At 70.0% G+C, this 57,671-nt stretch carries 45 protein-coding genes and 1 tRNA gene (2 of these 46 cut by a window edge); 17 read left to right on the top strand and 29 right to left on the bottom strand.

Annotated features, from left to right (window positions below; translation table 11 throughout):
- Window positions 1–1,045: the 3' portion of a glucuronoarabinoxylan endo-1,4-beta-xylanase XynC gene (xynC, locus tag ACZ66S_RS36405; protein WP_469905850.1), read on the top strand. Its footprint begins 266 nt before the window's first position; only the last 1,045 of its 1,311 coding nucleotides appear in the window; its start codon lies beyond the left edge, outside the window; the stop codon is at window positions 1,043–1,045.
- Between the two features lie 111 nt (window positions 1,046–1,156).
- On the opposite strand, the gene ACZ66S_RS36410 is transcribed toward xynC, so the two are convergent.
- Window positions 1,157–2,182 carry a DUF5937 family protein gene (locus ACZ66S_RS36410; RefSeq protein ID WP_469905851.1) on the bottom strand — a complete coding sequence of 342 codons (1,026 nt, stop codon included), beginning with the start codon at window positions 2,180–2,182 and terminating at the stop codon, window positions 1,157–1,159.
- A 486-nt stretch (window positions 2,183–2,668) separates the two neighbouring features.
- Window positions 2,669–3,043, bottom strand: coding sequence for a peptidase inhibitor family I36 protein (locus tag ACZ66S_RS36415; protein WP_469905852.1), 375 nt, complete (start codon window positions 3,041–3,043; stop codon window positions 2,669–2,671).
- 572 nt (window positions 3,044–3,615) lie between these two features.
- Here ACZ66S_RS36415 and ACZ66S_RS36420 point away from each other — a divergent pair.
- Window positions 3,616–6,822, top strand: coding sequence for an RHS repeat-associated core domain-containing protein (locus ACZ66S_RS36420; RefSeq protein WP_469905976.1), 3,207 nt, complete (start codon window positions 3,616–3,618; stop codon window positions 6,820–6,822).
- Window positions 6,823–7,060: 238 nt separating this feature from the next.
- On the opposite strand, the gene ACZ66S_RS36425 is transcribed toward ACZ66S_RS36420, so the two are convergent.
- Both ACZ66S_RS36425 and ACZ66S_RS36430 read right to left on the bottom strand, forming a co-directional pair.
- Complete coding sequence (locus tag ACZ66S_RS36425) at window positions 7,061–7,534, bottom strand: RICIN domain-containing protein (RefSeq protein WP_469905853.1); 474 nt, start codon at window positions 7,532–7,534, stop codon at window positions 7,061–7,063.
- Window positions 7,535–7,702: 168 nt separating this feature from the next.
- On the bottom strand, window positions 7,703–8,704 hold the full coding sequence (locus tag ACZ66S_RS36430; protein WP_469905854.1) for a LacI family DNA-binding transcriptional regulator: 1,002 nt from the start codon (window positions 8,702–8,704) through the stop codon (window positions 7,703–7,705).
- Between the two features lie 163 nt (window positions 8,705–8,867).
- On the opposite strand from ACZ66S_RS36430, the gene ACZ66S_RS36435 reads away from it, so the two are divergent.
- The 6 genes from ACZ66S_RS36435 (at window position 8,868) to ACZ66S_RS36460 (ending at window position 18,923) form a co-directional block, all read left to right on the top strand.
- On the top strand, window positions 8,868–10,208 hold the full coding sequence (locus ACZ66S_RS36435; protein ID WP_469905855.1) for an ABC transporter substrate-binding protein: 1,341 nt from the start codon (window positions 8,868–8,870) through the stop codon (window positions 10,206–10,208).
- A 7-nt stretch (window positions 10,209–10,215) separates the two neighbouring features.
- Window positions 10,216–11,172: a carbohydrate ABC transporter permease gene (locus ACZ66S_RS36440; RefSeq protein WP_469905856.1), complete on the top strand. Its 957-nt coding sequence runs from the start codon at window positions 10,216–10,218 to the stop codon at window positions 11,170–11,172.
- 47 nt (window positions 11,173–11,219) lie between these two features.
- On the top strand, window positions 11,220–12,026 hold the full coding sequence (locus ACZ66S_RS36445; RefSeq protein WP_469905977.1) for a carbohydrate ABC transporter permease: 807 nt from the start codon (window positions 11,220–11,222) through the stop codon (window positions 12,024–12,026).
- Window positions 12,027–12,073: 47 nt separating this feature from the next.
- Window positions 12,074–14,803: a glycoside hydrolase family 38 N-terminal domain-containing protein gene (locus ACZ66S_RS36450; RefSeq protein ID WP_469905857.1), complete on the top strand. Its 2,730-nt coding sequence runs from the start codon at window positions 12,074–12,076 to the stop codon at window positions 14,801–14,803.
- 51 nt (window positions 14,804–14,854) lie between these two features.
- On the top strand, window positions 14,855–17,833 hold the full coding sequence (locus ACZ66S_RS36455; RefSeq protein WP_469905858.1) for a glycoside hydrolase family 2 TIM barrel-domain containing protein: 2,979 nt from the start codon (window positions 14,855–14,857) through the stop codon (window positions 17,831–17,833).
- A 238-nt stretch (window positions 17,834–18,071) separates the two neighbouring features.
- On the top strand, window positions 18,072–18,923 hold the full coding sequence (locus ACZ66S_RS36460; protein ID WP_469905859.1) for a helix-turn-helix domain-containing protein: 852 nt from the start codon (window positions 18,072–18,074) through the stop codon (window positions 18,921–18,923).
- Here the strand turns inward: ACZ66S_RS36460 and ACZ66S_RS36465 are convergent.
- Window positions 18,866–19,729 (bottom strand): alpha/beta fold hydrolase, encoded by an 864-nt coding sequence (locus ACZ66S_RS36465; protein WP_469905860.1) that lies wholly within the window; start codon window positions 19,727–19,729, stop codon window positions 18,866–18,868. The two genes, ACZ66S_RS36460 and ACZ66S_RS36465, sit on opposite strands and share 58 nt — an antisense overlap.
- A gap of 57 nt (window positions 19,730–19,786) precedes the next feature.
- A complete protein-coding gene (locus ACZ66S_RS36470) occupies window positions 19,787–21,238 on the bottom strand; it encodes an MFS transporter (protein WP_469905861.1) in 1,452 nt (483 codons plus the stop codon).
- A 539-nt stretch (window positions 21,239–21,777) separates the two neighbouring features.
- Here ACZ66S_RS36470 and ACZ66S_RS36475 point away from each other — a divergent pair.
- Window positions 21,778–22,560, top strand: a complete 783-nt coding sequence (locus tag ACZ66S_RS36475) for an AfsR/SARP family transcriptional regulator (RefSeq protein ID WP_469905862.1) — start codon at window positions 21,778–21,780, stop codon at window positions 22,558–22,560.
- A 55-nt stretch (window positions 22,561–22,615) separates the two neighbouring features.
- On the opposite strand, the gene ACZ66S_RS36480 is transcribed toward ACZ66S_RS36475, so the two are convergent.
- The 11 genes from ACZ66S_RS36480 to ACZ66S_RS36530 form a co-directional block, all read right to left on the bottom strand.
- On the bottom strand, window positions 22,616–23,836 hold the full coding sequence (locus tag ACZ66S_RS36480) for a beta-ketoacyl-[acyl-carrier-protein] synthase family protein (RefSeq protein ID WP_469905863.1): 1,221 nt from the start codon (window positions 23,834–23,836) through the stop codon (window positions 22,616–22,618).
- Entirely contained in the window at window positions 23,836–24,111 is a 276-nt protein-coding gene (locus tag ACZ66S_RS36485) for an acyl carrier protein (RefSeq protein WP_469905864.1), read from the bottom strand. The genes ACZ66S_RS36480 and ACZ66S_RS36485 overlap by 1 nt, the downstream gene beginning before the upstream one ends.
- A 41-nt stretch (window positions 24,112–24,152) precedes the next feature.
- Complete coding sequence (locus tag ACZ66S_RS36490) at window positions 24,153–25,163, bottom strand: beta-ketoacyl-ACP synthase III (protein ID WP_469905865.1); 1,011 nt, start codon at window positions 25,161–25,163, stop codon at window positions 24,153–24,155.
- Window positions 25,160–26,185, bottom strand: a complete 1,026-nt coding sequence (locus ACZ66S_RS36495) for a ferritin family protein (RefSeq protein ID WP_469905866.1) — start codon at window positions 26,183–26,185, stop codon at window positions 25,160–25,162. Before ACZ66S_RS36495 ends, ACZ66S_RS36490 begins: the two co-directional genes overlap by 4 nt.
- Window positions 26,182–26,745, bottom strand: coding sequence for a flavin reductase family protein (locus ACZ66S_RS36500; RefSeq protein WP_469905867.1), 564 nt, complete (start codon window positions 26,743–26,745; stop codon window positions 26,182–26,184). Before ACZ66S_RS36500 ends, ACZ66S_RS36495 begins: the two co-directional genes overlap by 4 nt.
- Window positions 26,742–27,254: a hypothetical protein gene (locus ACZ66S_RS36505; protein ID WP_469905868.1), complete on the bottom strand. Its 513-nt coding sequence runs from the start codon at window positions 27,252–27,254 to the stop codon at window positions 26,742–26,744. The genes ACZ66S_RS36500 and ACZ66S_RS36505 overlap by 4 nt, the downstream gene beginning before the upstream one ends.
- 10 nt (window positions 27,255–27,264) lie before the next feature.
- Complete coding sequence (locus ACZ66S_RS36510) at window positions 27,265–27,756, bottom strand: type II toxin-antitoxin system RatA family toxin (RefSeq protein ID WP_469905869.1); 492 nt, start codon at window positions 27,754–27,756, stop codon at window positions 27,265–27,267.
- A gap of 6 nt (window positions 27,757–27,762) precedes the next feature.
- The gene (locus tag ACZ66S_RS36515) at window positions 27,763–29,058 is read right to left on the bottom strand and encodes an aspartate aminotransferase family protein (protein ID WP_469905870.1); all 1,296 of its coding nucleotides are present in this window, start codon (window positions 29,056–29,058) and stop codon (window positions 27,763–27,765) included.
- On the bottom strand, window positions 29,055–30,194 hold the full coding sequence (locus ACZ66S_RS36520; protein ID WP_469905871.1) for an acyl-CoA dehydrogenase family protein: 1,140 nt from the start codon (window positions 30,192–30,194) through the stop codon (window positions 29,055–29,057). Before ACZ66S_RS36520 ends, ACZ66S_RS36515 begins: the two co-directional genes overlap by 4 nt.
- An 82-nt stretch (window positions 30,195–30,276) precedes the next feature.
- Window positions 30,277–31,875, bottom strand: coding sequence for an aldehyde dehydrogenase family protein (locus tag ACZ66S_RS36525; protein WP_469905872.1), 1,599 nt, complete (start codon window positions 31,873–31,875; stop codon window positions 30,277–30,279).
- 166 nt (window positions 31,876–32,041) lie between these two features.
- Window positions 32,042–32,129, bottom strand: a tRNA-OTHER gene (locus tag ACZ66S_RS36530).
- A gap of 412 nt (window positions 32,130–32,541) precedes the next feature.
- Here ACZ66S_RS36530 and ACZ66S_RS36535 point away from each other — a divergent pair.
- Complete coding sequence (locus ACZ66S_RS36535) at window positions 32,542–32,703, top strand: hypothetical protein (RefSeq protein WP_469905873.1); 162 nt, start codon at window positions 32,542–32,544, stop codon at window positions 32,701–32,703.
- An 84-nt stretch (window positions 32,704–32,787) separates the two neighbouring features.
- On the opposite strand, the gene ACZ66S_RS36540 is transcribed toward ACZ66S_RS36535, so the two are convergent.
- Window positions 32,788–34,293: an MmgE/PrpD family protein gene (locus ACZ66S_RS36540; RefSeq protein ID WP_469905874.1), complete on the bottom strand. Its 1,506-nt coding sequence runs from the start codon at window positions 34,291–34,293 to the stop codon at window positions 32,788–32,790.
- Window positions 34,290–35,291: a diacylglycerol/lipid kinase family protein gene (locus ACZ66S_RS36545; RefSeq protein ID WP_469905875.1), complete on the bottom strand. Its 1,002-nt coding sequence runs from the start codon at window positions 35,289–35,291 to the stop codon at window positions 34,290–34,292. Before ACZ66S_RS36545 ends, ACZ66S_RS36540 begins: the two co-directional genes overlap by 4 nt.
- A 235-nt stretch (window positions 35,292–35,526) precedes the next feature.
- Here ACZ66S_RS36545 and ACZ66S_RS36550 point away from each other — a divergent pair, with 235 nt between their 5' ends.
- Complete coding sequence (locus ACZ66S_RS36550) at window positions 35,527–35,889, top strand: nuclear transport factor 2 family protein (RefSeq protein ID WP_469905876.1); 363 nt, start codon at window positions 35,527–35,529, stop codon at window positions 35,887–35,889.
- Window positions 35,890–36,032: 143 nt separating this feature from the next.
- On the opposite strand, the gene ACZ66S_RS36555 is transcribed toward ACZ66S_RS36550, so the two are convergent.
- The 7 genes from ACZ66S_RS36555 to ACZ66S_RS36585 all read right to left on the bottom strand — a co-directional run bounded on the left by ACZ66S_RS36555 (window position 36,033) and on the right by ACZ66S_RS36585 (window position 48,122).
- Window positions 36,033–37,241 (bottom strand): cytochrome P450, encoded by a 1,209-nt coding sequence (locus ACZ66S_RS36555; protein ID WP_469905877.1) that lies wholly within the window; start codon window positions 37,239–37,241, stop codon window positions 36,033–36,035.
- A gap of 141 nt (window positions 37,242–37,382) precedes the next feature.
- On the bottom strand, window positions 37,383–38,099 hold the full coding sequence (locus tag ACZ66S_RS36560) for a TetR-like C-terminal domain-containing protein (RefSeq protein ID WP_469905878.1): 717 nt from the start codon (window positions 38,097–38,099) through the stop codon (window positions 37,383–37,385).
- Window positions 38,100–38,202: 103 nt separating this feature from the next.
- Window positions 38,203–38,991, bottom strand: a complete 789-nt coding sequence (locus ACZ66S_RS36565; RefSeq protein ID WP_469905879.1) for a thioesterase II family protein — start codon at window positions 38,989–38,991, stop codon at window positions 38,203–38,205.
- A complete protein-coding gene (locus ACZ66S_RS36570) occupies window positions 38,988–40,028 on the bottom strand; it encodes an LLM class flavin-dependent oxidoreductase (RefSeq protein WP_469905880.1) in 1,041 nt (346 codons plus the stop codon). The genes ACZ66S_RS36565 and ACZ66S_RS36570 overlap by 4 nt, the downstream gene beginning before the upstream one ends.
- Window positions 40,029–40,040: 12 nt before the next feature.
- Window positions 40,041–41,597 carry a long-chain-fatty-acid--CoA ligase gene (locus tag ACZ66S_RS36575; protein WP_469905881.1) on the bottom strand — a complete coding sequence of 519 codons (1,557 nt, stop codon included), beginning with the start codon at window positions 41,595–41,597 and terminating at the stop codon, window positions 40,041–40,043.
- Window positions 41,590–47,769 carry an SDR family NAD(P)-dependent oxidoreductase gene (locus ACZ66S_RS36580; protein ID WP_469905882.1) on the bottom strand — a complete coding sequence of 2,060 codons (6,180 nt, stop codon included), beginning with the start codon at window positions 47,767–47,769 and terminating at the stop codon, window positions 41,590–41,592. The genes ACZ66S_RS36575 and ACZ66S_RS36580 overlap by 8 nt, the downstream gene beginning before the upstream one ends.
- Window positions 47,770–47,810: 41 nt before the next feature.
- Window positions 47,811–48,122, bottom strand: a complete 312-nt coding sequence (locus ACZ66S_RS36585) for an acyl carrier protein (protein ID WP_469905883.1) — start codon at window positions 48,120–48,122, stop codon at window positions 47,811–47,813.
- Between the two features lie 459 nt (window positions 48,123–48,581).
- Here ACZ66S_RS36585 and ACZ66S_RS36590 point away from each other — a divergent pair, with 459 nt between their 5' ends.
- Together ACZ66S_RS36590 and serS are read left to right on the top strand one after the other, a co-directional pair.
- Window positions 48,582–50,051: an APC family permease gene (locus ACZ66S_RS36590; RefSeq protein ID WP_469905884.1), complete on the top strand. Its 1,470-nt coding sequence runs from the start codon at window positions 48,582–48,584 to the stop codon at window positions 50,049–50,051.
- Entirely contained in the window at window positions 50,044–51,315 is a 1,272-nt protein-coding gene (gene serS, locus ACZ66S_RS36595) for a serine--tRNA ligase (protein ID WP_469905885.1), read from the top strand. The genes ACZ66S_RS36590 and serS overlap by 8 nt, the downstream gene beginning before the upstream one ends.
- A gap of 225 nt (window positions 51,316–51,540) precedes the next feature.
- Here serS and ACZ66S_RS36600 read toward each other — a convergent pair whose 3' ends face one another.
- The 3 genes from ACZ66S_RS36600 to ACZ66S_RS36610 form a co-directional block, all read right to left on the bottom strand.
- Window positions 51,541–51,690 carry a hypothetical protein gene (locus ACZ66S_RS36600; RefSeq protein WP_469905886.1) on the bottom strand — a complete coding sequence of 50 codons (150 nt, stop codon included), beginning with the start codon at window positions 51,688–51,690 and terminating at the stop codon, window positions 51,541–51,543.
- A 29-nt stretch (window positions 51,691–51,719) separates the two neighbouring features.
- Window positions 51,720–52,727, bottom strand: coding sequence for a DUF2156 domain-containing protein (locus ACZ66S_RS36605; RefSeq protein ID WP_469905887.1), 1,008 nt, complete (start codon window positions 52,725–52,727; stop codon window positions 51,720–51,722).
- 600 nt (window positions 52,728–53,327) lie between these two features.
- Window positions 53,328–53,987 (bottom strand): TetR/AcrR family transcriptional regulator, encoded by a 660-nt coding sequence (locus ACZ66S_RS36610; RefSeq protein ID WP_469905888.1) that lies wholly within the window; start codon window positions 53,985–53,987, stop codon window positions 53,328–53,330.
- A gap of 173 nt (window positions 53,988–54,160) precedes the next feature.
- Here ACZ66S_RS36610 and ACZ66S_RS36615 point away from each other — a divergent pair, with 173 nt between their 5' ends.
- From ACZ66S_RS36615 to ACZ66S_RS36630, 4 genes are all read left to right on the top strand, one after another.
- Entirely contained in the window at window positions 54,161–54,382 is a 222-nt protein-coding gene (locus ACZ66S_RS36615) for a hypothetical protein (RefSeq protein ID WP_469905889.1), read from the top strand.
- A gap of 188 nt (window positions 54,383–54,570) precedes the next feature.
- Window positions 54,571–56,457: an RICIN domain-containing protein gene (locus tag ACZ66S_RS36620; RefSeq protein WP_469905890.1), complete on the top strand. Its 1,887-nt coding sequence runs from the start codon at window positions 54,571–54,573 to the stop codon at window positions 56,455–56,457.
- 171 nt (window positions 56,458–56,628) lie between these two features.
- The gene (locus ACZ66S_RS36625; protein ID WP_469905891.1) at window positions 56,629–57,294 is read left to right on the top strand and encodes a winged helix-turn-helix domain-containing protein; all 666 of its coding nucleotides are present in this window, start codon (window positions 56,629–56,631) and stop codon (window positions 57,292–57,294) included.
- Window positions 57,291–57,671, top strand: the start of a protein-coding gene (locus ACZ66S_RS36630; protein ID WP_469905892.1) for a sensor histidine kinase. The gene runs 951 nt beyond the window's last position; the window shows 381 of its 1,332 coding nt (coding positions 1–381); its start codon is at window positions 57,291–57,293; its stop codon lies off the right edge, out of view. The genes ACZ66S_RS36625 and ACZ66S_RS36630 overlap by 4 nt, the downstream gene beginning before the upstream one ends.

The raw sequence follows: 57,671 nt of genomic DNA on the forward strand, positions 1-57,671 counted from the left end.
CGAGGGACAGCTCGGCTTCTCCATGCTGAGAATCTTCGTCTCAGAGGACAAGGCGAACTGGAACCGTGAGGTCGCGACGGCGAAGCGGGCGACCGAGCTTGGGGTCACGGTCTTCGCGTCGCCGTGGAATCCACCCGCTCAGATGGTGGAGACCTTCGTCCACGGCCAGCAGACCGACGCGAAGCGACTCCGGTACGACATGTACGGCGCCTACGCGCAGCACCTGAACGATTTCGTCGCCTTCATGCGGAGCAACGGCGTGAACCTGTACGCCGTCTCCGTGCAGAACGAGCCCGACTACGCCCACGACTGGACCTGGTGGACCCCGACCGAGATGACCAGGTTCCTGCGGGAGAACGCCGGCTCGATCAGCACCAAGGTCATCGCTCCGGAGTCCTTCCAGTACGTCAAGAGCTTCTCGGACCCGATCCTCAACGACCCCGCAGCCCTCGCCAACCTCGACATTCTCGGGGCGCACCTCTACGGCACCTCGTTCCAGAACTTCCCCTACCCCCTCTTCAGGCAGAAGGGCGCGGGCAAGGAGCTGTGGATGACCGAGGTCTACTACCCCAACAGCAGTGATTCGGCCGACCTCTGGCCACAAGCGCTGGAGGTGGGGGAACACGTCCACCGCGCGATGGTGGACGCCGAGTTCCAGGCGTACGTGTGGTGGTACATCCGGCGCGGCTACGGCCCCATGCGCGAGGACGGGCGGATCAGCAAGCGCGGTGCCGCCATGGCGCACTTCTCCAAGTACGTCCGCCCGGGGCACCTGCGGATCGCCGTGACCGCGAACCCGCAGGCGAACGTCTACCTCTCGGCGTACAAGGGGAACGGCTCCCGGGTGGTCATCGTCGCCGTCAACAAGGGGACCTCGCAGGTGAGTCAGCAGTTCATCCTGCAGAACAACGCCTCGTCCAACGTGTCTTCCTGGCTGACGGACGCAAGCAGGACCCTCGCGTCACAGAGCAGGATCACCGTGTCGAACGGCTCCTTCACCGGGCAGTTGCCCGCGCAGAGCCTGACCACGTTCGTGACCGGGTAGAGGCCTCGCACTCACACTGCGCCATCCTTGGGCCGAAGACCCGCGCGCTTCCAGTTGCCGTCGGGCGGTCTGACAGGCGGTGTCGTCAGTCCTCGACCGCCCGCCGTCCGGTCACCGTTGGAACTGGCCGACCCGCGGCCCTGCTGCCCACTCCCCCGGGGTGGCCGGGCCTTCGAGGAGATCTGCTCCCAGTGGTGTGACGACGTGGCGGACGGTGTTGCGGTCGCGGAGGCTGTGGATCAGGCCCGCCTCGCGCAGCACGCTCGCGTGTTCGCTGGCCGACGCAGGTGAGATGTTCAGTCGGCGGGCGATCTCGATGCCCGTCGCGTGCTGTGTCTCGGCGATGGCGATGAGGGTCGCGGCCCGGGTCCGTCCGAGGAGCCTGTCGAGCGCGTCGGTTCTGTTGACGGCGTTGCCCGGTCTCAGCGAGCCGGCACCACGGGGCGCCGGGTACACCAGCACGGGTGGCAGGGCCGGGTCCCGCAGGGTGATGGGACCGCCCCGGCAGAAGTAGGAGGGCACGATCCGCAGTCCCCGCCCGCCGAGGTGCATGTCCTGGTCGCGGGGATAGGCGAGACGTAGGACCGGCGCGCGCCACTGGACCGCCGGATGCAGGTTGTTCAGCAACTGCTCGGCTCCTCCCGCCGCCAACGTCTTTGCCCGCGAGGACAGTTCGGCGTCGACGGCCGCGGTGATCTGCGACCAGTACGGGATCAGTGCCTGCCGGTGGTAGTGGCGCAGGGCGGTGCGCAGGGCGCGCCGCGCGGCGGGGGCTCCGGACGCGAGGGCCTCCGCCCACGACGGCAGTTTCTGCTGCCGGGCGAGGGTCGTCAGATCGGTCTTCAGCCGCGCGCGGGAGGCGGACACCACGGCTTCGACGGCCGTCTCGAGATCCGTGGTGCCGTCGGCCGGCGTCAGGAAGTCGGGTGAGTACCCACGCGGCGGAGCGAGGTGCAGAAGCGGCCGGGAGGCCACGTCGAGGGAGGTGCGGGCATGCGTCCACCATGCCCGTAAGTCGACGTCGGCGTCCTGGCCGCCGAGGACGTGCAGGCTCAGCAGAGCCTCCCAGGCGGGGTCGGGTCCGGGCGCCAGCCGGATCCTGCCCAGGTCCTCCGCACTGAAATGGATGCGCAGCATCAGCGTGTCCCCCGTACGACTGCTCCCTCAACGTTCTCACCTTCCCCGAGGAACGCACAGGGCAACAGCGACGATCGCGTCAGTGGTCCACATTCGGCGAGGACCGAAACACCTTTGCCGCCCTGCCGCCCTCGCCTACTCTCGTGGACAAGGGGCTACGTGGAGTCGACGCGCGGTCCCGCGGTAGCTGTGGAAAACGAGTTGCGTCACATTGTTTCGGGGCGCCCTTCACTCCCAGGGCACTTTTCGTGGTCGAGCGCCCGGCGACTCGTCACCAATTGCCGCGCCGCATATTACCAATGGACAGTGAGTCGGTCAGATTTCATCTTTCCAGTCGCCATTCTGCGCGGCCGGACCGCTTCTTCCATACGCCCTGCACGGACCCCAGTAAAGTCGCCGTCGGCACGCACCCCGTTGAGCCGACGCCGACCCCTTGCTCCTCAGGGTCCAAATGCGTCGGCTCACCGGCAAGGGTGCGGAATCACCTCAGCATTCGCCGCGCCACACGGCCTTGATGAACGTCACACCGCTGACGAAGTTCCACTTGTAGTCGCCGGGCCCGGGGTTGTAGTGCAGGCAGTCCTCGTAGGTGCCGCCGTTGTACGTCCAGGTCAGTTGGATGTGGTCCTCACCTGCGAACTCCACGCCGTTGTTGAAGACCGATCTGCCGCTGACGCTGCCGGTCCAGTTCCCCTCCGTCTTCACCAGGAGCTGACCTGTCTGGCCCTCGCCCGCATATATGCAGAAATAACTCTTCTCGCACCCCGAAGGGTTGGGCTCCGCCGACACGGTGGTTGATGCGGCGAGCACGCCGGAGAAGGCGGCGGAAACAGCCAGGGTCGCCAATAAGCGCTTGTGCACGGTTTTCCTCCTCTTTCGATGACGGTGCGCGCCCACCGTAGCAATCACAGGACGAGGACGGACATATTCCGCCCCACCACAAGTCCTTCGCATCGCGGCCCACGAAATCCGGAATCAGCGCCGCCGTTCACGGAACGAACCCCTCCGGGGATTGATTCTCGCCGTCCTGAAAAGGGAGGTCCAAGCGCTTCGTGGAGGGCCTTCCCGCGCCACCTGCACCAGGCCACGGAATTCGCCAGGAATATTGACCTGTTCACAACCCAACCGTCCCAGCCGGATATTGCCTCCGGCTCATATTCGGCCAGGGTGTGACCCCTTGGATCCGTTCGGCGGCCCCCTGAGCGCCGGACACGTCTCCACAAGGGGGAAACATGCACCTTCCGTCGTTCCAGGCGTTACCTGACGCCTCCCCACGACAGCGCGGACGCCTGCGCGTCCGCTCCGCCCTGCCACTGACCTCCCTGCTGGTCACCCTGGCGCTGACAGCGGGCGTCGCACCCGCCGCGGCGGCACCGCCCCCCGACCCCACGGGTCCCTCGGACACCCACTGGGGCAGATCCACGGCCGCGCGGATGCCCGCCGTCCGCACCGGCGTCACCAGACCCCCGCGCGCCGTCCCCTCGGCCGCTCCCGACACCCACGAGAGAGCCTGGCAGCAGCGCGAGGAGCGGCGTCTGCGCGGCCAACAGCCGGCGCCCGAACGCTCCGGCGAGCCACAGGCCCTGCGCTATGTGCCCGAGGGCCAAGGGGCTGTGCCCTGGCACCAGATCAGTGACTTCCGCGTCACGGACGCGCTGGTCGGACGGATCGACTACTCGACCGGCAACCTCATGCTGGCCGCCACCGACTTCGACATCGCCGGTGTCGGCCAGAGCCTCCAGCTCACCCGCACCTACAACTCCCTGGACGCCCCCTACGGCGAGGTCGACGCGCAGTGGTGGCTGGGGTACGAGCGCAGACTCGACCTGTCCTTCACCGACCAGGTCTTCCACTACGACGACACCGGCGCGACCGTCGAGTACACGAAGAACGCCGACGGCACGTTCACCACCCCGTCCGGCTACTCCAAGGACCTGCGCAAGAACAGCGACGGCACCTACACCCTCACCGACCGCTCCTCCGGCCTGGCCGACACCTACGCGGCGGACGGCAGCCTCACCAAGGTCGGCGACCGCAACAACGGCTCGGTCACCGTCAGCGCCCACCACGACGCCTCCGGAGCGCCCGCCGGGTTCAAACTCACCGAGACGCGCTCGGGCCGGTGGATCGACCTGACCCGTACCAGCGGCACCACCTGGCAGGCCGAGGACAACAGCGGTCGTACCGCCCGGTACGAGGTGGACGCCGGCTCGGACCGGCTGGTCCGCACCGTGGACACGGCCGGCAAGGCGACCGCGTTCTCCTACGACACCGACGGCCGGCTGGTGAAGCTGACCACGTCGGAGTCCCGATCCGCCGTGCTCACCTACGACGCGCAGGACCGGGTGACCTCCCTGCGCCGCTACTCCGAGACCGGCGGCGGCCCCGGCCCCACGTACACGTACTCCTACACCGGGGCCACCCACCACGACGCGGGCGTCACCACCGTCACCGACCCGCTGGGGCACACCAGCGAGTACCACCACAACGCCGACGGCGAGGTCACCAAGACCCTCGACGGGCTGAAGCACGAACGCTCCAAGACCTACAAGGACCACCTCGTGCAGACGGCCACCGACGCCATGGGCACCGGCAACGGAGGCCCCGGCGGCAACGTCACGGCGTACGGGTGGGACACCCGCAACAACCCCACCTCCGCGAAGCTGCCCACCGGCGCCACGGCCACCGGCAGTTGGCAGACGATCGCCGGCGCCGACGTGCCCTCCAGCGCGAACGGCCCGGACGGGGAGAAGTCCGAGTTCACCTACGACACCGCCGGCAACACCAAGACCGTCACCACGACGGGCACCGGCGGCGGCACCCGCAGCTTCACCCACAACGAGGCCACGCCCACCTGCGGCGGCTTCCAGGGCCAGACCTGCTCGGCCACCGACGCCAACAACAAGAAGACGTCCTTCCACTACGACGGCCAGGGCAACCTCACCACGGCCACCCCGCCCGCCCCGCAGGACCCGGCCAGCTACACCTACGACGCCCTCGGTCGCACCCGGTCCGCCACCGACGGACGGGGGGTGAAGACCGTCTACACCTACGACGACCGCGACCGGATCACCAAGGTCACCACCCCGCAGTCCACGGTGACCTATGTGTACGACGACGACGGCAACCTCACCACCCGCACCGACGCCACCGGCATGCAGACCTACCGCTTCGACGCGCTCAGCCGGGAGACGATCCGCACCCTCCAGGACGGCTCACAGACCGTGCTGGCCTACACGGCCGACGGCAACGTGGACACCTACACCGACCCCGGCGGCGTCACCGACTACGACTGGGACGCCGCCAACCGGCTCACCGCACTGACCGGGCCCACCCACAAGAAGACCACCTACGAGTACGACAACAACGACGCACGCACCAAAACGACCTACCCCGGCAACACCGTGCAGTCGGTGACGCTCGACAACTCCGGCCGCCCGACCGGCATCAGGAACATCGCGCCGTCCGGCCGCGTCACCAGCGACCTGTCGTACACCTACGCCTACACGGCCGGCACCGAATCCCTCGACGGGATCAAGATCCGCTCGCTCACGGACAACCTGTCCCGCACCAGAACGACCTACCAGTACGACTCGGCGGGCCGGGCCTCCCTGGCCGAGGAGGTCGACCAGTCGGGCCGCAAGAACTCCTGGCAGTACTGCCACGATCCGGCTGGAAACCTGCTCTCGCAGGGCAGCATTCCGGGCTGCCCAGGCTCCACGGTCTACACCTACAACGACGCCTCCCAACTGATCGCCCGCAACGGCATCACCACCAACTGGTCCTACGACAAGGCCGGAAACGAGACCGCGGGGGCTCCGACCACCGAAGCGACCCGCACGGCGGAGCAGTACACCGACTTCAGCCAGATGAAGTCCGTGACCGTCGGCGGCACCACCTACGGCGCGCAGTACGCCAGCACCGACAGCAGTGAGCGCACCCGCCTGGGCACCACCGTCTTCCACAACGGTCCCCTGGGGCTGTCCGGACAGACCACCGCGGGCAAGGACACCGAGTTCATCCGCGAACCCGGTGGCACGCTCAACTCCCTCACCACCGGCGGGAAGAACTACTACTACCTCACCGACGCCCTCGGGTCCGTCACCGGACTGGTCGACGAGAGCGGCAAGCAGGTGAACACCTACCGCTACACACCCACCGGCGTCAGCCGGCCCGGCACCACCGAATCCGTGCCGCAGCCCTACCGCTACACCGGCGGCTACCAGGACTCGACGGGCCTGTACCACTTCGGCGCCCGTTACTACGACCCGCAGATCAGCCGGTTCACCCAGCCCGACCCCTCGGGCCAGGAGAAGAACCCCTACCTGTACGCGGAGGGCGATCCGCTCAACCGCATCGACCCCAGCGGCACCTACTGGCTCATCGACACGGCCAGCAAGCTCCTCAACATCAAGACCGTCGCCGAGGGGGGCCTGGCCTTCCAGGAGGGCAACGGCAAGAAACTGTGGGGAGTTGTCGCGGGAGCGGCGGTCGGTGCGGCCGCCGAGGCGTCCTGCACCGCACTCGCCGGCGCCGCCGGCCTCGCCACCGGCGGAGCGGGCTTCCTGGCAGCCGCCGGCTGTCTCGTGCTCGGCGAAACTCTCGGCAACCATGCGGAGGAGAGCATCTCCGGCGGCTGACCGGACCCACCGTTCCATCCGACGAGAAGAGGACTGCCCATGATGACCGCCGAGACCTCAGGACGCTATGACTACCTGCCGGCCACCGGCTGGGTCATCGCCTTCATCGTCGTCTGCTTCGTCCTCGCCTTCATCCTGAAGAGGCGGGGACGCAAGTAGCACGACCCGAGCAGCGGGGCCGGTGGTACCCGACCACCGGCCCCCACGTGAACGAAGAGCTGCCGGCCCGGCGGCCTCTTCAGCCGATGGTGAAGCGCTGGTTCTGGGCGCCTCGGTCGCAGCGGGCCGTGCGGTAGTAGCCGTCGTCCTGCTGGTAGAGGCAGCGGCCCGTGCCGACGCTTTGGAGCATGACGGCGCTGCGGGCGGCGGGCTGGACGGTGCGCCACTTCTGGTACGAGCCGCCGTTGCAGCGCAAGGGGTAGACATCGCCCCGGTCATTGCTGTCGAGGCAGCGGGCCCAGAAGTTGTTCTTGAGAGTGGTGCTGGTGTTGAGGCGGCCGTTCCACTGCCACAGCAGGCTGCCGCGTCCGGTGGTGCAGCGGTCGCCCTTGAGGCCGGTCTCGGAGTTCTCCCGCAGGCAGTCCCCATAACGGTAGTTCGCGAAGCGGCTGGTGGTGGTGGCAGCCGAGGCGGGTGCGGGGGTGAGGACGGGAAGGGCGAGGCCGGCTACGGCGATGAGGGCGGCGAAAGCCCTCCGGGTCGGGCGGCGCACTGGGAGTCTCCTTGCGGTGGTGTGTTCAGAGGTACGTCGACAGCATCCCCGAACACCACCACCCAGACCTGGAAAAGGGGAGGAAACCGCCGGATCGAGCAGCTCATGCCAGCCGATCGTGTGGTCGGCCAGAGCCACAACCCATCGAGAGGTCCCCTGTCGTACCGGCTAGGCCGACTCCCCCAGCCGCAACGTCGCCTTGACCGCCGCCTCCGCATGGGTCAGCGGTCCGCTGCGGGCCAGGAGGCGTCCGGCCTGTTCGACGGCGAGGGCGCCGAGTTCGCGGGTGTCCAGGGCGACGGTGGTCAGGGCGGGTTCGACGAGGGTGCCGAGCTGGAGGCCGTCGAAGCCGATGACCGCAAGGTCCTCGGGAACCCGGCGGCCGAGCCTGCGCGCGGCACGCAGTGCCCCGATGGCGATGATGTCGTTGAAGGTGAACACGGCGGTGACGTCGGGGTGTTCGGTGAGGAGTGCACGCAGGGCGTGCTGCCCTCCGTCGATGCTCTGCGCGGCACGGCTGACCGCGGCGGGTTCCAGACCGCGGGCGGCCATGGCGGCGGCGTACCAGTGGTGGCGGATGCTGGGTTCGGAGCGTGCGGCGTGGTCGAGCATGCCGATGCGGTGGTGCCCCGCGTCGACCAGGTGCCTGATCGCGTCGTGGACGCCCGCCTCGCCGTCGATGCGGATGGCGTTGAACCGCTCGGCGCGGTGCTCGCGGTCGATGAGCACGACAGGGAGCCCGCGGGTCAGCTTGTCGATCTCCTCCTCGGGCAGGGTGAGGTATCCGACGACGGCGTCCACCTGCGAGGCGATGACCTCCAGGGTGCCGCGCTCCTCCTCCACGCGATCGCCGGTGTCGTAGATCACGACGTGCCAGCCACGCTTGCGCGCGGCCTCCAGCGCCGAGGCGGCGACCTCGGTGAAGAAGGGGTTGAGCAGGTCGGGGATCACCAGGCCGACGCTCGTGGTGTCCTGCCGTACGAGTCCCCGGGCGAACCGGCTGGGCCGGTAGCCCAGCTCCTGGGCGGCGTCCAGCACGCGCTGCTTGGTGGAGGCGTCGATCTCGCCCTTGTCGTTCAGCGCGCGTGACACGGTCTGCCGCGACACGCCCACGGCCCGCGCCACATCGTCGATGGTCACCCTGCGCGGTCCAGTCGCGGACGACGCCATCACTCACCTGTCTCCTGGGTCACTCCGGAGCCTTGACACTTGTCCGTACATAAGCGCAGACTCCGAATCGTTCAGCTCCCGTGAGCGCTCACGTTACCGCTCACGGCCCTTTGTTCCAACCGCCCAGGCACCCGCCGCCAGTCGTTTACTGGGAACGGAAAACATGAGCAACACAGTCACGCGCACCCGCCTCGCCGCCCTCGCCACGGCCACCGGCATCGCCGTACTCCTCGCCGGCTGCTCCTCGTCGTCCACCGGCTCGGACAAGGCCGACGCACCCTCGTGCGCCCCCGCCAAGGGGAAGGTCGTCCTCCAGTACTGGAACACCGTTCCCGGCATGGACAAGGTCGTCGCGCTGTGGAACAAGAAGAACCCGGACATCCAGGTCGAGACGAAGAACATCTCCAACGACCAGTACGGCATCCTCGGCAACGCCCTCAAGGCGGGCAAGGCACCCGACCTGGCGCAGGTCGGCTACGACGAGCTGCCCAACCTGCGCACCCAGAGCGCCTTCGTCGACGCCTCCGCCTGCAAGGACGCCACCGCCGCCAAGTCCAAGTTCGTCCCCTGGACCTGGTCGCAGACGAGCTTCGGCGAGACCGGCGTGTTCGCGCTGCCGCAGGACACCGGCCCGATGGCCCTCTTCGTCCGCAGTGACATCTTCAAGAAGCAAGGCATCGCGATCCCCAGGACCTGGGACGAGTACGCGACGGCCGCGCAGAAGCTCCACAAGGCGGACCCCAAGCTGGACATCACGTTCTTCGACCCGAACAACGCCGAGTGGTTCAACGGCCTGCTCTGGCAGAACAACGCCGAGATGTACAGCTACGCGGGCGACAAGTGGCACGTCACCGTCGAGTCGGAGCAGAGCAAGCAGGTCGCCGAGTACTGGCAGAAGCTGATCTCCGACAAGCTCGTGCGCACCGACCTCGCCAACGGCTCGACGCAGATGTACGCCGCGTACCAGAAGGACCAGATCGCCAGCTACGTCGGCGCCGCCTGGGGCTACAGCATGTTCCGCGACAACCTCCCCAAGCAGGCCGGGAAGTGGTCGATCGTGCCTATGCCGACCTGGGGCTCGAACGGCTCCTCGGGTGACTGGGGCGGTTCGACCGTCGCGTTCATGAAGGGCAGCAAGCACCTGTACGAGTCGGTGAGGTTCAACACCTGGCTCAACAGCGACCCCGAGGCCCTCGCGCTGGAGAACGAGCTCGGCGGTCTCTACCCGGCCGCGAACGCCGGACTCCAACTGCCCGCTCTCTCCAAGGGTGTTCCGTACTACGGCAACGAGAAGATCTTCGATGTCTTCGCCGACTCGTCCAGGAAGATCGACACCAGCTTCGCCTGGGGCCCGACGCAGAAGACGGTGAACCTGGCGCTGCAGGACGCGATGGCCAAGGCGGCCGCCGGGGACGGCACCCTCAGCGACGCCCTCGCCAAGGCACAGGCGACCGCGCTGAAGTCCATGAAGGACCAGGCCATCCCGGCCACGGCGGGCAAGTGACCTCAGCATGACAGACATCGCCACCCGGGCCACCGACACGCCCCGTGCGGTGCAGGCGCCCAAGGGCCGTCGCCGTCTCAACGGCGGCGGCCCCCGGGCCGGTACCGTCCTCGCCTTCGTCACGCCTTTCTTCCTGCCGTTCGTGCTGTTCTACCTGGTGCCGGTCGGCTACGCGCTCTGGCAGAGCTTCCGCGTCGTACGCCGCACCGGTGGCCAGTACGGCACCGCCTACACGACCTTCGGCGGCTTCGAGCAGTACGGACAGGTCTTCCAGAACAGCGAGTTCTGGGCCAGCATCGGCCGCATCGGACTGTTCGGCATCGTGCAGGTACCGGTCATGCTGTTCACCGCGCTGATCATCGCGCTGCTGCTGGACACACCCCTGCTGCGGCTCAAGGCGTGCTTCCGCATCACGGCCTTCATGCCCTACGCGGTACCCGGCGTGATCGCCGCGATCATGTGGTCGTACCTGTACTCTCCGCAGCTCAGCCCGGTCGTCGAACTGCTCGGACACCTGGGCCTCCAGCCGGACTTCCTCGGCCCGGGCGCGGTGCTGTGGTCGACGGCCAACGTCTCCACGTGGCTGTGGACCGGCTACAACATGCTGATCATGTACGCGGCGCTGCAGTCCATCCCGCAGGAGCTGTACGAGGCGGCCCGCATCGACGGTGCCGGCAACTGGACGATCGCCTGGCGCATCAAGGTGCCGATCATCTTCCCGTCGATCGTGCTGACCACGGTCTTCTCGATCATCGGCACACTGCAGCTCTACGCCGAGCCGGCCGTGCTGCGTCAGATCTCCTCGCACATCTCCAGCACCTTCACGCCGAACATGCTGGCCTACGCCGTGGCGTCCGGGAACAACTACCAGCAGGCCGCGGCCATTTCGGTGGTCATCGCCGTCATCACCTTCGTCCTGAGCTTCGGCTTCATGCGACTGACCTCGAAGAGGGCGGGGCTGTGAGCACGCAATCCACGATCCGCGAAAGCCGCGTCAGCCGCACGGCGGTGATGGCGCTGATGCTGCTGCTGAGCGTCTACTTCCTGCTGCCGGTCTACTTCCTGGTCGTCGCCGCGACCAAGCCGCAGGGTGATCTCGCCGCCACCAACGGCCTGGCCTTCTCCCACTTCAACCTGTTCGAGAACCTGCACACCCTGTTCACCCGCAGCGACGGCATCTTCGGCCGGTGGGCCCTCAACACCGTCATCTACGCGGTGCTGGGCGCCGCGGTGGGGACGCTGATCTCCGCGCTGTGCGGGTACGCCCTCGCCAAGTTCACCTTCCGGGGACGGGAGTTCCTGTTCTCGGTGATCCTCGGCGGCGTCCTCGTGCCGACGACCGCGCTGGCCCTTCCGCTGTTCCTGCTGTTCTCGGCGACCGGACTCGTCAACACCTACCTCGCGGTCTTCCTGCCCAGCATCGTCAGCCCGTTCGGCGTCTACCTCGCCCGCATCTTCACCAGCGCCGCGGTCCCCCAGGAACTGATCGAGTCGGCGCGGCTGGACGGCGCGGGCGAGTTCCGCACCTTCTTCTCGGTGGCGTTCAAGCTGATGACGCCCGCCCTGGTGACCATCTTCCTGTTCCAGTTCGTGGCCATCTGGAACAACTTCTTCCTGCCCATGGTGATGCTGCAGAAGGAGTCCCTCTTCCCCCTCACCCTCGGCCTGTACGAATGGAACGGTCAGACCGCACGCGCCCCCCTCCTGCAGGAGTCCGTCATCACCGGCTCCCTGGTGTCGATCGTGCCCGTGATCATCGTCTTCATCCTGCTGCAGCGCTTCTGGCGGTCGGGACTCGCCGCCGGATCGCTCAAGTGACGCCACGCCCCACCGCCCCACCCGCACAGAAGAAGGTTCCCCCAGCGATGCCCGACTCCGCCGTGTTCGTGCCCCACTTCCACTGGGACCGGGAGTGGTACGAACCGTTCCAGGTCTTCCGGCACCGGCTCGTCCAGGCCCTCGACACCGTCCTGGAGACGGCCGAGACCGACCCCGACTTCCGGTTCACCGTCGACGGACAGATGGCCGCCGTCGAGGACTACCTGGAGATGCGCCCCGAGAACCGGGAGCGGCTCGCGGCCCTGGTCCGCGAGGGACGGCTCGCCGTGGGCCCCTGGCTCATCCTCCTCGACGAGTTCCTCTGCTCCGGCGAGACCATCGTGCGCAACCTCCAGATGGGCTGGGCGGCCGCCGAACGCCTGGGCGGCGCGATGCCCATCGGCTATCTGCCCGACATGTTCGGCCACATCGCACAGATGCCCCAGATCCTGGCCCGCGCCGGCATCGAGCACGCGGCCCTGTGGCGCGGCGTCCCCGGTACCGTCGACGGCCACGCCTTCCGCTGGCGCGCGCCCGACGGCTCCGAGGTCCGCACCGAATTCCTCTTCGACGGCTACGACAACGGCCTCGACGTCCTCCTGGTGCCCGACCGGATCGGCAGCGCGCTCGGCGAGTACGCGGGAATGACGGCCCGACGGTGGGGCGCGGACCCGGTGCTGGCCATGGCCGGCACCGATCACAACGCGCCCGATCCCCGCCTGGCGTCCTGGCTGCGGCAGGCCGCCGAGCAGGGGCGTGCCATCACCATCGCGACGCTCGACGAGTACATCCGCAAGCACGCGCGCGACGAGGTCCGTGCCGTCGTCACCGGTGAACTGCGCAGCCACGTGCGCGGGAACATCCTGCCCGGCGTGCTGTCGGTGCGGCTCGGCCTCAAGCAGCGGATGGCCCTCGCCGAACGCACGGTCGACCACGCCGAGCGCATGAACGTGATGTGCTCCGCGCAGGACGACTCGCCCTTCCTCACCCTCGCCTGGCACAAGATCATCGAATCGACGGCGCACGACTCGGTGGTGGGTTCAGGCACCGACGAGACCTGCGACCAGGTCGCGGCGCGCCTCTCCGAGGCCGCGCAGACCGCCCGCGCGGTGCGCGACGCGGCACTCGCCGCGCCCGCCGCACTGGTGCCCGCCGACGGCCACCTGGTCGCCAACCCGCTCACGTCGGCGCGCTCCGCGCTGGTCGAGGTGGATGTCGTGGCGCCCGCCGAAGGATCGGCCCTGTTCGCGAGGTCGGCCGACGGTTCCGTACAGCCCGTGCAGTTGGTCTCCGAGGCTCCGACGGTGCTCAGCGACGAACGCATGGACGCCTCGCATCTGGAGCGGGTGCTGCGCCGCATCCACCGCCGCGAGCTCTTCGGGCGGCTCATCGACCACTACGAGCTCACCCCCCACTCGCTCGTCTTCCACCTGGCCGAGGTCCCCACCAGCGGTCCCTTCGACCTGATGGTGCTGCGGGGCGAGGTCGCCGCCGCGGCCGCCGCACACCCCGGCGAGTGGCAGGTGCGGACGCTGACCGAGGCCCGCGCGAGCGCGCTGGTGCCGGTGGACGTACCGGCCCTCGGCCTGACGAACTTCCGCGTCGAGGCCGGCGAGCCGACCGCCGCCCCCAAGCCGCCGCTCGCGCCCGCCACCGCCTCCTCCCGCTGCCTCTCCAACGGCCTGGTCGAGGTCGAAGTGACCGCGGACGGCACCCTGGACGTGACCGGTCCCGACGGGACGGTCCTGTACGGCGTCGGCCGGCTCGTCGACGGCGGCGACCGGGGGGACAGCTACAACTACGCTCCGCCGGCCGCCGACGTCCTCGTGTCCGAGCCCGTGCAGGTCGCCGTCGACGTCGTCGAGAGCGGTCCGCTGCGCGCCCGACTGCGCGTCACGCGTCACTACGAGTGGCCGGCCGCACTCTCCGACGACCGCGAGGTGCGCAGCGAACAGACGGTGCGCACGCCCGTTGAGATGCTCGTGGAGGTCCGCACCGGGGAACCGTTCGTCCGTGTCTCCACCTCGTTCCTCAACCGGTCCGCCGACCACCGGCTGCGCCTGCACGTGCCGCTGCCCGAGAGCGTGGACACCTCCCAGGCGGCCGGGCAGTTCGCCGTCACCGACCGCGGTCTCACCGCTGAGGGCGGCTGGGGCGAGTACCCGCTGCCGACCTTCCCCGCCAGTTCCTTCGTGTCGGCGGGCGCGGCCACCGTGCTGCTCGACCACTCCAGCGAGTACGAACTGGTGGAGGACGGTTCCGCCCTCGCCATCACCCTGCTGCGCGCCATCGGGTCGATCAGTGTCAACATTCACCCGCTGCGCGACGAGCCCGCGGCGAGCGAGATCCCCACGCCCGGAGCACAGGATCTCGGCATGCGGATCGAGCACCGCTTCGCCGTCGTCCCCTCGGCGGCCGGCTGGCAGGACGCCCGTGCCGTCGCCCTTGCCGAGGAGTTCCGCAACGAGGTGCTCGTCACCCGCGGGACCGGGCCCGGCGGCGGTCAACTGCCGCCTGCCGTGACCGGGATCCGGGTCGACGGTGAGAACGTCCAGGTCTCGTGCGTCCGCCGTGTCGTCGACGACACCCTCGGCGCCGGGACCGAGATCCGGCTGACCGCCCTGCGCGACACCGCCTCCACGGTCCGGCTGACCGGGGCGTTCACCGAGGCCACCACGGTCGACCTGCTCGGCAGAGCCCTCACGCGGGTGCCGGTGCACGAAGGACTCGAACTCTCCCTGGGCCCCTGGGAGATCCGGACCCTCGTACTCAGGTGACCGTCAAGTCCGCCACCCAGCACGCCTGTTGCTAACAGAAAGTTGTCACACTTGTCCTCCGAGCTCTCAGCCCTTGTTTCGGACGTCACGCCGGGGCGCGGCGCACTCCGCCCGGCCCGCTCCTGGCTCCACTCCGACGCCCCCGCTCTGTCCCTGAACGGCTCCTGGCGGTTCCGCCTGTCCCCCACGGCGTCGGCTCCGGAGGACTTCGCCGCCGAGGACTTCGACGACCACGACTGGGACGACCTGGCCGTGCCCTCGCACTGGGTGCTCCAGGGCAACGGCGCCCACGGCCGGCCGATCTACACCAACGTCCAGTTCCCGTTCCCGATCGACCCGCCGCACGTCCCCGACGAGAACCCGACCGGTGACTACCGGCGCGCCTTCGAGCTGCCGGCGGACTGGACGGACGCCGAACGGGTCGTGCTGCGCTTCGACGGCGTCGAGTCACTGTTCCGGGTGTGGGTCAACGGAGTCGAGACCGGCAGCGCCAGCGGCAGCCGCCTCGCCCACGAGTTCGACGTGACGTCGTCGGTGCGCCCGGGCGGCAACGTCGTCGCCGTACGGGTGCACCAGTGGTCGGCGGCGAGTTACCTCGAGGACCAGGACCAGTGGTGGCTGCCGGGCATCTTCCGTGACGTCACGCTCCTCGCCCGCCCCGCGGCCGGCATCGAGGACGTCTGGCTGCGCACCGGGTACGACTCAGGACGCGGCCGCGTCGACCCCGAGATCGTCGCCGACACGACGGCTTTCCCCGTCACCCTGCGCATCCCCGAGCTCGGCATCGAGCAGGTGTGGGCCACGGCGGCCGACATCGCGCCCCTGGACGTCGCCGAGGTCGAACCCTGGTCCGCCGAGCGTCCTCGCCTGTACCAGGCCACCGTGTCCAACGCGGCCGAGACGATCTCCCTGCGCGTGGGCTTCCGCACCGTGGAGATCAGGGGCGACCAGTTCCTCGTCAACGGCCGACGAGTGGTCTTCCACGGCGTGAACCGCCACGAGACGCACCCCGAGCGCGGCCGTGTGTTCGACGAGGAGCACGCGCGCGCGGACCTCGCCCTCATGAAGCGCTTCAACGTCAACGCCATCCGCACCAGCCACTACCCGCCGCACCCGCGGCTGCTCGACCTCGCCGACGAGCTCGGCTTCTGGGTCGTCCTCGAATGCGACCTGGAGACGCACGGGTTCCACAAGGTCGACTGGAGGGACAATCCCAGCGACGACCCGGCCTGGCGCGAGGCGTACCTCGACCGCATCCGGCGCACGGTGGAACGGGACAAGAACCACCCGAGCATCGTGATCTGGTCCCTCGGCAACGAGGCGGGCACCGGCAGCAACCTGGCCGCCATGTCCTCATGGGTCCACGCCCGCGACGCCGGCCGGCCCGTGCACTACGAGGGCGACCACGCCGGCGAGTACACGGACGTCTACTCCCGCATGTACTCGTCCGTACCGGAGACCGAGGCGATCGGCACCGACGGTTCGCGCGTGCCGCTGCTCAACTGCACCCCCGCACAGGGGGCACGGCAGCGTACGAAGCCGTTCCTGCTGTGCGAGTACGCCCACGCCATGGGCAACGGTCCCGGAGCATTCGACCAGTACGAGGCTCTGGTCCACGCACACCCCCGGCTGCACGGCGGTTTCGTGTGGGAGTGGCGCGACCACGGCATCCTGGCCGAGACCGCGGACGGCACGCCGTTCTACGCGTACGGCGGTGACTTCGACGAGGTCGTGCACGACGGCAACTTCGTGATGGACGGCATGGTGCTCAGCGACGACACGCCGACGCCGAGCCTGCACGAGTTCAAGACGGTCGTACAGCCCGTCACGTTCTCCTTCGAGGGGGACAAGGTCGCCGTCACGAATCTGCGGCACTCGGCCGACACCTCGGACCTGCGGTTCCGGTGGCGTGTCGAGCACGACGGACGAGTGGTGGAGTCGGGCGAACTGAAGGCGCCCGTCGTCGCGGCGGGAGCCTCGGAGTGGGTGCCACTGCCGCCGGTCTCCGTCGCCCAGGACGCCGAGACGTGGCTCACCGTCGAGGCCGTACTGGCCACGGCGACCGCCTGGGCTCCGGAAGGGCACGTGGTGGCAACGGCCCAGTCGGACCGCTCCGTTCACCGTCCCGTCCCCGCCGCGCGTACCCGGGCGGACTGGCATGCGGGCACCGGAACAGTGACCCTGGGCGTGGCGGAGTTCGTCGACGGGTCCTTGGTACGTCTGGCCGGGCGTGCCGTGTCGGATCCGCGGCTGGAGCTGTTCCGGGCCCCGACCGACAACGACGAGGGCGCCTCCGACGAGGTCGAGAACAGCGACGCCTCCGTGCCGGGTGTCTCGAACGCCGAACTGTGGCGGCGTGAGGGCCTGCACCGGCTGACGACGCGACGCGTGAGCGTCGAGCAGGCCGAGGACGCCCTGCGCACCCTCGACAAGGTGTCGGCGGCGGATTCCGCCCTGTTCGTGATGGTGGAGACGGTCTGGACGCTCGACGGTGACGAGCTCGAACTGCGCGTGCAGATCGAGCCGTCGAGCGGCTGGCGCACGGTGTGGCCGCGGGTCGGCATCCGACTGGGCCTGCCCGACGGCACGCAACCCGTGGACGGCGCCGAGTGGTTCGGTTCCGGCCCGCTGGAGTCGTACCCCGACAGCGTCCGGGCGGCGCTCACGGGCCGCTTCGCCTCCTCCGTGAGCGACCTGTCGGTCGACTACGCCCGCCCCCAGGAGACGGGACACCGTTCCGGGCTGCGGGAGTTGACGCTGACGAGCGGCGGCCGCGAGGTGCTCCACCTCGTCGCTCTGCCCGACACCCGCGGCCGCCGGCCCGGCTTCGTCCTCAGCCGCCACACGCCCCAGGAGATCGCCGCGGCCGATCACCCTCACGAGCTCCCCGGCTCCACCGCGACGCATCTGCACATCGACGCGGCCCAGCACGGTCTGGGCTCCCGCGCCTGCGGCCCGGACGTCTGGCCGGACTTCGCCCTGCGCCCGGAGTCGTACACGCTCCGGCTGCGGATCGGGGGGCCGAGGTGACGCGGGTGAGGTGACGCGGTCCGGTGGCTCTGTCCACCGCCGGACCAGAGGCGACAGCACACGGATCGGAGCCCGGTCAACCTGTACATGAGGCAACTGCGGTGCCACATGCGGTTGATGACCGGAGCCGGAGCGAGTCTCCCGGTCGACCGACTTCCCTCCCTGACCGCGGACAGGAAGGGAGTCGCTTCGGTGCGCGGAGAGGTGTTCGTTCCGCAGCGCCGCCTATCATGGGCTGGTGACGAAGCCCACCAACCAAGACGGAGTCGGCCCGCTCTTACGTGAGTGGCGCCGACGCAGGAAGCTCAGTCAGCAGGAGCTCGCGCTCCGTACCGAAATCTCGGCCCGCCACCTCAGTTTCATCGAAACCGGTCGCTCCCGGCCCAGCCGTGCGCTGGTGCACCGGCTCGCCGACAGCCTGGAGGTCCCGCTCCGACAGCGCAACACGCTGCTCGTGGCGGCCGGTTACTCGCCCCTGTACCAGGAGACGCCCCTGGACGCACCGCGGCTGAAGGTCGTACGGGAGGCCGTCGACCGCCTGATCACCGCCCATGCGCCCTATCCGGCCCTGGCCGTCGACGCCTCCGAGAACATCGTGGCCATGAATCGCGGCGCCGAAGTGCTGCTGTCCGAAGTGGCCCCGGCACTCCTCGTCCCGCCGGTCAACGTGATGCGGGTCTGCCTTCACCCGGACGGCCTGGCCCGGCAGGTGATCAACGTGGACGAATGGCGCAGTCACCTCCTCGGCCGGCTCTACCGGCAGTCCAGATACTCCGGCCTCGAAGAGCTGCGCGAGTTGTACGAAGAGGTGTCGGCATACGGGCCCAGCCCGGTGAAGAAGGACTGCACGGAGCTGTCGGACACCATCGTCGCCTCGATCCGTATCCGGGCCCTGGGCACGGAGCTGCGCCTGTTCAGCACCATCACCACCTTCGGCGCGGCAACCGACATCACGGTGTCGGAACTGTCGCTCGAGACGATGCACCCGGCGAACGAGCGCACGGCCGCCGCGTTCCGCGCCGCCGTCTCCCTTCAGTCGGACAGGGCGGACAGGAAGGACACGATGTCCTTGTTGAGCCGCTCGGCGTGAGAGGCGAACAGGCCATGAGCGGCGCCCTCGTACCGGACCAAGGTGCAGTCCGGTACGAGGGCGGCCGTACGCTCTCCGCACAGTTGCACCGGGGCGGCCAGATCGGCCTCGCCGTGCACCACGAGCGTGGGCACTGAAACCCCAGCGGTCTCCGCTCGCTGGTCCGTGGTGAACAGAGTGCGGCAGATCTCGACGCTGGCCCGGGGCGAACTGTCCAATGTCAGATCCGTCATCCAGCGGGCCAACTCAGCCGAAATCGGCAGCCCCCGCCAGTCGGTCGCGGCCCCGGTGTAGCAGGGCGCCTCGGCGCCGGCGAAGAACGGGCCGGCCAGTTCGGCGGCCCATCGAGGTCGGTCGGCCTCGATGGCGGCCGTCATCTCTTCCAGCACGGCGAGATCGATGCCCTCGGGATTGTCGTCCGTGCGCATCATGAAGGGCGTCGTGGGACTGACCAGGACGAGTCCGCTCACCCGGTCGGCGCCGTGCCGTGTCAGGTAACGCACCGCCTCGCCCGCGCCGACCGCGCAGCCGACCAGCGCCACGTTCCGCAGGTCCCTGCTCTCGAGCACAGCCGCCAGGTCGTCGGCAAGGGTGTCGTAGTCGTAGCCTTCCCACGGCCAGTCCGACCGGCCGCAGCCGCGCCGGTCGTAGCTGACACAGCGCAGGCCCTGGCCGGCCAGACGGGCCGCCTGGAACTCGAAGGCACGTGAGCCCAACACCCCGGGCGCCAGCAGCACCACCGGACGCCCCGACCCCCAGTCCGTGCAGTGGAGCTGCGTTCCGTCGCTCGTCGTCACGTACGGCATGAGGATCCCTTCACCGAGGTCGAACCGTTGCTTGTGGTCGCGTACCGCCCAGGTGGGTCAGTCCGCCGCGGCCCGTGGCATGCACCAGACCATCACGGCGGCGGCACAGCAGAAGACGACGAGCGGGATCAGCGAGACACTGAAGGCGTGCGGGTAGTCGGATGCCACCGCCTTGCTCCCGAGCGCGGGGAAGAAAACCGTGCCGGCGATGGCCACGCCGATGGCGGCGCCGCCTTCCTGCGCGGTGTTGACCGCTCCGGAGGAGGAGGCCGCATGCTCGATCGCGGCGCCGGAAAGGACGAGTCCGGTGAGGGGGCCGGTCGTCATCCCCATGCCCATGCCGGCGATGAGCAGAGAGGGGACGAGCCACAGAACGGAACCGTCGGTGCCGTTGACGCTGACGGCCACGCCGGTCAGAACGTATCCGGCCGCGAGCGTGAGCGGCCCGCAGGTGACCAACCGGCGGCCGAGACGGGCGGCCAGCCGGGCGGACACCAGGGAGGAGCCGAAGTATCCGGCGCCCAGGGCGAGGAAGAGCAGCCCGGACTCCAGCGGTGAAAGCCCCCGGCCGTCCTGCAGGTACAGGGCGAGCAAGAAGAAGAAAGAGCCCATCGCGAGAAAGTACGTGACCGTCGCTGCGAGGCCGATGGAGAACACACGGCTGCGGAAGAGCGCGGGATCGATCAGCGGCCCGCGACCCTCGCGGCTGCGCCGGCGCAGATGGGACACGGACAGGACGAGCAGGCCGACGGCGGCCGCGAGGCACAGCCAGCTCCAGGCCGGCCATCCCTGCTCCCGACCCTCGACCAGAGCGGTCACCAGCAGGCCGAGCGCGGCGGTGACCAGGACGGCGCCGGGCAGGTCGAGGCGGGTTCCGTCGGCGTTGCGGGACTCGGGCACCGCCCGGCGGACGAAGGCGAGGGTGACGAGGCTGATCGGCACGTTGATCAGGAAGATGGTGCGCCAATCGAGTCCGCCCAGGTCCGCCGTGATCAGCACGCCGCCGATCAACTGGCCGAACACACCGGCGAGTCCGACCACAAGGCCGTAGACGTTGAAGGCGGCCGCGCGGCTGGGGCCGGTGTAGACGGTGCCGAGGATACCGAGGACCTGGGGCACCATCAGTGAGGCTGCCGCGCCCTGTACGATCCGCGCCACCACCAACAGGTCGGCGTTGGGCGCCAGGCCGCAGGCGGCCGACGCGGCGGCGAAGAGCGCCAGCCCCAGGACGAACATGCGCCGGCGTCCGAACAGGTCGCCGATTCGACCTCCGGTGATCATGCCTGCCGTGAAGGCCACCCCGTAGCCGACGATGACGAGCTGGGCCTGTGCGGAGCTGGCATGGAGATCGCTCTGGATGGCGGGAATGGCCACGTTCGCGATGAAGTAGTCGAGAACCGTCATGAACGTGCCGACCATGACGACCGCCAGAGCACCCCAGGAAGGCCCTCCGGAGGTGCCCGTGGCACGGCCCGTTGTATTGGCGTACGAAGGTGCTTCTGACGTCATTCCTGGACTCCGCTCAAGGCTTGCACTATGGGCATGACACCGACCTCGACCCAGGTCGGCAACCGGTCACACGGTTTCAGCCTCGCTCCTGCGGGTCAATTACGTGAGAGGTAATGAAGCAATCCGGCCAAACGGGCGTGACACCGTCCGCAAAGCTCCCGCCTTTGCTTTCGGAGGCCCTCTCGCCGGCCACAACGCCTAGGCCTGTCCGACTATGCCGTCATGCCCCTCCGGGACTAGACGCCTGACACGCACAGCTCAGGACAGGGGACGAAACGGGTGAAATACGCCAACCGAGCTCAGGAATACGGGATTCCGGTGGCGGGTATCGACAGCCGGACGATCGGTCAGTGTGTGAAACACGCACGTTCATGGCAGAGTTATTCAGGCGAAAATTGAATCGCCCTTACTTTGCCATACCGACCAAAAGGCAAGGCCGGGCGGCCATCCGTCGCAGATCCAGCAGCGGAGCTCGTCCGAAAGGGCAGCACAAGGTAAATGGAGCACGATATCGCGTACGTCTAGGGGGAGTCAGGGCAGTGAAATTCAGAATTCTTGGCCCGGTCGGCTACGAGATCGATGGTCAGTTCCACAGCATGCGCGGTTCCCGGCAGCGGACCCTGCTGGCCACCCTGCTCGTCAGCGGCGGCCGTCCGGTGCCCGCGGAGCAGCTCTACACGGAGCTGTGGGGGGAAAGTCCCCCCACGACGGCTCACAACTCGCTTCAGGCTCACATCTATCGGCTGCGCGGCACACTGCAGGGCCTTCCGGTGTCCTCCGGAGTGCGCCCTCGCGTGACGACGCGGGCCTCGGGTTATGCCCTCGAGCACGACATGGACAGCCTCGACATGACTGTCTTCCGCAGCAGAATCGCCCAGTCCCGGACCATCGTGGACGATGACCCGCACATGGCCTACAAGTTGCTCGACGAGGCCCTGGATCTGTGGCGGGGCTCTCCGCTGCAGGACGTGGCCGCCGGCCCCATGTGCCAGAGCGTGGCCCTGCAACTGGACGAGGAGTACATGACGGCGTTGGAGGACAAACTCTGGCTCAGCATCGGCTGCGAGGACCCGACCCATGTGATCGGTGAACTGAAGCGGATGAGTTCGGTACACCCCTGGCGGGAGCGCATCACGGAGATGCTCATGCTGGCGCTGTACCGGTGCGGACGCCAGGCCGAGGCCATAGAGGCCTACAACAGCGCCCGCCGACGGCTCGTCGACGAGTTGGGGATGGAGCCCTCCGTACAACTGCGACAACGTTTTCGCGACATACTCAACCAGGCTCCCTCGCTGAGGGAGTTCCGCCCGAGCACCTGTTGACGGGTCATCGTCGACACGCGCGGGGCAGAGAAGACTGCCCCGCGCACGTCGCAGGTCAGGGCGCCGCGATCGCGAGCACCGCGTTCTGGCCGCCGAATCCGAAGGAGTGGCTGAGGGCCAGTTCGACCGGTGCGCTGGTGGCGGTCGTGGCGACCTTGATGTCGAGTCGGGGGTCGAGCACTTCCAGCGACGCGGTCGGCGGGATGAGCCCCCGCTCCACCGTGAGCACGGTGAGGACCGCCTCGACGGCCCCGGCGGCGCCCAGCAGGTGCCCGGTCACTCCCTTCGTTCCGGTGACCAGGGGCGCCCCGGCGAACATCCGACTGATCACCTGCCCCTCCGCCAGATCGTTCAACGGAGTCGACGTGGCATGGGCGTTGATGTGCTGGACGTCACCCGGGGCCGCGTCCGCGTCCGCGAGCGCGGCCCGCACCGCCGCCTCGACGCCCCGCCCCTCAGGGTCGGGGCTGGTCATGTGGTGGGCGTCGGCGGACGAGCCGTGCCCGACGATCCTGGCGCGGATGCGCGCGCCGCGCGCACGGGCATCCGCGGCGCGCTCGAGCACCACCACTCCCGCGCCCTCCCCGGCGACGAAGCCGTCCCGCCCGGCATCGAACGGCCGGGACGCGGTTGCCGGATCATCCACGCGCCGGGACAGCGCGCCCATGCGGGCGAAACCCGTCATCACCAAGGGCGTGATCATCGCCTCGCTGCCGCCGGCCAGGACCACGTCGCAGCGGTCGAGGGCCAGCAGGTCCCGTGCCACGCCCATGGCGGTGGCACCGGAGGCGCACGCGGTGGCGACCACCAGATTGGGCCCGGTGGCGCCGAACTCGATGGCGGTCTGTCCAGCCAGCATGTTGGGCAACTGCATCGGCAGCAGCAACGGGGACACCCTGGACGGCCCGTCCCGCAACAGCGCTCGGTGCTGGGTCTCCACGGTGCCCGGGCCACCGTCCGCGCAGCCCAGGACGACACCCACGCGGGCGCCGTCCCAAGTCTGAGGGTCCAGCCCGGCGTCGGCGATCGCCTCCCGGGCGGCGACCAGGGCGAACTGGGTGAAGCGGTCCAGGCGCAACGCCCGCCGGGCCCCGAGCAGGACATCGGCGTCGAAGTCCGGGACACGGCAGGAGAGCGGGATCGGGGCACCGTTCAGTGCCGGGTCCAGGGCGGCGGTGGACCGCCCGTCCCGGACGGCCGCCCATCCTGCCTCCGCACCTACCCCGCCCGGGGTCACCAGGCCGAGCCCGGTGACCGCGGTTTCGACGGAAGCCATCACACCGCGGCTATCCGCTGCTCGATGAGAGTTGCCATCGAGCCGATGTTCTCCGTCTCCAGGAGTTCGTCGTCCGTCACGGCGATGCCGAACTCCTTCTCCAGCACCATCGCGAGTTCCACGACGGCGAGCGAGTCCAGCTCGACGTCCTCCCGCGTGGCGTCGGGCGTCACCAGCTCGGGTTCCACCTTGAGTTTGCTGACCAGTATGTCTTTCAGACTGCTGAACGTGTTCTGCACGGAGTTCTCCTCGGTGTGGAACGGCGGAGTGTTCACGGGGCAAGGCTCGCCCGCGCCGCCGGTGGTGGCGGTGTGCGTCAGCCGGCCTTCACGTCCGGCCATACGGCGGTGGCCGCGCCCCAGGCGAGCCCTCCGCCGAACGCGGTCATCAGGAGCCGGTGTCCGGGAGCGAGCGCCCCCTCCGCCGTGCTCTGGGCCAGCAGCAGCGGGATCGAGGCGGCTCCGGTGTTGCCGACCCGTTCGATGTTGGCCAGCCGACGCTCCTCGGGCACTTGGAGCTCGTCGCCGACGGTGGCCAGGATCCTGCCGTTGGCCTGGTGGGCCGCGAGCCGGTCGACGTCGTCGGGTTCCCAGTCGGCCGCGGCGAGGGCGGCACGCGCTGCCTCGGTCATCCGACGCACAGCGTGTCGATAGGTGTCCCGTCCTCGCATCCGGAAGTACGCGTCGCCTGGTCCGGCCTGCGGCCCCAGCGAGCGATGGCGCGACCCCCCGGCCGGTACCTGGATCAGGTCGCCGAAGCTGCCGTCGCTGCCCAGCACGACGCGCCCGACTGCCCCGGGCTCCTGTGGGTCTCCGGGGCGCAGTACGACCGCGCCGGCGCCGTCGGCGAAGATCACCGCTGTCGACCGGTCCGCCGGGTCGATGAGGGTGGTGAAGGCGTCGGCGGCGATCAACAGGACACGGCGCGCGGAGCCTGCCGCGATCAGTCCGGCCGCAGCCGCGAGACCGTACAGGAAGCCGGAGCAGACGGCCGAGACGTCGAATGCCGGGACCGGTCCCAACTCCAGTCGGGCGGCGACCTCAGGTGCCGTGGCGGGACAGGGCCGGTCAGGCGTCGTGGTGGCCAGCACCACCGCGTCCGCCGGTGCGCCGTCCGCGGAGACCAGCGCCCGCGCGCCCGCCTCGACGGCGAGGTCCGAAGTGGCGGTACCCGGATCGATCATGTGCCGGGCCGCGATGCCGGTCCGGGAACGGATCCAGGTGTCGGAGGTGTCGAGGCGGGCCTCCATGTCGTCGTTGGTGACCACACGGGGCGGCACATATCCTCCGAGGCCGCAGATGACCGCCGCGGGTGCGGAGATCGTCATGTCGTGGTCCCCGCCGGGCTGTCGAGCACATCGAGGGGCAGTCCCATGTACCGCATGCGTACGGCCGCCATCTCGTCGGTCCAGCGCTCGGCCATGTCGTAGCGCTCGTCCGGAGTGGTGTCGAGCATGCGCACGCCCGGCCAGATCTCGTAGTCGCCGACGACGTCGGCGTGCTCGGCCACGCCCTGCTGGAACAGCTTCTCGCGATGGATCACGAACTCCCGGTCCGGGATCTCGTCCCACAGGCGTACGCCGTCACGGATCACGTCCAGGATCCGTTCGCGCTCCTCCGGATGGGCGCGCAGATGGTCTCGCAGGATGGTGCTGGCGACGGTCAGGTGCCGGATCTCGTCGATCGCGGTACCCCGGGATATCTCGCCGGTCGCCGGCGACAGCGGGGTCCATTTGCGTTCGCTGAGCTCCGCGGCGGGGGCCAGGACACCCTCGATGACGATGGCGAACACCGCAACTCCCCCGGCGAAGTAGCCCTCGTCGCGGACCACGCGCAGGGTGAAGTCCTCCACCGGTTGCAGGACCCGGCGCCGGTAGTCGGCCGCCATGTCGTCGATGTCGCGCAGCAGGCTCGCGGCAGGCCGGCCCAGTTCCACCAGATGGTCCCGGAAGACCCGTGAGTGCCGGGCCTCGTCGAGCAACTGGGTGGCGTAGAACTCCATTTCGGGGATGCCGGGGGCGATGGTCACATAGTGGCCCAACAGCCGTGTGGCGATCTCCTCGGCGAGGCTGCGGAAGCCGAACTCCAGGACCAGGGCCTCGTTCAACGGGCCGGGCCGCGCGAGGAAGCCGGGCACCGTGGCCGACACGTGGTGCCCCGTCACTCCGCGGTCGCGCAGCGTCCCCTGAGCCACGGACGTGATCCAGTACGGCAGGTCGCAGTCGTCCGGACCCAGGTTGAGCTGCATGGCGCCGTCCAGGAGGCCGGGGGCGGTGTCCCAGTCGGCCTCGGGTGCGGGCACGGGCCCCGTCGTCTGTGAGGACACCCGGTCGGATGCGGTGTCGGTCATGAGGACTGCTCCTTGGCGTCGGAGAAGGGGATGGGGGTCTCGCCGGGACCGCCGGACGCGGTCGACCGCAGCTCACCTGCGCACAGCTCGCCCGCGTAGCTCAGCAGGGGGTCTCCCTCCCCACGGTCGACACGGACCACATGGCCGAGCACCACCTCGTGATCGCCGACCACGCAGCTACCGGACAGCCGGCAGGCGAAGTGGGCGAGCGCGCCCTCGAGCAGCGGCGCCCGGGTGTAGGGATCCGGGTGGCAGTCGACCGCGGCGAACTGCACGGAACCCTGGGGCCGGCCGGCGGAGGCGAACCAGCGGGCGAGATCGGCCTGGCCGCTGCCGAGCATGTTGACCGTGAACCGGCCCTCGGCCGAGGCGAGGTCGGCGAGTACGGAGCCGGGCCGCAGGGCGGCCGCGATCAGCAGTGGCCGGTGGGACACCCGGGTCACGGTGCTGACCGTGGTTCCGTGCACCTGGCCGTCGTGGTGCACCGTCAGGACGGCGACCGGCGCCGCGAGGTGTTGTGCGAGGAGCCTCGGGTGCGGTGCCCGGGTCAGGGACTTCATCGGGCCACCCGGGCCGGGACGTGCCCGACGGGCACCGGGTCGGCGGTGTGCCCGGCCTGCTTGGGGTGCGGCAGCCCGAGGTCGTCGAGAAGCCGCAGATAGCCGGCCTGCCGCACCGGTTCGAAGGGGAGCGCGAACGGTTTCATGAAGTTCCCGAACAGGCCCCGGTCGCCGAACAGGTGGAAGGGCAGCACGAGCAGGGCCCATTCCGGTCCCACCAGCCAGCACCACAGCGCCGCGACCGCGCCCTGGGTGATGAGGCTGTGCATGACGTTGTACAGCACGTAGTACGTCTTGGCGATGGGCCTTCCGCCGCTGCGGCGGAAGGCGAGGGCACCGGGGATGTAACCGATCAGGTCGATGTAGAGGAACAGCGCGATCGCCGGCAGCCAACGGATCTCGTGGAAGTGGGCGATGATCAGGCCGGTGGTGACGGCCAGTCCGACCAGGTATTCGGCGCGGTGCAGGGTGAAGGTCTTGGGGGTCTCGAAGGGGTTGGCCTGATCCATGGCGGGCCTCCTATGCGGTCGTGACGGCGCTGGGAGCGGAACTGCCGGGGCCGGCGTCACCGGCGAGTTCGGTGGTGGGGAACATTCCGGTGACGGCCCAGGCGACGGTCTCCCGGATCACGCGCTCGGCGATGGGGTCGAGAATTCCTTCCAGGCTCGGAATGCCGAAGTCGAAGTCCGCCTCGAAGCGCACGAGGACGTCGTCACCGTCCTGCGCCAGTCGCCATGAGCCGGAGAAGGAGTCGAAGTCGCCGTCGGTCTGCTCGAAGTGGATCTCCAGCAACTCGGGACGGAAGCGGTCCTTCTCGGTCCATCGCAACAGACCGCTGCGAAAGTGCAGTTCCCAACTGGAGCTGCCCTCGCTCGCCGGATAGGCGGCGTGCACCGTGGCGGACTCCACGTGCGGTGCCAGTTCCGGGTACCGCTCCCAGCGCAGGACGTTCTCGAAGACGTCCTTGGCCTGCCGCGAGCGCACTCGGGCCTTCAGTTCGACGTGGCGCACGATGGTCTACCGCCTTCCGGGGAGAGTGGCCGAGCCGCTGACCAGTGCGCGCGTGGCCTTGTCGAAGGAGTCCAGAAGCACGTTCACGTCCTGGTCGGTCAGGACGGCGGGGGGCGTGAACCGGACGACGGAGTTGCCGTTCATGGAGTGGTTGGCGACGACTCCGTGGTTGAACAGTTCGATGAGCAGTTCGCCGGCCAGACCGGCCTCGGTCAGCTCCACCCCGATGAGCAGGCCCCGGCCGCGGACGTCGACCAGCAGGTCGGGAATGTTCGCGCGGGCGATCTCGGCGATCCGGGGCAGCAGGGCCGCTCCCAGCTCGGATGCGCGGCTGACCAGTTCCTCCTCCTGCATGGCCCGGATCGCGCCCCGCACGGCGGCCATCAGGAGCGGCTGCCCGGAGAAGGTGGCGGTGTGCACGTACGGGTCCTTGTCGAACGGGCGGAAGGCCTTGCGGGTGGCCACCGCCGCGGAGACCGGGACCACTCCCCCGCCGAGTGCCTTGCCGGTGAGCAGGACGTCCGGTACGACGCCTTCGGTGTCGGCGCCCCACCAGGAGCCGAGGCGTCCGAACCCCGACTGGACCTCGTCCAGGACGAGGAAACCGTCGTGGGCGCGGACCAGGTCCTCGACACGCTTGAGGTAGCCCTGCGGCGGAATGATCACACCGCCCTCGCCCTGCACCGGCTCGACGATCACGCAGACCTCACCGGGGTGGGCGGCCAGCTCCGTCGCCAGGGCCTCGGCGTCGCCGTAGGGAAGGTGCACGAAGTTGGGCACCAACGGACGGAAGGGACGCTGGTAGACCTCCTTGGCGGTGGCGGACAACGCCCCGAGCGTCTTCCCGTGGTAGCCGCCGGTCATGGAGACGGTGCGCTTGTACCCGTGTGCCCTGGCCAGTTTCAGCCCGGTTTCCACCGCCTCGGCGCCGGACAGGGCGAAGTGCACCCGGTCCAGTCCCGGTGGCATGACGGAGGCCAGGGCCTCGGCGGCAAGCGCGACGGTGGGTTCCAGGAGGATGCGGGTGGCGACCGGGTGGGTACGCAACTGCCGTTCGACGGCCTCCATCACGAGCGGGTGCCGGGCACCCATGATGAAGACGCCGTAGCCGCCCGCGTTGAGGAAGCGTTCGCCGTCGCTGGTGGTCAGCCAGGCGCCGGAGGACTCGACTTCCATATGCGTGCCGAACAGTTCGGCGAGGGTGGCCCTGCCCTTGCTGAGATGAGCCCGGTACAGATCGAGAATGTGGTCTTCGCGGTGTGCCGTCGCGGCGGCGGCCGCACCGAGATCGAGGGTGGTCATGACAGCTCCAGGTGTCCGCCGGTGAACCAGGTGAGCAGGGGCTCTGCCGCAGCAGCCCGTACCGGCGGGTGGAAGGCGAGCGCGCGCACCGCCGTGGCGAGCCGGGCGTGTTCCCCGGAGCGGACGAAGTCGATCCCGCCGAGGAGTTCGAGAGCCTGGTCGACGGACCGGGAGAGCAGGTCCTGCACCGCGTACCGGGCGGTGAGGACCTGGGCGACCGCCTCCTCACCGTCCAGGCCGGCGACGACGGCGCGGGCGGTGCCCTCCAGGAGTCCGAAGGCCGCGTCGACGCGCACGGCGAGATCCGCGCGGTCGGTGACGGCGCCGCGTTGCCGCTCCAGCACCCGTTCGACGAGCAGGGTGGCGGCACCGACGTAGCCGGCGGAGATCAGCAGCTCGAACCAGATGAATCCGGCGGACTGCAGGTCGTCGAGCCGGCCCGGGTCCTCGGGGCTGGTGCGGATCACCAGCTCCTCGGGAACGAACACGTCGGTCAGTCGGACCTCGTCGCTCTCGGCGGCGGCAAGGGTCTCGTTGCCCCAGAACGGGTGCACCGACAGGCCGTCGGCGGGCACGGCCACCAGGGCCAGCGCGAGTTCAGGCATGCCGTCGGCGCCCGGAACGGCGATGCTGGCGGTGAGCAGGTCCATCGAGCGGGACAGGCTGCACGGCTTCTTCGCGCCGTTGAGCAGGAATCCTCCGTCGGCGGGGGTGGCCCGCACCGACGGCACGAGGATGTTCTGCTGGGTGCGACCCTCGGCCCAGCCGGAGGCCATCAGCAAGCGACCGGGGGCAACCTTGCCCAACAGTTCCATCTGCGCGGGCAGCAGCCGACCGGGTTGGACGGCGAGCGCGTACAGCATCGCGGCGGTGAAATGGTGCATCGCGGCGGCCGCCGCCGTCGACGGGGACACGGCACCCAGGGCCCGCTGGATCCGTATGGCTTCCAGGGCGTCGGCGCCGTGTCCGCCGTACTCGCGCGGAATGAGCAGTCCGGGGCCGGCGTGCGAGCGGAACAGGTCGACGGCAGGGCTGCCCGCGGCTTCCCGGCGGTCCGGGGGGATGTCCTCCAGAGCTTTGAGCAGTCCTGGGTGGGCCCGCTCGCAGAGTTCTCGGGCACTGTCGAGGGAACGCATGGTGAGTCCTTTGGCGGAGTCGGTGCGCGGGATCGAGCGCGAGTCGGGACGCCGGTCGGGAGGGCGGTACGGGTGGTGCCGGTCAGGAGCCGAAGACCGTGTCGACCGGGCTGATACCGCGGGCGATGCTCACGCCCTGCAGATGCGAGGTCTTGAGCATCGGATAGTTGGCCTCGCCGAAGGCGCCGCCGGTCAGACCGGTGCCGCCGTGGCTGGGGAGGTAGGGCAGAAAGCCGATGTGTGAGTCGTTCACCTTCAACAGCCCGCCGTTGGATACCCGGCCCACGAAGGTGTCGATGACCTGTTCCGAGGCTGCCCACAGGGAGTTGCGCAGCCCGTAGGGGTTGTCGTTGACGAAGTGGATGAACCGTTCGAGGAGGTCGGCGTCGTCACCGGGTTCGGCCACCACCAAGGGCAGCAGGGGGAAGAACGTCTCCTCAGCGACGACGTCGAAGGCGCGGGCGCCTGCCAGTCCGTCGACCCGGACCACGGTCGGCTGCAGGAACACCCCGGTGTCCGAGGGGGTGCCGTCGACCTCGGTGCGCCGTCCGCCGGTGACCAGCTCGGCGCCACGGTCCAGGGCTTGTTGCAGCAGTCCGAAGAACCGCTCGCTGCGCCGCACCGGGGAGAGCAGCACGTCCGGATCGTCCGGGTACCCCGGAAGCACCTCGGCGGCCCGCGCGCGCACCTCGTCGATCAGCGCGTCGGCGACAGCGGGGTGCACGAGGACGCAGTTGGGCACCATGCAGATCTGGCCCGAGCCGTAGAACGCCTCGCACAGCGCCTGCGCCGCCTTGGGCACATCCGCGTCCCGCCACACCACGATGATGTCGTTGCCGGCGAGTTCGAGGATGGGCTTCTTGCCGACCGCCACGCACTGCTGCTCGAAGCGCAGTCCCTCCGTGCTGCCGCCGATGTAGAAGATGTCGTCGATCAACGGGTCGGCGAGCCAGCGGTCCAGGGTTTGCTTGGGATTGCCGCAGATCGCGTTGAGGACGCCGGGGGGCGCCCCCTCCTCGTCCAGCAGGGGGCCCAGGACGTCCCGCATCAGCCACATGGTGCTCAGCGCGATGGAGCGGGGGGCGCGGACCACCACGGAGTTGCCCGCCATCAGGGCGAGGACGGCAAGGGCAGCGCTGGGCGCGGGTGCGTTCTGCGGCGGGTTGAAGGCTACGACCCCGTCCGGGGCGCGGCGCACGATCAACCTGCGGTCCCCGTGGTCGAAGGCGGTGTGCATCTGCTGCCGGTACCAGCCGAGGCTCTCCTCGCTGTAGACCTGCAGCAGGCAGCTCAGTTCCCAGCGGGCGAGCTTGACCGGGTGCGCCTCGGCCACGAGCATGTCGAGGAACTCGTCCTGGCGGGCGAGGAGTTCCTCACGGAACCGGGTGCCCAGCCGCATTCGCCGCTCCAGGGGAAGCGCCGCCCAGGCGGGTGCGGCCGCGGCGGCGGCCTCGGTGGCCAGGTCGATGGCACTGCCGGAGGCGACGGCGCAACGCCCGACGACATAGGGGTGCGTCGCAGCCTCGGACTCCGGATCGCGTTCCAGCTCCCTCTTCAGGCTGACGCTCGTGAAGACATCCTCCAGGAGGGAGCGGGAGCTGACGGTGTAGACCCAGCCGTCGCCCTCGACATCCTTTCCGGCTATGTAGAGTTCGTAGCTGAGCGGTTGCTTTTTGCGCATTCTCACGCCTTCCCCATCCGGTCTGGCACGCAGAGATATTTGCAGCCGACCCTGACCGAGCACTGACGACCGGCTGATCCGAAGGGCCCCGAAAAAGCGGAAAGGCCGGCCGCCCGTCTTCCGGGCGGCCGGCCTTTCCGGTGAGCCCACGGACGGGGCTCGCAGGCGGAGAGGGCAGGATTCGAACCTGCGTGGACCCCATGGGCCCGACCGAAACTGCACGGTCCCCGATAAGCCGCTCCGGGCACCTCTCCTGGTGTTCGGACGGATCGCTCCGTGCCGTTCACGAGTACTACGTTGCCACGGCCCTCTGATGGCGCGCTGATACGACGCTGACCGTAATCAGATGCATTCCCGACCGCGTGTTCCTCATCCTCCTTGTGATTTTCCGTGGATTCTCCGTCCTCCTCTTCCGGCGTAAAAACGGGTGTTGTACTTTGGTGGCGGTGTTCGGCGCCGTGCGCCGGCTCGCGAGGACCGGGAATGCCTACCCGGTCTCTCTCCCGCCCCGGGAGACACGGTCCTCACCGCCCCGGGTCCGGACGGCGTCATCGCTCTTCTGCGCGAACTCGGGGAACGCCGTCGGCCTTTGTGCACGCCTTCAGCGCCCGCATCACTTGCTGGGCGCTTGTCACGGCATATCCGCATCCAGCCGAGGAGTGAGTCATGGCGGAACGACAGGCATCCACAGAAGCGTTGCGACAGACGCTGGTCGAGCTCCTGATGCACGTCCTAGGGGCACCGGACGAAGAGGAACTCGTCTTGGCGGCGGGGTCGGTCCGTGAGCCGGCTCTTCCAACGGCGTGGGACCCGTCGACGGCCCTCTGAGCGCACGTCGGGGGCGGCGGGTCCGGGATGGATCCGCCGCCCCCTTCTCGTGCCGGTGCACCGGGCCGAGCGCTCTCCGTCGGCTCAGGTCGGCGCTAGCGCCCACCCCACCAGATGGCGGACCTCCGCGGGAGAGAGCTCTTCCAGACGGGCGCACAACAGGGCAGCCTCGGGCGGGCCGCCGACGGCGTGGAACTTGTGCTCGACCAGCGTGCGGTGCCTGGTCCTGGTGTCCGCCCCGGCGCCGCCCACCGGGATGTCCTGTCGGGCCACGGCCCGGCGGCCGTCCTTCCACCGCACCGTCACCTGTGAACCGGTCCACTTCTCGGCATCGGTGAAGGTCTCCTCCGGTGTCGCGAGGACGGCCCGTGCGGCGGCGTCCGCTCCGGCGAAGGAAGCCAGCCACGGCAGGGCCCGCTCCCCGGCCCGTCGGATCGCCGCCCCGAGCGGGGCGGCGCCGGCCAGCAGGTCGTCGGTCATCCCAGGGTCCTCCACCAGCCGGATCCGGGAGGCGAGATGCCAGCGGAGCGGATCCCGGCTGGCCGGAGCGGAGAAGTCGGCCACAGTGAGGTCACCGGTCAACAACGCGGTGGCGACCGCGTACGGGACCGAGAGCGGCAGAACGGCCGGCGGAGTGTCGGGGCCCTGCTCCCCGGCGAGGCGGGCGACGTGCGTGGTGTAGCGGGACGTCTCGACGACGATCTCCTCGATGTCGTCCACGGAGCGGAACTGGACGGCGGGCAGTTGCCGGCGCAGACGCAGGGCGCAGTCCACGGCGGTGTCGACGCCGGGGCCTCCGGGACGGACCTTGAAGGACAAGGTGTCGGTGTGCCAGCGCTTGCCCAGGCCCTCGGTGACCTCCTCGGGCAGCGGAACCGCGGCGAAACGGGCGAGGAACCCCTCGGGGTGCTCCAGCACGTCGGGCACCGCGGTCAGTCCTGCCGCGGCGGCGTCACAGGCGTCCATGGCGGCCCGCACCGGGTTCAGCACGGTGAGCAGTCGGGCGTCACCGCCGAGAAACCCGTGCAACAGGGTCCAGGGCGGCATGGTGAGGGCGAGGCCCAGGGCGTGGGTCCAGAGGTCCGCCTCGCCCCCCGAGCAGTGCATGCGCCCGGCGACGGCGCCCACCAGGCTGGTGTGCGCCGCGGTCTGGCCCCGGAAGGGGCCCAGGGTCGCGGCGGCGGTGACCCGCGCCGCGCATTCGTTGGCCGCCACGACGGCGGTCAGCAGCGCGGCTCCGTCGAGCTGCCGCGCACGCGCGTACGCCAGGGGGACGGCCACGGTCGAGTTGGACAAATGTCCGGCGTAGGCGGTGTCGTCGAGGTTGAGCCAGGAACCCAGACCGGCGAGGACGGCGGCGGCCCGCGCCGGATCGTTCTGCAGCGGAGGGCCGTAGGCGGTGACCAGTCTGCGCCCCAGGGGATGCCTGAGTCCGGCACGGATCGCGGCGAGCTGGGAGAGGACCTGGCTGCGGGCGAGCGCGATCACCCGGTCGGGCAGATCGGACGGTCGCAAGGCCGCGGCCCAATCGGCGAGTTCGGAGAGCCTGGGCTGCCCTGCGGACGGGGAACGGACGGCACGGGCGGTCATGGACGGGTCCCCGTCGCAGCGGACGAGGCGGTGGCCCGGGACGCGGGCGTGGCGGCCTGGGGATCGCACAGCACCGGAAGCGCGCCGGGCAGGACGTCGAGGGTCACCTTCGTCCCGGTGTCCCGGACGAGCTCCCCGTCGTGTTCGAAGCACAACGGCCGCCCGTCGGTTCGTTCCACGACGACCGTGCGGCCCGTCCGGTGGACAGTACCGGGCCGCTGCAGATGTCGGCCGGCGCGCAGCAGCTCGGGTACGTCGACCGGGTCGGTGCCCTCTCCCATCACGCAGACGTCCAACAGCCCGTCGTCCAGCACCGAGTGCGGCAGCACCAGGTACTGCCAGGCCCGGTGGCGTCCGCCGCCGATGTTGACGAACACGGTGCGGCCCTCGTGCACGACCGTGCCGTCGACGGTGACACGGCCCTGATAAGGGGTGTACGAGGAGGCCGCGTGTTCCAGTCCGGCCTGAAGCCGGGCCCGGCCCCGCTGGGGCAGTTCGCGGGCGCTGCGCAGCACTTCGGCGGTGAGACCGGCACCCGCGCCCAGCACCACGAGCGCGTCCAGCTCGCGGACGTGGGCCAGGTCCAGGCGACGCAGCGCGCGCCGCGGCGAGCCCAGCGCATGGTCGACCGCTTCCTGCCAGGGACGCTCTCCCCAGTGCGAGCGGTAGCCCGAATTCCCGGTGCCGGCCGGGACGACGAGCAGGGCCAGGTGGTCACCGGGTACACCGTCGGCCGTCAGACCGTCGGCCACTTCACGCACGGTGCCGTCCCCGCCGACGGCCACGACGACCCGTATGCCGTCCGCCGGCGGTCGGCGGGCAGCCTCTCGTGCGGCTTCGGTGGCGTCCCCGGGGGCGGTGGTGCGGACCACGGTGACCCGCGTGTGGCGTGCGCAACGAGCCGCCACCTCGTTCACCAGTTCCTCTCCGGCGGTGCCGGCGGCAGGATTGGCGATGACGAGGCACTCCTCCAGATGGGCGACGGCGGGTTCCGCCATGGCTTCGCTCCTCTCGGGCGGGTTGCAGTGTGCACAGGCTCCCCGCCGGAACTGACCCGCGCCTGATACGGCCCTGACGGCATGCCGTCTGCCGCGGTACGGCCGGCCCGGGCGGACATTGCGGACGCCGGTGCATTACCCCGCAGGTAATCGACAACCCGGCCCAACCGGTGAAACGCTTTTCGTGTGCGGACGCCGTGCCGTCGTACGGCTTTTTTATCTGGAGGATGGAAACGTGAGCATCGACAACGGTTTTGTGGAGCGCTACCTCGCCGTGTGGAACGAGCCGGACCCGGACCGTCGCCGCAAGGCGGTGGCCGAGGTCTGGCACGAGGACGGGCGGTACGCGAACACGAGCCGGGTTTTCAAGGGCCTCGCGGAAATCGAGGAAGCGGTCACCGAGGCGTACGACGACTTCGTCGCGAAGGGATTCGCCTTCCGGCTGCACGCACACGCGGTCAATCACGACGCCGCCCGTATCACCTGGGACATGGCGCCCAAGGACGGCGGTGACGTCGCGGCCCGTGGCACCGAGTACCTGGTGTTCGCGCAGGATGGCCGGGTGCTCTCCGACCACCAGTTCCCCGAGGAGATCTGAGAACACCTCGGCGTTTCGTGCTTCCGGTGCCGATGGGCCTTGAAATCCCCCGCAAAGCCCCCGGTTCCGGAAAACACAGGGCGGGTGACCGGAGCATTCCGGTCACCCGCCCCTTCTCGTCGTCCACTCTGTCCCGGTCCGGATTACCAGGTGACCGGCAGATGCCTGACTCCGTGGAAAACGGTGCCCGTACGGAAGACGCTGTCCGGGTCGTCGACGGCCAGGCGCAGGGTGGGAAAGCGCCCGAAGAGCGTGCGCAGTGCCAGGTCCATCTCGAGCCTGGCCAGTGGGGCGCCCTGGCAGTAGTGCGGACCGTTGCCCCACTGAAGGTGCTTGCCGCTGTCACGGTTGAGGTCGATGCGGTCCGGGTGCGGGAAGGCCGAGGGGTCGTGGTTGCCCGCGGGGATGGAGATGACCACGGCGTCGCCCTTCTTCATCACGACACCGCCCATCTCCACGTCCTCCAACGCCTGGCGCACGATGGCGTCCTGGGAGATCGACCAGTACCGCATGGACTCCTCCACGTACTGGGGAATCATCGCGCCGTCGCCGGCGAGCACCTCGGCACGCAGGGCCTCGTCGGTGAGCAGGCTGAAGATGTTCAGGGCGATCTGGTTCGTGGTCGTCTCATGCCCGGCGACCAGCACCAGCCGGGCTATGCCGACGAGTTCGTCGAGCGTGATGTGCCCCGTCGCCAGGTGGTCGACAGCGAGCCGGCTCATCATGTCGTCCTGGGGGTCGTCGAGCTTGCGCTTGGCGAGGACCCCCAGGTACTCGGACATCTCGGTGTAGGCCGCGTAGGAACGGGCCGGATCTCCCTGCGAGATGGTGACCCGGGTCTTCTCCACGAAGTAGGGGGAGTCCTCGTCGGGCACGCCGAGCAGCCGCGCGATGACCAGTGTGGGCAGCTTGCGGGAGAACACGTCCTGCAGGTCCGTGGGCCGGGGCCGGCCGGCCAGGTCGTCGAGAAGGTCGTCGATCAGCTTCTGGACCGCGGGCCGCAGCCCGCGCACCCGGCGGGCGGTGAACTCGGTGGCGATCAGGCCTCTGAGCCGGGCGTGCTCCGGGTCGTCCATGCGCAGGAAGGAGCCGGGTTTCTGGCTCGGGTCGACCTGGATCCGTACGGGCGCGCCGGGGAGCGTCTCGTCGGCGCTGAGCCGCGGATCCATCAACGCCTGACGCACCTCTGCGTACTTGGTGACCAGCCATGCGCGCCGTGACTGCGCCGCGCCCGCCGGTATGCGGACCACGCACGGTGGTTGGTCGCGCAGTTCGGCGAGAATCTTCGCCGGGCATCCGGACTTCGTCCGGGGAAAGGGCCAGTCCAGAACCTTGTCCGCTGATTCGAGCATCACTCGTCTCCTTGGGAGCAGCAGGGGGTGATGCCACTATCGCGGCTGGTCCTGACCCACCGCTGATCGCCTTCTGACCGGCTGCTGACACGCCGGGTCGCCGCGACCGACGCACCCGCGCGTCATCAGCCGGTCAGGGGGTCAGCGGGTCAACCCGACGTACTCCCCCATGGCTGCCGCCGCATGGGTGAAGAACGCGGCCGGGTCCGCGGCGACGCCCGCGATATGGCCGTTGACCTCGAAGCCGACCATGCCGTGCAGTTGAGTCCACATGATCAGCATGCGGGCGATGACAGGGGCGGGCAGTCCGCTCAACAGGCCCTCGGCCAGCGCCTGGGTGGTCTGCGCCATGCCGGCGGACAGGGCGGGCCCGGAGACCTGGTCCACGGCGAGTTCGTCGTGGTGGAGCGACTCTCGCACCAGGCCGACCAGGACGAGCACGGTGCGCGCACCCGCCGCCATGGTCTCCGGCGGGGCACTGTAGCCCGGCACCGGCCGACCCCAGATCAGGACGTACTCCTCCGGATGGGCGAGCGCCCAGCCGCGTACGCCTTCCCAGCAGGCGACCCAGCGGTCCAGTCGGCCGGCGCCCGTCTTCTCCGCCTCCGCCGCGGCCCGCTCCGCGCTGTCTCCCATGGCGTGATAGGCGTCCAGGACCAGCGCCGTCAACAGGCTGTCCCGGTCGGGGAAGAGCTGCCGGATGTGCTCCGGGTCGCATCCCGCCTCGCGGGCCACCCCGTACGGTTCGAGATCGACGTGCTGACGGGTCGCCAAGCGGCGCACCGCCTCGGCCTTCATGCGTGCGACGACCGTGTCGGGGCCGTCCTGGTGGAGGTCGTGGGTGTGGGAAGACGTCATGGTCCGGACTCTTCCAGAGGTCCTTCGCCGCGTCGATTACGTGACAGGTAATGCACTCCGGCTCCCGCCCGGCCGTCCGGGCCGGGCGGAACCGCGGTGCCGCTCAGCCGGCCTGCTCGACGAGCCGGTGCAGGTGGCGGGTGAAGTCGGACGTGACCGCCAGGGCGTGCTTGTCGATGAAGAAGTGACCGCCGGAGTACTCGCTGTGCCCCAGGTACTGGGGGGCGCGCGGCACCCAGGAGGTGAATGCCTCCGCCTCCTCCATCAGGGGGTCGGACCTGCCGCCGTAGGAGACGAGCGGGCAGGGCACCACGGCGCCGTCGTCGAGGCGTTGCGCGGCCACCGAGAGATCGGCGCGCAGTGCCGGGATGACCATCTGAAGCATCTCCGGGTTGTCGTAGATCTCGGCCGGGAAGGAGCCCAACTTCTTGATCCAGCCGACGAGTTCCTCCTGCGGCATGCCGATGTGCTCCTTGGTCGGGTTGAAGAAGCCGTCGGGGGCCCAGCCCGACATGCCCAGCAGGACAGGGCCACGCACTCCGTCCTGCGCCATCCGCACCGACAGGTGGTAGGAGAGCTGTGCGCCCAGGCAGTGACCGAAGAACGCGAAGGGCCGGTCGTCGAGTTCGGAGAGCACCACCTCGTAGAGTCCGTCCAGCAGGGGCTCCCACGCGGTGTACGCGGTCTCCTCGCGCCTTTCCTGACGGCCCGGCAGGGTCACGGCCTGGGCCGCGATGTCGGGCGGCAGCAGATCGGGCCAGTCGCGGTAGATGATCGCACCGCTGCCGGCGTGCGGAAAGAGGAAGAGCCGGATCCGGGCCTCGGGTGGCACCTCGACCGGGTGGAACCACTGGCCGTGTGTGGAGACCTTGCCGGCGATGGAACTGCTCACGGGTTTTCCTCCGGTCGCTGTTGTGGAGCGGGGACGAGGGCGCGCAGCGCGGGCAGCACGACCTCGGCGATCTCGTCGAGGTGGTGTTCGGTGCGGAGCGAGCCCACGCGCAGCACGAGGTGGCGGGCGCCCGCGTCCACGTATCCGGCCAGCCACTCGGCGCAATCGGCGGCGCTGCCCCAGCCGTATGCCTGGAGCGGAGCCATGGCGTCGAGCGAGCGGCCGTAGTAACGGCGCAGGTAGTGGTCCAATTCATCCCGGGCGGCCGTCCGGTCGGCGTGCGGGGTGAGCGTGGCGTAGAGCGCGGGCGTCACGGAGTTCTCGGAACGGTCCGTCTCGGCCACGTGGTCGCGGATCCGCGTCCATGCCGCCGCGTACTGCTCGGCGGAGGGCAGGAACGGCAGCCAGCCGTCGTAGTGGCGGGCGACCCTGCGCAGCACCGCGGGCGTGTCGCTGCCCGCCAACCACAGCGGCGGCCCGCCTGGCCGACGGGGCGGGGGAAGTCGGTGGAGACCGTCCGCCGCCCAGTACCGCCCGGCGAAGTCCCGCGGCGCGCCGGCGCGGGTGCTGTTCCAAGCCCTGCGCCACAGGGCTGCCGTCTCGTCCAGGCGGCCCACGCGTGTCGTGAAATCGGCGCCCGCCGCGTCGAACTCCTCCTTCGTCTCGGGCAGCGGGAAGCCCGCACCGAGGCCGAGGATCAGTCGGGACCCGGCCACATGATCCAGCGTCGCGGCCATGTGTGCGCCGATCAGCGGCGGGCGCAGCGCAGCGGTGAGGGCGGCCGTCCCGAGGGTGATGCGCGTGGTGACCGCAGCGGCGGCGGCGAGGACGGTCAGCGGTTCCAGCCGCGGCCGGGCGATGAGCGAGTCACCGGCCCACAGGGAGTCGAAGCCGAGTGCCTCGGCCCGGCGGGCCAGCTCCAGCAAGGGGGCGGCCTCGAAGGTGCCGTTGATGGCCTGTTCCCTGGTGGGCAGCAGCAGGCCGACGGAGAGCGGCGGGTGGGTGGCGGACTGGTCAGAGCTGGGCGGCCGGCTCATGTCGGCTTCTCCTCACTGGTGCGCCAGCCGTTCGCGCACGGCCCTGCGCAGGACCTTGCCGGCCGGGTTGCGTTCGAGGGCGTCGGCGAAGTGGAAGGCGATCGGGAGTTTGTAGTCGGCGAGGCGTTCCCGCAGGAACAACAGCATCTGTCGTGGGGTGGGCGCGGTGTCGCCGCGCGGGACGACACAGGCGTGAACGGCCTCCCCCCACTCCGGGTGGGGCAGACCGACGACAGCCGCGTCCGCCACCGCGGGGTGCTCGCACAGCGCCTTCTCCACCTCGGCGGGGTAGATGTTCTGCCCGGCGACGATGATGGTGTCGTTGATCCGGTCGCACACGAACAGGTAGCCCTGTTCGTCGAGGTAGCCGGCGTCGCCCATGAAAAGCCAGCCGTCCACGAGCGTGGTGCGGGTGGCGTCCGGCAGGTTCCAGTACTCCAGCATCGTGGACGGGGCCTTGACGCAGACCTGGCCGATCTGTCCCGGGCCGAGGGTGCGCCCCTGCGCGTCGACGACCTTCACTTCGTTGCCGGGGCACGGCCGCCCCGCGGAGCGAAGCAGGGCGCTGCCGGGACGGTGGTCGGCGGGCGGCAGGCAGGCCGCGACGCTCACGGTCTCGGTACTCGCGTAGATCTGCGCGAACTCGCAGCCGAACACGTCCAGGCAGCGCAGCAGCAGCGACTCGGTGATGGGCGCGCCGCCATAGGCGATCTTGCGCAGGGAGGTGAAGGCGGAGCGGTCGGCGTCGCGTTCGTCGAGCATCATCTGCAGCATGGACGGCGCCGCGAAGGTGGTGGTCACCCGATGTTCGCGGATCAGCCGTACGGCCTCCTGGGCCACGAAGGCGCGCATCACCACGTTGGTCAGACCGGCGTTGAAGCCGTGCATGAACCAGCCGATGCCGGCGGTGCCCAGCCCTGGCAGCGAGATGAGGCTGACGTCGTCGGGGTACCAGTCCAGCCATCGCACACCGGCCGCCCGCTGGGCCGCGGGCAGGGTGAAGAAGCCGCGGTGCGGGACCACGGCCCCCTTGGGGCGGCCGGTGGTGCCACTGGTGTAGATCTGGACCACCGCGTCGTCCGGCCGGACGGTGACGTCCGGGTCGCTGTCGGGGGCCCGGGACCACCAGGCGCGCAGTCCGGCACCCGGATCGTCGTCGCCGGGCCGGTCGACGACGACGATCTCACGCAGCCGGGGCAGCCGGGGCCGCAGCCGCTCCACCCGGTCGTGGAACTCCGCGTCGACGAAGACGACTTCGGCGTGGGCGTCGCCCAGGATGTGGTCGATCTCGGAGGCGGTGAGTCGCCAGTTCACCGGTACGAGCACGGCGGCGGCCTTGGCACAGCCGATGATCGCGGTGTAGTAGTACTCGGACTCGCGGCCCAGGTAGGCAACCCGGGAGCCGCGTACCGCACCGGCCGCGCGCAGGGCGTGCGCCACGCGGTTGGAGTCGCGGTGCAGCCGACCGTAGCTCACCGACCGGTCCTCGCAGCGGATGGCGGGGTGGCCGGCCCGGTCCCGGGCGTGTGCCGCGGAGCTCGCGACGAGGGTCCAGTCCTGATCAGTCACGGTGCGCCTCCAGTTGTCCGCAGAGGAAGTCCGCCAGGTCCCGGGGCGAGGGATGGTCGAAGGTGAGCGTGGCGGGCAGGGGCACCCGGAAGACCTGCTCCAGAGCCGTCTTCACCTGCAGTGCCATCAGCGAGTCGAGGCCGAGGGAGACGAAAGCGGTGGTCAGCTCCACCTGTTCCGGGTCGTCAGCCTGCAGGGCCGCGGCGACCGCCTCACGCACCACCCGGTCGACGGTCTCCCGGCGTTCCTCCTCGGGTTTGCCGAGAAACGCCGCCCGGTCGAAGCGGTCGTCGCCGCCAGGACCGCTGCCGTCGACCAGTTCGCTGAACAGGGCGTTGTCGACCATGCTCGGTGCGACATAGGCGTTCCAGTCGAACCAGCCGGCCACGTAAGGGCCTTCGGGGCGGGCGAGGAGCTGCTCGAAGAGCCGCAGAGCGCGGGACGGGGAGAACATCCGGACGCCGCTGCGTTCCAGCTCGCGGCCGAGGTTCTCGTCCAGCCGGGCGGACATGCCCACCCCGCCCCACGCGCCCCAGTTGACCGACAGGGCCGGCAGCCCGGACCGGCGGCGCAGGGTGACCAGATGGTCCAGGAACGAGAACGCGGCCGCGTAGTGCGCCTGGGTGGCGCCGCCGAGGACGGAGGCGATGGACGAGTGGACGAAGAACAGGTCGAGTTGAGGGCTTTCCAGGGCGATTTCGTGCAGCAGCCAGCCGCCGTACGCCTGGGCCGCCAACTGGGCGTCGATGTCCTCCCAGGTCATCTGGCCGATGAGGGACTTACCGGCGGCACCGGCCGCGTGGATGATGCCGCCCAGCGGCACCGGAACCTCGGCCAGTTTCTGCCGCAGCCGGGCCATGTCGGCGGGTGCGGAGACGTCGGCGCGTTCGATGGCGACGTCGGCCCGTGCGGCGAGGTCGTCGAGGATCGCGGCGGCCTCCGGGGTGGGTGTGCCGCTGCGGCTGACGAGCAGCAGATGCCGGGCGCCGAGGTCCACCAGAGATCGCGCGGTGACCAGTCCGAGTCCGCCGAGACCGCCGGTGACCAGGTAGAGCCGGTCAGGCCGGATCTCGACCGGCGCGTCTACGCCGGACCGGCGCAGTGCGGGCTCCGATCCGTCGTCGGTGTCCTGTGGGCGACCGGGCCACGTGATCACGACGTGCCCGTCGATGCCGGTCTCGGCGGCCTCGCAGGCCTCGGCCAGCTCGTCGATGTCGTAGCCGCGCACCGGCAGCAGGGGCAGGTCGCCGCGCCGGAGGGCGTCGGCGATGCCGTCCGCAGCCCCGGGTTCCCATGCGCCGGGCCAGGGCTCGACGGTGACGGTCCGGCCACCGGCGGCGAGGCAGCCGGCCACCACGGCGGGCAGCGGCTCGTCCGGAACTCCGACAAGCAGGTCGGCCTGGGGTGCCCCGGCGAGCGACGACGCCTGCGGGCCCGCTGTGGTGTCGTCCAGGTGCAGCACCTCGTGAGCACCCAGGTCTCGCAATGCCCCTGCCTCGTCGGGTTCCGCGGTGACGTACACCTCGGCGCCCGAACACGCGGCCAGGCCCACCACCGCGCGCACCGCCGCCCGGTCGCCGCCGTGCACCAGGACGCGTTCGCCCGCGGTGAGGCCGGCCCGAGTGATCAGCGCATGCCGGGCGGCCATGTACGCCGCGAAGGACGCCGCGACCTCGGGGGAAACGTGCGGTTCGGGCGCGGCTGCCGCCGAGGTGCCGGAGACCGTCACGGTGCCCCGCAGGGTGCCCTGGTGGGCCACCACGACCTCGCTGCCGACGGCGCACGCGGCCGCGGGTCCCGCAGCGACAACGGTGCCCGTGCAGCCCGATCCGAGGGTGGCCGGGGCAGCCGTGCCGGTACGGCGTGCCAGAACCGCCGCCCGGACCCGGACCTGGATCTGGTCGTCGGTGGGCGGCACACTGTCGGCGGGCACCAGACGGGGCTGCCCTGACTCGTCCGGCGGTGGTGCGACCGCCTCGAACTCACCTTCCCAGGCGGGACTCGAGCGGCCGGGCAGCAGCCGCCGCACATGGCGCTGTCCGTCGCGGTAGGCGAGCTGGTGATCGCCGTCGTCCGGGGACAGCAGAGCCTCGACGAGGTACCGGAGACCCTCACCGTCGGCCGAGGGGAGATCCACGAGGGTGGCACGGGTGCGGGGGTTCTCGTTGAGCAGGACGTGCCCGAAGCCCCACAGCATCGCGGCGGCCGACTGCTGCGCCCCGTCCGGCTCGTCCCCCGGCAGCCACTGCGCCCGCGCGGTGACCAGCCACAGGCGGGGCGTCCGGGACGGGTCAACACCGGTCACGGCGGTGACCGTGTCCAGGAGCCGGCGGAAGTTGTGCTCGCACTCCGCGCGCAGCCGGGCGTGCTCGAGCGGTCCGGACGAGTCGGAGGGCGGCTGCCAGAACCAGCACAGGTCGGTGACCGGTTCGGCGGGCGCGGTCCGCTGTCCGGGGGCGTCACCGCCGAGCAGGGAGGGCAGTTCCTGCGGCCGGTCCAGTTCGGTGATGTACAGCCCTCGCCGGGCGGCCTGCGCGGTCAGCGCCTCGACCTGCTCGCCGGGTGCGCCCAGCAGCACCACGCGCCGGCCGGCCGGGTCGGCGGCCCCGGCCGCGGAGCGGCGCAGCCAGCGCTGCCGGTGGAGCAGCGAGGGCATCTGCTGCGCGGGCAGCGCCGCTCGGTACTGCACGCCGGTCAGCACGGCGACTGGCGCCTCCCCGTCCATGATGAGCAGGTCCGCGGTGCGCCGCCCGGCCCCTGTTCCGGTGACCCGGGCCACGACGCTGAGCCGTACGCCACGCGGTTTCTTCAGCATCTGGAACGTGCCCAGGCCGACCGGTGTGAAGGCGGGGCCGGTGTCGTCCAGGACGACGGCCGTGAGCAGTGCGCACTCCAGCACATCGACGGGCAGGTGCTCGGTGAGGCCGGCGCGACGCGGGGTGAGGTCAGCGACGAGCGTGCCGTCCTCGTGCCGTGCGATCTCGGAGATCATGCCGAACCGCTGGGTGTCCCAGCCCACGGCGGCGAGATCGGTCAACACGTCGGCGCCGCCGGTCCGGTCACGGACGGGGCCGGCCGGGAGAGGGGGCTCCGGGGATGTGAGGCGCGGGGCGGACGGATCGAGCACCGCGGTCGCGTGCAGGTTCTCCGCGTCGGCCGGTCCGCTGACCACCTCGGCCTCGGCACGACCGTCGGGGCGGGGCCGCAGCCGGGTGCGCACCGTCGTCGCGCCGTCGCCGGCGGGCCGCAGCGGGGCGTGCAGCACCACATCCCGTACGGCGGCGTGGGTATGCCCGTACACCGCGTCCTGCAGGGCGAGCAGCAGCTCGGGGTACGCGGCCGGTGAGAGCGTCGCGCTGTCGCCGTTACCCGGGGCCGCCGGCTGCCAGAAGGGGGCGTCGGGAGCGTACCGTGCGGTGAACTCGCGTACGGTCGACTGCTGTTGGGCGGTGGGTTGAGCCGCGTCCGGTGTGGTCTCCTGGCCCAGGAGCGGATGGACCGCTGGGCCCTGGTCGGCGCGGGCCGGCCCGGTCAGGGGCAACCAGTACCGCTTGCGTTCGAAGGCGTAGCCGGGCAACTGTGTCCGATCGGCCGGCCGCTGCCCGGCATACACTCCCGCCCAGTCCACCGGCGCTCCGGCGGCGTACAGGTCGGCGAGCGCCCGGAGAAGGGCTTTCTCGCCGCCGTCCCGGCGGCGCTGGCTGGTCACCCAGTGGTGGCCCTCGCCGAGGACGCTCTGCCGGGCGAGCGCGGTCAGTGCGGCAGAGGGGCCGATCTCCAGGAAGGTGTGGCGGCCGCGCTTCTCCACCGCCCGGACGCCCTCCATGAAGTGCACGGGTTCACCGATGTGGCGCACCCAGTAGTCAGCGGTGGCGATCTCGGAGTACGTGGCGACGCGTCCAGTCAGGTTGGAGACGATCGGCGTGGACGGCTGGTGGAAGGTGATGTCCGCCATGACCGCCCTGAAGTCGTCGAACACCTCGGCCATGAGCGGGGAGTGGAACGCGTGGGACACCGACAGGCGTTCGGCGCGGATGCCGCGCTCGGCCAGGTCCTCGGTGAGCTGCTCAAGTGCCGCCGCGTCTCCGGAGACCACGCACTGCCCCGGCGCGTTGACGGCCGCCACGGCGAGTTCGGGCCGCAACGCGAGCATCGGCCCGATCTCCTCGACGGGCAGGCTGACGGCGGCCATACCGCCGGGGGCCCGGACGGACTGCATCAGGCGGGCGCGAGCGGCCACCAGCGCCACCGCGTCGGGCAGCGTGAACAGCCCGGCCACGGTGGCCGCGGCCACCTCGCCGATGCTGTGCCCCAGAACGACGTTGGGTTTGATGCCCCAGGAGATCCACAGCCGCGCCAGCGCGAACTCCAGGGTGAACAGCGCGGGCTGCGTGTACTGCGTGCGGTGGATGTCGTCGGCGGCCGTCTGCTGCGTCAGCAGCGCACGTACGGACCGGTCCAGATGCCGTGCGAACAATTCGTCGCAGGTGTCGACCAGCTCGCGGAAGACCGGTTGGCGGTGGTACAGGTCGGCGGCCATCCCCGCGTACTGGGCGCCCTGGCCGCTGAACAGGAACGCGGTCTTGCGGGGCGCCGCCGTGTGGCGGCGGGTGTCGTCGGCGAGCCGGGCGGCGAGCAGTCTGCGCACACCCGCGACGTCCTCGACGACACCGGCCAGTCGGTGCCCGAAGTGTGCCCGGCCCGTGGCCGCCGTGCGGCACAGCGACCGTACGTTGTCGGCGTCGTCCCTGCCGGACAGGAAGTCCAGGTAGCGTTCCGCCTGCCGACGCAGCCCCGCCTGGCTCTTGGCCGACAGCGTGAAGACCGCGGGCCCGGCAGTGCCGGGCGCCGGCTCGGTCTGTTCCGGCGTGGGCGCTTCCTCCAGGACGGTGGCGGCGATCGTGCCGGCGAACCCGAAGCTGTTGACGACCGCCCGCTTGGTTCCCTGCGGCCAGGGTTCGCACTCGGTGGGGATCCGTACCGGATAGGTGTCCCAGGGGATGCGCGTGGAGGGAGTGCGCAGGTTCAGGTGCGGATAGACCGACCCGGAGCGCATCTGCAGCACGGTCTTGATCACGCCGACGATGCCGGACGCGGGTTCCATGTGCCCCAGGTTGGTCTTCGCCGAGCCCACGAGCAGTGGCGCGTCCTTGGTGTGCGACTCGGCGAACACGTCGTTGACGGCGCCGAGTTCGATCGGGTCGCCGATCGGTGTGCCCGTACCGTGTGCCTCCACGTACTGGATGTCCGCGGGGGCCAGCCCGGCGGCCGCCAGTGCCCGGCGGATGACCCGCTCCTGGGCGGGGCCGTGCGGCACGGTCAGTCCGGCGCTGTCCCCGTCCTGGCCGATGGCGGTCCCGCGTACCAGGGCGAGGATCCGGTCACCGTCCCGGCGGGCGTCGGCGTACCGCTTGAGCACCAGCATGCCGCAGCCCTCGGCACGGACGTACCCGTCGGCGTCCTCGTCGAAGGTCTTGCACTGCCCGTCCCGGGCCAGCATCTGACCGTGCGAGAACATGACCATGATGCTCGGGTGGTGCAGCACGTTGACGCCGCCGCACAGAGCGATGTCGCATTCCCCGAGCCGCAGACCCTGAACTGCCATGTGCAGCGCGCTGAGTGAGGAGGAGCAGGCCGTGTCCAGGCTGACGCTCGGCCCACGCCAGCCCAGGAAGTACGACAGCCTCCCGGACAGCGGGAAGAGTGTGATGCCGGAGGCCAGGTGGCCGTCAAGTGCCTCATAGGGCAGCGCGCCCATCTCCAGTGCGTAGTCGATGGAGCTCGCCCCGACGTAGACGCCCCCGTTGCCCCGGCGCAGCGCGGTCGGGTCGATGTTGGCGTGCTCCAGGGCGTGCCAGGCGGTCTCCAGGACCAGCCGCTGCTGGGGATCGACGTACTGGGCCTCTTTGGGCGAGATGTTGAAGAACGGCGCGTCGAACAGGTCGATCCGGTCGAGGAACCCGCCGCCCGCAGTGTGTATCTTCCCCTTCTCGTCCGGGGTTTCGGGGCGGAAGGCCGCCGCCTCCCAACGGTCCTCGGGCAGCGGGGCGATCCCGGAACGGCCTTCGCGCAACAGCTCGTCGAAGTCGTCGGCCGACTCGCATCCGCCCGGGAACCGCAGCCCGACCCCGACGATGGCGATCGGATCGGTGCCCTCGGCTTCGCCAGTCATGTCGTCCCTTCCAGCCTTGTCGATCTCAATGTCGATCTCGGTCATTGCTCGGGCGCGGCGGCGAGGAGCCGCTCGCTGAGATGAGTGACGAGCTCGTCGATTGTGGGCTTGTTGAAGAGCAAGATCGCGTCGATGCCGACGTCGAGGGCGTCCTCCAGCCCCTTGCGCAGGCCGCTCAGGTGCAGGGAGGTCAAGCCCAGGTCGAAGAAGCTGATGTCGAGGGCCAGTTCCTCTTCGTCACCCATGAGCAGCACCTGCTTGAAGCGCGCCACGACGAGCGTCTCCAGTGCGTCCCTCAGGTCCGCCGGGGGAAGGTCACGCATCCGCAGGCCGATGCTCCGGGGTTCTGACATGCCGGTCCACCCGTTCCGTGGTGAAGGGCGGAAGTCCCGCCCGGCGACGTTCGCTATGCCTGGCGATCGAAACAGGGCAGGCTGATGTCCCGCTGATCCAGAGCTGACGACGACGGGGCGGCCTGTCCGGGGGCGCCGCCGCCCTCACTCGTCGGGCGGGACAGGCGGGGACCGTGCGGTACGCCAGTCAGGGCAGCGTCAGCGGACGGTCAGCGGGCCAGGATCGAATGGCGGTCCGGGTGGCGCCTCCGTGTCCGACCTCCGATCCCGACGCCCCCACGCCGACCCGTCGTGCGGGGCGACACCGCAACGGAATCTTCGTGCACCGCGTCGACCCGGTCGACCGCACCCGGGTCAGAGGCGGGGCGCCCGGCCGGAAGGCGGGGACCGGTCGTGCGACACACGGCCATGTGTGCACGGCCCCGGCCCCGCCACGGCTCTCCCTGTTCTGGAGTCCCCATGTCCACCTGTGGTTCCCCAGCCCCACCCGGTCGACTTGGTACCGGGCACATCCTCGTCCTCATCGTCGCCGCTGCCGCCCCGCTGTCCGCGATGGTCGGGACCGTTCCGCTGGCCTTCGCCTTCGGTGACGGGGCCGGCGTGCCCGCGGCGTTCCTGTTCGCCGGCGTCACCCTCCTGTGCTTCTCGGTCGGGTACGCGGTCAGCGCGCGCCGAACCGGAGCGTCAGGCGGGTTCTACGCATCCGTCGCCGACGGCTTGGGGCGCCCGCCCGCCGTCGCGGCCGGGTACCTGGCGTTGCTGTCCTACAACTGCGCCACCATCGGGCTGGCGGGCGCGCTCGGATACTTCGCCCGGCTCGTGCTGGCCGCCCACGGGGTGGCCGTGTCCTGGGAGTGGTGTGCGGCCGCCGGGCTGGCATTGACCGCCGTGCTCGGATACCGGGAGATAGCGCTCAGCGCCCGGGTGCTCGCCGTACTGATGCTCGGCGAGATCGGCGTGCTGGCCGCGTTGGACGTCGCCATCCTCGTCCGGCACGGGCTGCATGCCCTGCCTGCCGCCTCGTTCTCGCCGCACGTCGCGGCCGGACCCGGGGTCGGGGTCTCCCTGATGTTCGCCTTCGTGTCCTTCATCGGCTTCGAGTCCGCCGCCTTGTACGGCAGGGAGGCGCGGGACTCCCGGCGCAGCGTGCCCCGCGCCACGTATGTCGCGGTCACCCTGATCGCCGGTTTCTACGCCCTGACCAGTTGGCTGGCGGTCGGGGCGATCGGCACCGGGCAGGTGCGGGAGGTCGCGCGCAGGCAGATGGGCGACCTGTTCTTCGTGCTCGGCAACGGCCTCCTCGGCACGGCGGGCGGCACCGGGCTCCAACTGCTGCTGTGCACCAGCCTGTTCGCGGCGACGCTGGCCCTGCACAGCGCTGCCAACCGGTACACGCAGGTCCTCGCCGACGAAGGGCTGCTGCCGGGCGCCCTGGCCGCCAGGCATCCCCGGCATTCCTCCCCCCACCGGGCGAGCCTCGCCCAGAGCGCGCTGACCACGGTGGTCGTCGGCGCGTTCGCCCTCGCAGGTCTGGATCCGTACGCCGACCTGACGACCAGCATGCTCGGCCTCGGCACCCTGGGCATCGTCGTCCTGCAGGCTCTGGCCGCGCTGTCCGTGCTCGGGCTGCGGCTGCGTACCGGCAGTGGGCACTGGTGGCGGACGGCTGTCGCCCCGCTGCTCGGCTTCTGCGGACTGTCCGCCTCGGTGTGGCTGGTCGTCAGGAACTTCGACATGCTCACCGGCTCCCCGTCCCCCGTGATCGCCGCCCTGCCCTGGCTGCTGCCGCTGGTCGCGCTCGGCGGCCTGTTGCACGCCGTCCGGCTGCGCACGGCACACCCACCGCGCTACCGCCGCCTCGGCACCGCTCACCTCGCGGCACTCACCCCGGCATCCTCCTCCGCACCGACGGGACAACGCCATGCATGATCCTCACGAACTCCTCGAGGCGGAAGCCGACGCCGTACGGCGCCTCGCCCGCCGCCGCTTCGATCTGGACCCGGACGCCCTGAGGGAGGCGCTGCGCGTCCGCTCCCAGGCACAGGCCGAGGTCACCCGGCTGCGCACTGAACTGAAGGCCCGCACGCGCCGCTTCGACCCGCCGACACAGGCGGAGAAGGAGGCCGCGCGCGTGTTTCGGGTTGAGGTCCAGGAGGCGGAGACCGCCCTGCGCACGGCCGCCGCCGCGCTGACCGGGCTGCTGCTCGGCATCCCCAATCTGCCGCTGGACTCGGTACCGGACGGGGCCTCCGAGAAGGAGGCAGTGGAGGTACGGCGGGGCGGCCCGGCACCGCGTCCGGCGGCCGGGGCCCGCCATCACGCCGACATAGGCGAGTCGCTCGGCATCCTGGACTTCCCCGCCGCCGCGAAGCTGTCCGGTGCGCGGTTCGGCGTGGTCCGGGGTGCCGGGGCACGGCTGGAGCGGGCGCTCGGTGACTTCTTCCTCGATCTGCACACCCGCGAACACGGTTACCTGGAGCAGTCCGTCCCGTTCCTGGTCAACCGGGACACCATGACGGGCACCGGCCAGCTCCCCAAGTTCGAGGAGGACCTGTTCCGCACGCAGATCGGCGAGCGGGAGCTGTTCCTGATCCCGACGGCCGAGGTGCCGCTGACCAACCTGGTCGCTGGAAAGGTGCTGCACGACCGGGACCTGCCGTACGCCTTCACGGCCCGCACCCCCTGCTTCCGTGCCGAGGCGGGGGCTTACGGCCGGGACACTCGCGGTCTGCTCAGGCTGCACCAGTTCGAGAAGGTCGAGCTCGTGCGGATCTGCGCGCCGGAGAAGGCACCGGAGCAGTTGCGGCTGATGGTCGGGCACGCCGAGGAGTGTCTGCGCCGACTCGGACTGTCCTTTCGGACCGTGCTGCTGCCCGCGGGCGATCTGGGCTTCTCGGCGCGGATGACGTACGACATCGAGGTGTGGTTGCCGGGCGGCGGCGCTTACCGGGAGATCTCCTCCGTCTCCGATTGCGGCACCTTCCAGTCCCGTCGGGCCGACGTGCGGGTCAAGCGGGACGATGGCCGCAGGACGCCGGCGGCCACCTTGAACGGCTCGGCCCTGCCGATCGGCCGCACGGTGGCCGCGCTGCTGGAACAGGGAGTGCGGGAGGACGGGTCCGTGGTCCTGCCGGACGCGCTGGTGCCCTACACCGGGTTCCGTCGGATTCTGCCAGGCGGCGGCACCGAGTGAGCACGGTCGAAGGCGGCGGAGGGCCACCACCTTGATCGTTTTGCGCCGGTGCGCCACCAGTAGGCACCGATCGCACAGGGCCGTCACGCAGATCCGGCTGCTGAGCGAAGCGGGGCATGCTCGCGGACCTCGACGTCATCGCCACCGAGCCGGACGCCAACGGACCGCGCACAACGCTCGGCTGGGACCGTCCCCGCCGAGCGTCTGCATGAACTCCTGTCGAGGTCAGGCGGAAGCCTGCGCGCGCAAGCGCTCATCGAGGGAGCTGACCAGCGCATCGGCGGCCCTCGCGACCTGCGGGTCATCGGGGGCGGCGATGATGGCCATCAGATGCTCGATCACTGCGTGCTGGAGCTCTTCGGTCGACTGGCTCATTTCAGCGTTCCCCTCTTGGTGACGGTCGGTCAGAAGGCGCGGCAGGCACGGAAGATGTGAGCGAAGCCGGCCAGAGATGCCTGCGGGCCGTCGAAGGCGACGTATTCGGGGATGAGCACGTCGGGTCCCCACTTCTGTTTGTACGAGAGCTGCGTCTGTGCCGGGTACAGCGCCGCGCCCTCGGCCCACAGGGCGCGCATCAGCCACTGGAAAGCGGGGCTGCTCCCGTCGACCTCGTGGTCCGCGTCGAGGCCGGTGAACGGCGTGAATCCGAAGTGCAGCCAGGCAACGCCCTCGGCCCGGAACACCTCGATGGCGTGCGCGTTGATGGCCTCCATCAGCCCCGGCGAGCCTTCCGGTATGCGTCGGCTGAGGTCATGCATCCAGCCGGTCCGGGAGCCGTAGACCGGCGAGTACGAGATGTAGGCGACCGGTGCGCCATCGATGGTGCCGATGAACAACCGTCGGTGCGCCTGGGCCGTGCCACCGATCTGGCCGACGAGGAACTCCAGTTGCTGGGCACCGCCCTTGGAGCCCAGCCATGCCTTGTCGATGGTTTCGATGGCCTCCCCCACCTGGTCGGCGTCCGCCTCCCGAATGGTCAGGCCGTTGCGATGGGCGCGGGAGATCTTGTTGCGCAACTGCATGAACTTGGTGCCGCGCAGACTGAACTCGGCGAGACTCACCGCCCAGGACGCGCCGACCTGGTTGACGCTGAAGCCGCGGCGAGCGTAGCGCTCGGCGTCGGCGCGCTGGAGCTGGACGCCGACGAGGCTCAGACCTTCGTCCCGAACATGACGCCGGAAGGCATCGAGGAGGGTGCCGTAGTCCTCCTCGGCAGCGAAGGGACCGCCGAACTGCACTGCCCAGCGGCCGGTGCGGCGGTAGACGACGACACCGTCCGTGCCCGGTACGGCGAAAGCACTGTTTCCGCTGTTCAGCGCCAGGAACGAACTCGGGTTCTCACTCGTGGTGTGCGCGCGTATCGCTTGCAGAATACGGTTGCTGATGTCTGCTTCGGTGGGTGTCGCGATCATTCCCGTACCCCTTTCGGGAGCGTTTCTTCAAAAGGGCGCCGAAAGCAGTACAGCATCCCAGGCTATACGGGAAAAGGCTCGCCGGAAACTGATTCACCCACGTCAGAGGCATGTCAGCGCCCCATCAGCGAAGCCTGCCAAGATATTGGGTGGGGATTCAGAATCCATCGGCTGACCCCCGAAGAAGTCGCCGCAGAGAAAATTGCCGAGGAGAACCGGGTGCGGGGCAGCCAGGGGCGGACGGTCCGCGATCGGCTCAATTCCACGGGATGGGCACCCGCGCATACACCGAGCGCTCGGCCCGCGCAGGAGTCACGAGGCCGACGCGTCCGTCCCGCGGGCGCGCTCCTGCGCACATGACATGTCGTCACCGATCTCGATGAACCCGGGACCACTGACCCTGGATCCTTCACAGGCGCTCATGCCGGGTTCGGCACCCATATCCGGCACCAGCAAGCCCCCTTGCAGGCAGGCTCGTTGAGGGCGTCATCAACTGGCGCTGGACTGGCGCCGATTCGGGCGCAGACCGCCCGGGCCCGCCAGGCCGGCAGGGGCACGGCTGTGGTTCCGGGCAGGCCGGCGCGCGGCTCTGCCCGTGCCTCAGGTGGAGACCGGGAAGCGGTCGGGAGCGAGCGCGGCGAGGACGGAGTCGATGACCAGCTCCGTGGACGCCGCCATGTCGACGGCCCCGGGGTCCAGAAGCCACTGCGTCTGGAGCCCGTCCATGACGGCGATGACGGCGTTGGCGGCATGCCGTACGCGGGCCTCGTCCGCCTCGCCGAGCCCGCACGCCTCGGTCATGGCCTCGGAGACGAAGGCGCGCAACCCGGCGTACCGGTCGCGGAAGTAGCCCTGGGCCGGGTGGTCGTCGGTGACGGACTCGGCCGACAACACCGCGTAGAGCCGGACGATGCCCTCGCGCTCGGCGTTGCGGTACGCGGTGTCGACGAGGTGCCGCAGAAACCGTAGCCCTCTCGGCCTCTGGGTGCCCAGTTGCTCGATGTCCGTCTCGTCGCGCAGTTCCAGGACGCTGGTGAGCAACAGCGACTTGGAGCGGAAGTAGTGCAGGACGCCTGCCTGGGTCAGCCCGACGCGGTCGGCGATCTCGGCCAGGGAGGCGTTGTTGTAGCCCCGCGCGGCGAAGGTGTCCATCGCGATGCGGAGGATGTCCTGCTGCCGGCGTTGAGCTTCGGCACTGCGAGGGACGCGGGGCCCGCTTCGAGCGCCACGTCCTGCTCCGCTTACTGACTGGTCAGTCACTCGCCCCAGCCTACGCCGACCTCGCCCGCCCACGGATGATCTTTTCACCTTCGCCCAGCATTGTGACGCAGACCACTTACTAAGTACTTAGTAGGTGTGCTTTCATGACGCCGTCATCCTGCTGGAACCCTCGGTCGACCCCCGTAAGGACCCGCATGCCATCCCCTGTCGCCATGAGCGATCGCGCCGGGCAGGGAACCACCCGGCGAGCCGTCAGCGGCCTGCACCGACGACACCCCGGACGCGGCACGTACGACCCGCGCCCCGCCGTCACGCCGGACGTCACGGTCGCCACCATGGCCGGCCCCACCGACCCGACCGGGGCGGACGGTTCACCCCTCCCCCAGCACCGGGCCCTCCGGCACGAACGGCCTCTCCCGCACAGCCGCGAGTGACGTCCGTGGCCCGCACGGGCCGCAGCGGCACCCCTGCCCTGATCGCCCGACCGGCCGGCAGCACCGTTCCGGTTCGGCGCACCGAGTGCACCACCCTTCGAGCCCCGATCGGCTCGCATCCTCCCCGCACGCCACGGCGAGCCGGTCGGCACCCCCCACCTGTCACCGACCCGAAGGAGAACCGCACCGTGTCACACCGCAGCAGAACAAGTCCGACACGGACCGGGGCCGGCGCCCTGGCCCTGGCTCTCGCCGTCACCGGTCTCGGCTTCCTGGGCGGCGAAACCGCGCAGGCCGCCGACCCCGTCGCCCAGGTGTGGATCACCACGCCCGACGGCTCCCGCAAGCTGAGCGCCGACGGCAGCCTGGCCTTCAACAGTTCTCCGCAGGGCATCGACCTGCGCATCGACGCGAACCAGAGGGGACAGCGCTACACCGGGGCCGGCGCCTCGGTCACCGGCGCCTCAGCGCACCTCATACAAGGACTCCCGCAGGACCGGCGCAGTGACCTCATGCGGTCCCTGTTCTCCACCTCGGGCGACGGCATCGGCCTGTCCTACCTGCGCCAGCCGCTCGGCAGCAGCGACTTCGACGCGACGAACACCCCGCACTCCTACGAGGACACGCGCGGGCAGTTCTCCATCGACCGGGACAGACAGGAGATCATCCCGGTCGTCAAGCAGGCCCTCGGGGTCAACCCGTCCATTCGCCTGATGGGCACGCCCTGGTCGCCACCGGCGTGGATGAAGACGAACAACTCACTCAACGGCGGCAGCCTCAAGCCCGAGAACTACGGCGACTTCGCCGACTACCTGGTCAAGACGATCAAGGCCTACGGTCAGGAGGGCATCACCCTCACCGACCTGACGGTGCAGAACGAGCCGGAGAACCCCACGAGCTATCCCTCGATGTCGATGACCTCGGCACAGCAGGCCGACTTCATCAAGGTGCTCGATCCCAAGCTGACGGCGGCCGGCCTGCCGACCAACATCCTGGCCTTCGACCACAACTGGGACCACCCGAACTACCCGCTCGACGTCTTCTCCCGTACGGCCGGGATCAACCGCGTGATCGGTGCCGCCTTCCACTGCTACGGCGGCAGCCCCTCGGCGCAGCAGCAGGTGATCAACGCGGGCAGGCGGGTGTTCTTCACCGAGTGCTCCGGCACCGACAGCAGCAACCCAGCCGGCACCTTCGGCGACAGCCTGCGCTGGCAGGCCGAGAACCTCGTCGTACAGAACATGCGCAACGGCGGCGAGACCGTGGTGACGTGGAACCTCGCGCTCGACCAGAACGGCGGACCGCACCAGGGGCTCTGCGGCACCCGTTGCAACGGCGTCGTGGAGATCGCGGGCGGCAACGTCAACCGGGGCGCTGAGTACTACTCGCTCGGCCACATCAGCAAGTTCGTCAAGGTCGGCGCGACCCGGATCGGCTCCACCAGCCAAGGCGGCGGCGGTGTGCAGGACGTCGCCTTCCAGAACCCGGACGGTTCCCGTGTCGCGTACGTCGTGAACATCTCCGGCAGCGCCCAGCGCTTCTCCCTCACCGACAACGGCCGGTCCCTCGCCTACACCTTGCCGGCCGGTGCCGTGGCCACCTTCGTGTGGAACCCGGGTGACGGCGGCTCCACCGGACCGATCGACTCCAGCACCTGGTACCGAGTGACCAACGCCGGCAGCGGCGCCTGCCTGGACGCCGCCGACTGGGGCACCGCCAACGGCACCGCCCTTCAGCAGTGGACATGCGGCGACGGGGCCAACCAGAAGTGGCAGTTCCGGTCGACCGGTGACGGCTACTACCAGGTCGTCAACCAGCACAACAGCAAGTCCTGGGACGTCGACGGCGGCACCGGGGCCACGGCCGACGGCACCAAGGTCCACCTGTGGGACTACGTGGGCGGCACCAACCAGCAGTGGCGTCCCGAGTCCATCGCATCGGGTGGGTACCGCTTCGTGACCCGGCACAGCGGAAAGTGCCTGGCCGTCGACGGCGGCTCCACCGCCAACGGGGCCAAGCTGTCCCAGCAGACCTGCTCCGGCTCGACGTCCCAGTCGTTCGGCCTGACCGGCTGACGTCCAACAGCGGGGCCGGCCCATGGGCCGGCCCCGCTCCCTCGCTGGGGCCTGCGGAACCTGTGTTGCATGGCATCCGCGCCGCCTGCCCCGGTCAGGGACGAACTCGGGGTCCATGGGTCTCCTACGATGGCCCAAAGCTGGCGGTGACCCTCAAGGACGAATCAGAACATGCGCGTGCTCCTGGTCGAGGACGAAGAAGACCTGCGGGATGTGATCTCGGCCGGCCTGAAGGACGCCGGGTACGCCGTCGACACCGTGTCCGACTGGCCGGAAGCGGACATCCTGCTCGACCTCGCTCCGTACGGCTGTGTGGTGCTCGACCGCCTGGTGCCGTCCGGGGACACCCTCCGCCCTCTCCGAGAGCGCCGCCGCCGCGGCTGGACCACGCCGGTCCTGTGCCTCACGGCCCTGGACGAAGTGCCGGACCGTGTGGAGGGTTTCCGTTCCGGAGCAGACGACTACCTGGTCAAACCGTTCGCCATGGTGGAACTGGTGCTGCGCGTGGGCAGCCTGGTTCGCCGGGCACCGGAGCGGCTGCCCGTGCATCTGCGCCATGCCGACATCGAGTTGGACGAGGCCCGGCGCGAGGTACGCCGCGCCGGCGTTCTGCTGTACCTGACCCCCAAGGAGTACGCGGTCCTGCACCGGCTCCTGCTGCACCGGGACGAGGTGGTCACCCGTACCTCGCTGATAGATCACTGCTGGGATCAGATGGCCGACCCCGTCTCGAACGTCGTCGACGCGGTGGTGGCGGGCCTGCGCCGCAAGCTCGGCCCACCCGTGCTGATCCAGACCGTGCGCGGTCACGGATTCCGGCTCACGGAGCCGTCATGACGAAGGTGCCGCCCTCCCCGGCCCGACGGCGCCTGAGTCGCCTCCAGCTACGGCTGACCCTGGCGTACACGCTGATCACCCTGGCCGGTGTAGGCGCGCTCTCCTGGCTGGTGATCCGCACGGACGGACGGTCCTGGCAGGCTGCCGAGTACGAGGAGATGCGCCGTCGGGCGGCGGTGACGGCCTCGCTGATCTACTACACCGACGCCGGGATCCAACTCGACGGTCTGTACGACGACGAGGCGACCAGCGGCCGACCCCAGGTGCTCGTGCTCCAGGTTCGCAGCGGTGGGCTACGGCGGGTGTTCGTCTCACGGGGTCCCGTGGCCGACGTCGAGGCGGGCGCGGTCACCCGGGTGGCACGCGCTGCGATGAGC

The sequence above is a fragment of the Streptomyces sp. NPDC107471 genome, from assembly GCF_055582845.1.

Excerpts from the sequence above, each read along its gene's own strand:
- ACZ66S_RS36410 (WP_469905851.1), bottom strand. The coding sequence starts at position 2,182 with ATGCTGCGCATCCATTTCAGTGCGGAGGACCTGGGCAGGATCCGGCTG.
- ACZ66S_RS36555 (WP_469905877.1), bottom strand. The coding sequence starts at position 37,241 with ATGCTCGAATCAGCGGACAAGGTTCTGGACTGGCCCTTTCCCCGGACG.
- ACZ66S_RS36430 (WP_469905854.1), bottom strand. The coding sequence starts at position 8,704 with ATGGCGTCGTCCGCGACTGGACCGCGCAGGGTGACCATCGACGATGTG.
- ACZ66S_RS36470 (WP_469905861.1), bottom strand. The coding sequence starts at position 21,238 with ATGACGTCAGAAGCACCTTCGTACGCCAATACAACGGGCCGTGCCACG.
- ACZ66S_RS36560 (WP_469905878.1), bottom strand. The coding sequence starts at position 38,099 with ATGACGTCTTCCCACACCCACGACCTCCACCAGGACGGCCCCGACACG.
- ACZ66S_RS36545 (WP_469905875.1), bottom strand. The coding sequence starts at position 35,291 with ATGGCGGAACCCGCCGTCGCCCATCTGGAGGAGTGCCTCGTCATCGCC.
- ACZ66S_RS36445 (WP_469905977.1), top strand. The coding sequence starts at position 11,220 with ATGGCGCTGATGCTGCTGCTGAGCGTCTACTTCCTGCTGCCGGTCTAC.
- ACZ66S_RS36500 (WP_469905867.1), bottom strand. The coding sequence starts at position 26,745 with ATGAAGTCCCTGACCCGGGCACCGCACCCGAGGCTCCTCGCACAACAC.
- ACZ66S_RS36590 (WP_469905884.1), top strand. The coding sequence starts at position 48,582 with ATGTCCACCTGTGGTTCCCCAGCCCCACCCGGTCGACTTGGTACCGGG.
- ACZ66S_RS36520 (WP_469905871.1), bottom strand. The coding sequence starts at position 30,194 with ATGCGTTCCCTCGACAGTGCCCGAGAACTCTGCGAGCGGGCCCACCCA.
- ACZ66S_RS36495 (WP_469905866.1), bottom strand. The coding sequence starts at position 26,185 with ATGACCGACACCGCATCCGACCGGGTGTCCTCACAGACGACGGGGCCC.
- ACZ66S_RS36585 (WP_469905883.1), bottom strand. The coding sequence starts at position 48,122 with ATGTCAGAACCCCGGAGCATCGGCCTGCGGATGCGTGACCTTCCCCCG.
- ACZ66S_RS36440 (WP_469905856.1), top strand. The coding sequence starts at position 10,216 with ATGACAGACATCGCCACCCGGGCCACCGACACGCCCCGTGCGGTGCAG.
- ACZ66S_RS36540 (WP_469905874.1), bottom strand. The coding sequence starts at position 34,293 with ATGACCGCCCGTGCCGTCCGTTCCCCGTCCGCAGGGCAGCCCAGGCTC.
- ACZ66S_RS36515 (WP_469905870.1), bottom strand. The coding sequence starts at position 29,058 with ATGACCACCCTCGATCTCGGTGCGGCCGCCGCCGCGACGGCACACCGC.
- ACZ66S_RS36535 (WP_469905873.1), top strand. The coding sequence starts at position 32,542 with ATGGCGGAACGACAGGCATCCACAGAAGCGTTGCGACAGACGCTGGTC.
- serS (WP_469905885.1), top strand. The coding sequence starts at position 50,044 with ATGCATGATCCTCACGAACTCCTCGAGGCGGAAGCCGACGCCGTACGG.
- ACZ66S_RS36600 (WP_469905886.1), bottom strand. The coding sequence starts at position 51,690 with ATGAGCCAGTCGACCGAAGAGCTCCAGCACGCAGTGATCGAGCATCTG.
- ACZ66S_RS36570 (WP_469905880.1), bottom strand. The coding sequence starts at position 40,028 with ATGAGCCGGCCGCCCAGCTCTGACCAGTCCGCCACCCACCCGCCGCTC.
- ACZ66S_RS36525 (WP_469905872.1), bottom strand. The coding sequence starts at position 31,875 with ATGCGCAAAAAGCAACCGCTCAGCTACGAACTCTACATAGCCGGAAAG.
- ACZ66S_RS36625 (WP_469905891.1), top strand. The coding sequence starts at position 56,629 with ATGCGCGTGCTCCTGGTCGAGGACGAAGAAGACCTGCGGGATGTGATC.
- ACZ66S_RS36435 (WP_469905855.1), top strand. The coding sequence starts at position 8,868 with ATGAGCAACACAGTCACGCGCACCCGCCTCGCCGCCCTCGCCACGGCC.
- ACZ66S_RS36505 (WP_469905868.1), bottom strand. The coding sequence starts at position 27,254 with ATGGATCAGGCCAACCCCTTCGAGACCCCCAAGACCTTCACCCTGCAC.
- ACZ66S_RS36615 (WP_469905889.1), top strand. The coding sequence starts at position 54,161 with ATGAGCGATCGCGCCGGGCAGGGAACCACCCGGCGAGCCGTCAGCGGC.
- ACZ66S_RS36580 (WP_469905882.1), bottom strand. The coding sequence starts at position 47,769 with ATGACTGGCGAAGCCGAGGGCACCGATCCGATCGCCATCGTCGGGGTC.
- ACZ66S_RS36420 (WP_469905976.1), top strand. The coding sequence starts at position 3,616 with ATGCCCGCCGTCCGCACCGGCGTCACCAGACCCCCGCGCGCCGTCCCC.
- ACZ66S_RS36605 (WP_469905887.1), bottom strand. The coding sequence starts at position 52,727 with ATGATCGCGACACCCACCGAAGCAGACATCAGCAACCGTATTCTGCAA.
- ACZ66S_RS36480 (WP_469905863.1), bottom strand. The coding sequence starts at position 23,836 with ATGGCTTCCGTCGAAACCGCGGTCACCGGGCTCGGCCTGGTGACCCCG.
- ACZ66S_RS36465 (WP_469905860.1), bottom strand. The coding sequence starts at position 19,729 with ATGCCGTACGTGACGACGAGCGACGGAACGCAGCTCCACTGCACGGAC.
- ACZ66S_RS36490 (WP_469905865.1), bottom strand. The coding sequence starts at position 25,163 with ATGACGATCTCCGCACCCGCGGCGGTCATCTGCGGCCTCGGAGGATAT.
- ACZ66S_RS36450 (WP_469905857.1), top strand. The coding sequence starts at position 12,074 with ATGCCCGACTCCGCCGTGTTCGTGCCCCACTTCCACTGGGACCGGGAG.